Consider the following 57,671-nt stretch of genomic DNA (forward strand, 5'->3'; position numbering starts at 1 on the left):
CGCAAAAGGGCAGGGCGGTCGAGGCGTAGAACACGCACAGCCCCAAGTACGTGTCGATCAGTCCCAGCTTGGCGATCATCAGATACAGCGGCAACAGCAGCATCGTCGCGGGGAACATTTGCGTGACCAGGATCGAGGTCATCATCGCCCCCCGGCCGACGAAGCGGAAGCGGCTGAACGCATACCCGCCGATCGCCGCGAGAGCCACCCCCGTCGCGGTCACGGCCGTCGAGACCAACAGGCTATTGAGCAGCCAGCGGACGAACACCGGCATTGCGTCGGACTCGCTCTCGCGGGTGAACAGTCGCTTGTACGAATCAAGCGTCCAGTCGTCGGGGATCAACTGCCAATTCGTCGTGCGCAACTGGTTTCCCGGGCGCAGCGAGATCGACACGACGTCGAGCACCGGCCACAGCGCGATCGCCGCGAACGTCAGCAGGATCGCATGCCGGGCAAACGAGATGCGTCTGGGTTCAGGCATGAGGAATTGAACCGAATGCAGTCGAATACAAGAATGTCGTCTCAGCCGCGAGCGGCGTCGCCGCTCGCCAATCAATACGCTCCCTCAGCCGCTTTCGTCCGCTGCAGAAACAGCGCCGAGAACGCCAAGAGCAGCAAGAAGATCACCATCGACAGCGCCGCCCCGTACCCGTATTGGTACAGGTTGAACACCGCTTTGTAGACGTACGAGACCAGGATGTGGGTCTTGTCGGCCGGCTCGCCGCCGTTGGAGACCAACCACACGACGTTCAGGTTGTTGAAGGTCCAGACGGCGCCGAGCGTGATCGCCGGCAGCAGCACGGGCTTCAGAAGCGGCAGCGTGATATTGCGGAACTGCTGCCAGCGACTCGCCTGGTCGATCCGCGCCGCTTCGTACAACTCGGCGGGGATCCCCTGCAATCCGCCCAGGGCGATCACCATCATGAACGGGAACCCCAGCCAGACGTTGGCGACCAGACACGCCGCGAAGGCGGGACCCGCCTCGCCCAGCCAGTTCACCACCGGCAGTTGCAGCCAATCGACGTATTGCCCCGTCCAATTATTGACGTCGCGGACGAGGTTGTTCACCGCGCCGAAATCGAAGTCGAACATTCCCCGCCAAGTGAGGGCCGTGATGTACGCGGGGACCGCCCAGGGAATGATGAGCAGCAGCCGGTAGGTCCCTTTGCCCCGCACCGGGCCGTTGAGAGCGACCGCCAGCAGCACCCCCAGCGTGACGTGCAGCGCGACGTTGATCACGGTCCACAGGATCGTGACCCACAGCACGCCCCAGAACCTGCCGGCCTGCTCGCCTGACAGCATCGCGGCGTAGTTTCCCAGCCCCACGACCTGCCAGTCGCGCAGCGACGCCAGCGACATGTTCGTGAACGACAGGACTACGTTGTAGGCCAGCGGAAACAGCACCGTGAGCAGAATGACCGCCAGCGACGGGAGCACGAAGACGTAGGCGAGCGGATTCGTCCGCAGATCGCGTCCCAGGTCCGCCAGCGCTCGCCGTTGCCAGAGGACCGCTCCGACCAGCAGCGCGAGTCCCGCGAGCGACACCAACGGGGCGGTCGCATCCGGTTGCGCCACGTTAGTCAGCGCGGCGCATTGCCGCAGCGCCTCGGCCTGCATCTTCGCCGCGGCGGCGGCGGGGGCGAGCTTGCCGGCCATCAGTTCTTGGTACGCCGGACGCATCGAATCCCACACGGCTCGCATCTCGACCGCCGTCGGCATGAGTCGACCTCGTTCGACTTGCGCGACCGAGGCGGTCAGCAGCGGATCGGACTGAAACTCCGCCGACTCGCGCAAGGCCAGTCGCGAGGGGAGGATTCGTTGCCGCTGGAGGAAGATCTCCTGCGTCTCGGCGCTCGTGAGAAACTCGACGAGCGACATCGCATCGTCGGCTGCGGCGCCACGGGCGAATGCGGTGAGACTGTACCCCTTGGGGGCGACCATCGGCGCCAGGGGGAGCCCCGTCGCCGAGCAGGTCGGCAGCACCGCCACCGCGGCGTCGATCTTGGGGCTGGTCATGTAGCCTTGCCAGCTCCAGTCGCCGTCGATGAGCATGGCCGCCTTGCCGCTGCGGAACAACTCGGCGGCGGCCTCGTAGTCGGCGCTCCGCGGCAGCACGCGGTGCTTGGTTCGCAGGTCGGCGACGAACTGGTAAGCCGCGGCCGCCTCGGGGGCGTCAAGCGCCGGCACGGCGTGTACGGCCGTCGCCGCGACGGCCGACTCCCCGTCCGAAGCTTCTCCGGCCGACTCCGGCTGCTCCTCGGCGAACACCCAGGCCCCGTAGCCGGTGAGAAACGGGATCACAAAGAACGGTTCCGTGTAGTTCCAGACCAGTCCGTAGCGGTCGGGCTCGCCGTCGCCGTTCTCGTCGACCGTGTTCGCCTTGGCGAGCTTCAGCAGTTCGTCGGTCGTCGTCGGCGGGTTCGGGATGCGGCGCTTGTCGTACACGAGCGCCAGATGATTGCCGAACCGATCGCCGACGAACACCAGCGGCGGCTCGGCGTCGTCGTCCTCGGCCGGCATGCGAATCAGCGAACGGTGATCGAACTTCGCCAGTTCAGCGTCGTCGAGCCAAGGGGACATGTCGGCCAGGGCGCCCATGGCATGGTACACCCCCAACACGTCGGACGGGCCGTAGACGATCTCGGGGCCCGACTGGGCGAGCGTCGCCGCCACCAACCCGCTGCGCAGCTCCTCGGTCTCCTTGTAGAGAGCCCGGACGCGAAACTCGGGGTGCAGTCGCTGGAACTCCGCCAACCGGGCGTCGAGCACCTCGCGATCCTCGGGCCGCATCTGGTGCCACAGCCGCAGTTCGCGGCGCTGGTCCCCGCCGCCGCAGCCAACCGCTGGCGCAAGGATCGCGACGAGCGCCCCACAAAGCGCGAGGCGAAGCGGCGGCGATCCGAGAAGACGAGTCGTCATGGTTGCGCGACGAGTGCTTTGACAGCTGACAAAGCGCTCGTGCTTTGACACAGGCTAGATTTCGGGATGACGAAGCACTAGAGCGGTTCTCCCTCGCTCACCAGCACGATTCCCGACAGGGGAGGAACCTTGACGACGCGGCCGACCGCTCCGCTGGCTTCGGCCTCAGGCGAGGTCGCCAGCGCCAGGCTCCACTCCGCAGCCGGCTCGGCGGGCAGAGACCAGCCGTAGGAGCGCGACCCCCGATTGAAGCCGACCAGCACGTGCCGGTCGCCGTCGCTGCGGAGGAAGGCGAAGAATTTCGCCTGATCGTCGACCGTCGATGCCGTGAAGGAACCGCGCCGCAATACGGGGAGGGAGTTGCGCAGAGCGATCGCCGCTTTGTAGAAGTCGTGCAACGAGCGATCGAACGCCACTTGATCGGCGGTGCGGGGACGGTCGTGCGGGTCGCCGACCTCCGGGTCGTAAGTCAACTCGGGCCAGACCATCGGCTTGCGAGCGCACGGGTCGTCTCCTCCCCACATCCCCGCCTCGTCGCCGTAGTAAACCATCGGCGGGCCGACGTACGTCATTTGCATCAACACCGTCATTCGTTGGATCGCCCGTGCGGTCTCGTCGGGAGCGCCGACCTTGTACTCGCCGTAGTGGCGGGGCGAAACTCGCTCGGTGACGTCGTAGTCGAACCGGTCGGGATTGACGTACGGCTCGTCGCCGGGGCGGTTGACGATCATCGACGCTACGCGGTCCGTATCGTGCGAGTCGACGAGGTTTTGCAAGGCAAACTGCATCGCCGGCGGGTACTCGCGGCGGCGCACTTGCAGCTCATGGCCGAAATCGTGGGGGGTGAGCCGGCCGTCGATCAGGTACCCCTTCACTGGAAACGCGAAGGCGTGGTAGTTCATCGTGGCCGAGAATCCCCCCTCGGTCAGAAACGTGCGGGCGTCCTCCCAGATTTCGGCGACCGTGTACGCCTGCGGGTTGAGCTCTCGGACCAACTTGTTCCAATCCTTCCAGAACGGAATCGGCACCTCGTTGGCCACGTCGAGTCGCCAACCGTCGATCCCGTCGGACGGGTCGCCGTCGCCGTCGGGGTCCATCCAGCGGCGGGTCACGTCCATGAGGTACGCCTTGGGGCCGGGGTGGAGGTCGTTGCCGCCTGGCGCATCGGCGAACTCGGGCAGCGTGTCGATCCCCCACCAGCCCTTGTAGCGGAACTCGTTCCCCGGGGTCGCGGGGTCGTCGAAATGCTGCACGATGTACCAGTCGCGATACGGCGACTCGGCCTGCTTCTCGCGCAAGTCGGCGAACGCGAAGAAGTCGCGACCCGTGTGGTTGAACACCCCGTCAATGATCACGCGCATGTTGCGGCGACGAGCCTCGGCGAGCACCTTGAGAAACAGTTTGTCGGCCGCCGTCCACTGCCATGTGGCCGGGTCGCTCGTCTCGGCGGACATGAGTTCGAAGTCGCCTGCCGGGTCGGGGCCGAAATACGGGTCGACGTGATGCATCGACGCTCCGTCGTACTTGTGCAGACTGCGGGCGTAGAACACGGGGTTGAAGTACAACGCGTTCACCCCGAGGTCCGCCAGATAGTCGAGCTTGTCGAGCACCCCTTGCAGATCTCCGCCGTAGCGGCGGTTGAACACGCCGTTGTCCCAGAAGCTGGGGCCCGCTTGGCGTTCCCACTCAGACCGGGCGTACCAGTCGCTCGTCCAAGGGGAGATCGTCCACTCGTCGGGAACCAACTCGGGGAACTCGAGCGACTCGCGCGTCGGATCGTTCGCGGAGTCGCCGTTGGCGAAGCGCTCGGGGAAGATTTGATAGAACACCGCGTCCGCCGCCCAGCCTGGGACGTTGGGCAGAGGCGGAGCTTCGCTGAAGGCGACCGGCGTGAACTTCTCGCTCACGACCGCGTTGTTGCCGGGCGCGACGGTCGCTGTTTCGCTTGCAGGGGTCGCAGCGGCTTCGCTTGCCAGGTCCGAACCTGTCGGGTCCGCCTTGCCGCTGCAGCCGAGCAGCAAGGCGGCCAGCGCAGGCCAAGCCAGACCCCCGCTCATCAATCGCGAAGTCGATCTCGTCAGCGGCCGACGCGAGGCGGATGAAAGTGTGTAGGTCACGGCACTTGGGCGGGGATTCCGGGGGAGAGTGAACGCGGCAGCCGATCGGGCGCCGCCGCCGGCCTGGGGGCAAAAAAACGGGGCGACCGCCGCTGCCCCCAGCGTGCGCGGCCGCCCCGTCGACGTCCGGCCGTCGCAAACAAAGCGACGACCTCCTCGCACCGAGTTACGCGCGACGGCGCGCGTAACCGGTCAGACAAATCGCCAAGCCGATCAGGACGATCGACCCCGGCTCGGGAACCGACGCCAACGTCGGCAGCCCGGGCACGGCGAGCGAGACGAACTGATTCCCGGCGAAGTCGTTCATGTTCACCCCGGACAAGTCCCCGGTGAACCCGCCGAAGCCGTTGCCGCCGAGATTGCCGTCCAGAATCCCGTCGCCGCTGACCTGGTTTGACGCATAGTCATGACCGCCGCCGTTGATGAACGCGAAGATGCGGATCACGTCGCTCGATCCGGGCGAACCGATCGCGGACAAGGGGATCGAGAACTCGAGCCCCGTCGTCACGTTCTCCGGATCGCCCGCGGTGGGAGTCGTGTAGGGGCTGTCTCCCGAGACGCCGGCGACGTTCGAGTCGTTGTAGGCCAACTCGAGTCCCACCGTGTTGAGCATGTCGCGCCGGTTGGAGTTGTTGTCGGGGTCATTGTCCAAATCGGGCGGCAGCACGAACGCCAATTCGCGGGCGAGGAGTTGTCCGGTGTCGCCGTCCGTGCCGAGCGTGGTGGCGTAGGCTTGGTCGATCAATTGACCCTGGCTGAGCCCCGGCAGGGCGGGACCGAGCAACGACTCCGAGGAAGGACCGCCGTTGTAGGGATTGAACGCGTAGTCGCCGAGTTGCGGCGAGCGTCCATAATCTCCTTGCCAATTGGCCAGGTCCGTCGCGTCGACGAGGCTGTCGCCGTTGCTGTCGCCGTCGGCTTTCGCGGCGAAGGTGGTCGTGCCGTCGAACTGGTCGAAGCCGCGCTGCCAGGCGAGAAAATCTTCGCCTCCGACCAACTGATCGCTGTTGAAATCAGGGCCCAAGGGACCGCGCAACACGTTCGGCAGGCCGTTGTACGCCAACTGCATGCCGAGGGATTGCTTGGTCCCCCCCTGCAGGTCGGCGTAGTGGGCGGTGATGGCGTAGAATCCGACGCCGTCGTTGTAGCCGAGCGAAGGCCCGGTGCTCTCGCCGCCGCGCGAGAAGGTGAGGTAGTAGTCGGCCTCGAACCCGGCGTCGAACGTCAGCCCGTTCTGCCGCTGCAAGGCGCCGCTGTTCGGATCGGGCAGATTCGGCGGGTCGCCGCCGTTGAGATTGCAGCAGTAGCCGTCGACCTGCGTGACGAGGCTGGCGCCGTTGATCGTGTTGAAGCCCCCCGACTTGCTGTCGATGTAGACTTCCATCTTGTTGAAATTGGCCTCGAGGTTGCCGGTAATCGTCACGTACAGCCGGCCGTTGGCCACCGTGGCGAAGACCTGGTTGATTTCCGAACCGCCGCTGCTGACGATCGGGTCGGGATTCGTGTTGTTGCCGAATTGCGTGTTCGTGTTCTGGATCGACAACGCCGCGCCGTACGCCGCGTCGGCCGTGCCGTCGATCGTAATCTGCGCCGCGGCGGGAACCGCGGCGACCGCGACCGTCGCCAATGCGAAAGCCGTCCGTCGCCAATTGCTGCCGTCTCTCATCGAATCGTCTCCTGGTAAAAATGCGACCGTTGTTTGCCGCCGCGCTTCGACGGGGTGTTCCGCCGGTCGCCCCTCTGAGTAAGTGCGTTCTCTTTCGTCAAAACTTCCTTCGATCTCCGCCTGTCGTGGTCCGCGCTGTGCCAAATCAATGCGCCATGCTTGCTGCGAAGTGCGCCTTGCGCCGGCGACGAACGATCGCCAGCGCTCCGCCGGTCGCGCACGCCGCGAGCGCCCCGGCGGCCGGTTCCGGCACGGCGGCCGTCGCGGCGCTCGCTCCCGGCGAACCGGGTTGCCCGTATTGGGCCTGCCAGATCGCCAAGTCGGCGCCGTCGACCGCACCGTCGAAACTCGCGTCCCCGTGGACGAACTGCGTCCCGCCGCCGAACCCGCGCTGCCAAGCCAGGAAGTCGCCCCCGTCGACCAAGCCGTTCAGGTTGAAGTCGCCGGGACTGGCGCCGAGGATCCGGGTGACCATCGTTTCGACGTCGGCCACGGTGACCACGCCGTCGGCGTCCAGATCGCGGAGCCAGTCGTTCTGCCCCAAGCCGGCGTAGATTGCGGCGACGTCGGCGGCGTTGGTGAACCCGTCGCCGTTGAGGTCGCCCCGCTTCAACAGCAGCGTGCCGTAGGCGTCGAGCGTGGCCGCGGGTGCGCCCGCCGCGACCAGCTCGACGCCCAGGTCAAACAGATCGAGATTCGTGATCAAGCCGTCCCCGTCCACGTCCGCAGCGGCGTTGAACTTGGAGTTCTGGCTGTAGAGGACGTCCTCGAACGAGTTGTTGCCGATTCCCAGGATGTCGTTCACCTGCAGCAGACCGTTGCCGTTCATGTCCCCGAATCCGGCTCCCAGGCCGATGAACGGATTGAACGGCGACGGCACGCCTGCGATGCGCTGGACGTTGTAGTTGCCCGACTCTTCGTAGGTGACGACCGTCACGGCGTGATTGCCGCCGCGCACCCCCGTGAAGCCGCGGATGAACGAGTCGCGATCGTAGAACCCGGCCGTCCCCTGGCCCATCTGGGCCATCGACAGGATCTGGCCCTCGGACATTCCCGCGGGCAGATCGAGGAAGAAGTGCATCTGGTTGGCCGTGCCGTCGGTCGACTTGACGATGAGATCGCGATTGGCCTGATTGTTGGGGTTCGTGGCGAACGGAGCGAAGCTCACTAATTCCGCTTCCGGCTTGAACCGGTCGACGTAGATCGTCTTGGTGAAGTCGGCGTAAACCGCGGGACCGCCGTCGCCGCCGCTGGACGAGTTGCGATGCCGGAACGCCCGCACCGTCAGGTAATGGCGTCCCTCGGCGAGTTGGGTGACGTCGATGGTCTGCTCGAACACGCCGTGCCCCGTGCCGACATTCGTGCTGCCGTCCCAGACGTACCCGGGGGAGTTCACGTCGGCGAAGTTCTCGAAGCCGTAAGTCACGCTCCCCGGCGTGACGTAGTCGACCCCCGAGTTGCCGTTGAGATTGATTCCGCCGTTGATCTTGAGCACCGCGAAGTCGCCGTCGGCGTGAACGTCGCGCACGGGGTTGGTTTCGCCCGCCGGCGCCGGCAGCGTGACGGGGACCGTGTCGAGTCGCACCTTGAACGTGTCCGTGGTGATGACGTCGATGTTCGCCAGCCGGGCCGTGCCGTTGTTTGCGGCGCTCGGCGTCGCCCCGCCGATGGTCGAGGCCACGTTGGTGAGCGACAACGTCCCCTGCGGCGGCGCCACGCCGTAGACGACGTATCCCCGCCCGTGGCCGTGGTTGGCCGGGATGCTCACGGGGATTTGTCCGCTGCCGCTCACGCGGACGGCGTCGGGGATGGTTCCGCCCGGATCGACCGTCGGGTCGGCCGCGTTGCCGGTCAGTTCCACCAGCACGGTCCCGGGGGCGAAGCTGGTCTGCACGGTGCGAGTTTCGACGGCCGAATCGTTGCGGCTGTTCAGTCCCACGACCGCCGAATTCTGTCGTTCGTACACGTACACGTTCGAGAAGCCGTTGGGGTTGAACGCGTCGTCGATCCAGCGTTCGTGAAAATTCCCGCGACCGTGCGAGTTGCGCAGCTCGACGAGCTTGGCGATCGTGTCGCCGTAGAAACCGCCGAGGGCGTCGTCTTTGCCGTCGTTGGGAAAGTCGCGGTTGTCGCCGAACTGCCGGGCGTTGAGATACACGATCGCCTGCCCGGGCCGCATGAGCGTGTAGGCGTAGGCCACGTTCTTGAGAAAGGGGAATCCGCCCCCCAGGTTGTCGTGGCTGTCGACGAACGCGACCCCTTGGCTGCCGTTGTTCAGGCCGTCGTCGTGCATGTCCTGGCTGGCGTGACGGATGTTGTGCCAGTTGTTCGCCAGCCCGTTGCCCGTCAGGTTGTCGCGCATGGCGTAGAACAGCGGGAAATCCAGCGCATCGCGATTGCCGCCGACCGTCGTGTTCGAGGGCGAAATCGCGTGGCGGTTCGGCAAATTCTGGCGAATGTACGGCTGCAGAGCCGCCTTGTTGCCGTCGAGGATTTCGGAATACGCGTAGACCGGTTGGATCGATCCGTCGAGATTCAGCCGCGGGTTCGCGGCGAACACCGCTTGGTCGTAGTAGTTGAGGACCCAGGTGGGAAAGTGCTTGGCCGCGTCGATACGGAAGCCGTCGACGCCGATCTCTTGGACCATCCACTGGGCGTTCCGCATAAGCAGCCCCGTGGCGTTCTCGGCAATCGGATCGCCCGCCAGCGGGTCGGCCAGGTTGAAGTTGTAGCGGGTGACCGTCCCCCCCAGCGCGGGGTCGGTGAGCGTAACCCCGGGCAGGTCGCGATCGGGATAGAACCGGGCGTTGGCGGGGTTCGGCTTGTTGTAGGCAGTCCCCGCGGGGATGTTCTGCGGATTCCCTTCCTCAATCGGGTGGCGGATGAACTGGTAGTTCTTTTCCTGAGCGATGTCGACCAACCCGGCGAGTCGCCCTTCGATCGTGCCCGAGGCGGCCGGGTCGTGGAAATCACCGAACGGGTCGCCGGGCCTCGTCATCACGAACCCGGGATAGCCCCCCAAGGCGACGAATGAAGGGTCGGTGGAATCGCCGAAGCCGTTGTGGTTCCAGATCAACTCGACGTCGACTTTCACCCCGGCGTTGCGAGCGGCGGCAAGCTGCGTGCGGAACGATTGCTCGGTTCCGTACAGGGTCTCGTTGCGCGGCCCGCCGAGGTCGAACCGATCGAACACGTCGTATCCGACCGAAAAGCCCCCCGTATCGGCCCGATGCGGCGACGGGAGCCAGAGTCGTCCGTACCCGACGTTGTGAACGTCGGCCATGCGGTCCTCGACGACGGTCCACTTCGCCTCGAACAATTGAAGAATCGCCGGTTGCGACGCGTCCTGGGCGCGGACCGCGGACTCAACCGCAGTCGTCGCAGCGACCGCGATCGCGAGTCCCGCAAATCGCAGGGCAAGCCGTCGCAAGTTGGGAAGAAGAAGCGGCATCATTGAGGTCGTGCTAGAGTCGGGCGTACTTCGAGGTCCGTCGGACAGAGCGATCCCTGTCAAAGTCGACGCCGCCGATTCGAAAACGAAGGCGGCGAACTCGGCTTACCGCGGACGCCGCGTCGGCGTCCAACCTGCGGGGGCTTGATTGGTCAGTTCCAAGGGGACGTCGTTCTTGCCGGGCTTCACGTCCACCTTCAGCGGCGAGTACTGAGCCAGGGCGTACCATTCGGGGGTCAACGCTTTGCCGGGGGGGGGCGGGCCGCCGGTCTTCGATCGTTCGGTCGCCGGCGGCTCGCGCGAGACGACTGTCACGCCGTAGCTGCCTGAGGGGAGGCCGCGCTCCTTGCCGGTGTGGATGTCGTAGCGTCCGTTGGCGTCGATTTGGGCGTAGGCGGTCGGTCCTCCCGCCGCGGGAATGAACGCCACGGCGCCAGTGGTGATTGGTTGGCCATCGAGTCGCACCTCGCCGGTGACGACCGCGTCGTACGCCCCGCCGCAGCCGACCAAGGCGAGCATCGTGGCCGCGACGAGCGATCGCAGCAGGCTGATTCCGGCAGGCGGCGCCAGGGCGGCTTTCTCAAGATCATTCATGGCGACAAGTTCGGGTCGCATGGCGTCGACCTCGGCGACTACTGATTGATGGAAACGACTTCGCCCCGATCCCGGGTCGACAAACCGCGATATACCTGCGTGTCGATCGATTCCTGGACGAAGTGGACGGACCCGTCGGCCATCACGAATTGCGATCCGCCGGGGTGCAGACTCTTGAACCCGCGCGTCTTGTACCAGTACCGGACCTTAATATCCTGGTCCGTGACGCCGGTGATGAAGAAGTTGAGCGGCAGACCGCAGGTGGCCCAATCGCCGTCGGAGAAGAACGCCGCCGAGTGGTAGTCTTGCTGAACGACCCCTTCGCCGATGAGGAAGGTATTGCTCGTCCCGTCGCCGACCATCCGCCCGCTGATCGGAGCGAAGAAGCTGGTCCGCTGGAAAAGGCCGTTGTTCGAAGCTGAGTTGTGGACGTCGGGCGAGCCGGTTTGAGCGCTTGCCGGAGGATCGACGTTGGTGCTGCAGGGGACCGAATCGACGGACAAGAGCGTGTCGCCGACGCATCCCTTGTAGCTGGTCGTCGCGGTCGAGACTCCGCCGGAGTCCCAGTACCACTGTTCTTCCGACGGCTTGGCCGAATCGTCCGACGGGCAGGTGAGCACCGGCAGTTGCGTGCCGATGAGATCTCGCACCTCCATTGCCCCCAGTCCCGTGCCGCGGGTTGCGCGGGCGCCGAAGCTCTTGTCCTGCTTGATTTGATTGACGATTCGGTCGTGGGTCGCAGTTTGCTCGAGCTGCGGCAAGATCCCCACGAGCCACCCTTGGCCGTTGTAGCCGTAGGGGGCCGGGACTTGGAGCGTAACCGGCGTCGAGCTTGCGGCGCAATCGACGCTGCGGACCTCGAACGCCCATTGCGACGTGCTCGTGGGATACGTCTTTTTCGTATCGAGGTAGTTGATGCAGGCCAAGCCGAGGTTCTTCAGGTTGTTCCCGCAGCTCATCCGTCGGGCCGCCTCGCGCGCCGCTTGTACGGCCGGCAACAGCAGGGCGACCAGCACGCCGATGATGGCGATCACCACCAACAACTCGACCAACGTGAACGCGCGGCGCTTCCCGGCGATGCGAAAGGGTTGCGACATAGGACTCGTTTCCTCTGGCTAGTAGTGCGTACGAGGCGATTGTCAGGCGAACGACGCGCGGTCGGGGTCGGGCGTGCGTCGTTGGCGTGAAAGCCGCATTCGAAGATAGGGTTTAAGCGAGATACGAGACGGGGCGGCGACGCGTCGCGAGTCGCTCCGTTTCGTCTCCCCGCGGCCCGCGGCCGGATTCGGCCGCGGGCTGGGGCGACGAGCTTTCGGTTCCGGGACGCGCTCCCACGCGCGCCTGCCGGTCGTCGTCACTTTCGACGCCGCACGAGCGCCAACGCGCCGAGCGCCGTGCCGGCCAGAACCAGCGACGCGGGCTCGGGGATCACGCGCACCTCGAAGTATTGGTTCCCGGCGTACTGATTCAGATTGATCTGTCCGACGGTTCCGTTGAACCCGCCGGCGCCGTCGCCGCCGAGGTTCCCCTGTCCGGCGGGCAAGCCGCCGAGGAACTGGTTCGAGAGGTAGTCGTGATTCGAGCCGTTGATCATTGCCGAAATCTTGATCGTGCTGCCGAGGCCGGGGTTGCCGATCGCCGCCAGCGGGATCGCCAGTTCCAGGCCGGTGGTCACGGCTTGAGCAGCCGTCTGGTCGGCTGCGCCGCTGCCGCCGAGGATGCCCGCGACGTTGGAGTTGTCGAACGCGACGCCGATGCCGCTGGCGCCGACGCTCGCGTTCACGCCCGTCGGCGAACCGCCGAAGATGCTGCCCGAGGCTTCGACGACCGACGCGTTGCCGACCGAGTTGAAGTCAAAGTCGAACTGGCCGCCGCCCCGGCGATTGATCAGCAGGTAGTCGGCCGCGAAACCGGCGTCGAAGGTGAACCCGGCGTACTTGCCGGCCCAGCCGTCGTTGGTGGGGTTGTTGCCGCCGTTGCTCGTGTCGTTGGTGATGACGTTTTCGCCGCCGGGGACCGAGTCGATGAAGATGTTGAGCTTGTTGAAGTTGCCCTCCATGTTGCCGGTGAGGATCAGGTACAACGTTCCGCCCTCGACGACGCCGTAGGCGGCGTTGAGCTCGCTGAAGTTGTCGCCGAACCCGGTCTCGACCGTCTGCACGGCCAAAGCGGAGCCGTAGGCGGCGTCGCGCGTACCGTCGAGGGTCGGCGCCGCCAAGGCCGGCGTCGCGACCAAACTGAGAATCACAAGACCGCACAATCGCTTCATGATGCTACCTCCGGGAGTTGGTTCTCCCCCTCCAGAACAGGTGACGCCGACGACGCACCGACGGTGCGCCGACTCGGCGAACGAACAAGGGAACGGGCTCTGTTAAAAAAGGTCGCTCGCGCCGGTCGGCTTGCGGCCGATCGGGCGAGTCGCGTTCGATCGTCGAACGCTCGGGTCGTGCGCCGCGCCGCTGGAATCAGCTGCGCTCGCCGGCGACGTCGGTCCCGACGTCGGTCTCGTCAAACATTGCCAGCACGAACTGCCCCGATCGTCTGGCGAACGCGGGCGACTGCGGAGGGTGAAAAGTGATCCGCCGTTGCAGTCGGTCCAAGGTCGCTCCCCAGCGGCGCGTCACCGCCAGGAAGTGAGTTCCGATTCGTATCTCGTCCACTTCGTGGATTTTCTTGCCGTCGTAGTTGCCGAGGCTGATCCGGTCGAACGCAAAGTTGCCGCGCAGCACGGCGTCGACTCGGCAGCGGCTTTCGTCGCTGAGCGACTCGGGGTTGCGATAGATTTCGACGAGGTCGCGGTGCTCCACCCCATAGGTGATCTTAATCACAATGAGATTGACTTCCGAGTTTTCGGGGCCCAGCGAGGGAAAATTCGCGACGCCGTAAATGTTGACGTTCGACGTGGCGCCGTACCCCGTGCCGTCGGCTCCGTTGCCGACACAGAGGACGCGGTTGAAATTCCCATCGCCGCGATGGAATTCAACGCCGTAAAAGCCGTCCTCCAACCGGTCGACCCGCTGGAGGAAGCTGATGTAGACCTGTTTCCCGTCGCGGCCAACTAACCGCAAGGCGTCTTGATTCTCAACTAGTCCGGCCGTGTCGAACACGCCGCCGACCGAGGTCGCCAGACTGCGGCGAATGCGATTCTTCTGCGCCGTCAAAGCCGCGTGGTTCCCCACCGGGGCGAGGCCCTCGACCGTCAGGCTCCCCAGCAGGACGCGGTTCGAGTCGGGCCCGGCCGCTTCGTCGGCGGCGATGTTGAACCAGGGGCCGGCCCAGCCGAAGCCGCCGTTCTGGGCTTCGAGCGGACCCTCGGGATAACGAAATCCCTCGTAGGCCAGCAGCCCGTCGTGCGGGCCGGAACTGGGCAGAATGCTGCGAGCGAACAGCGCGTCGTCCGCGGGGACGTGCGTCACGGTGGTCAGCAGCGGATTGATTCGCGCCGCTTGAGCGTCGTTGAGTTCCAGGCTCTGAAACGCCCGGCCCTGGCCGTCCAGCACTTCGGCCCGCAACAGCCCGTTGAATACGTGCAGTTCGGCGGCGCCCGACTCTTGGGCGATGATGCCGAATTCGGCCCCGGCCTCGAGGACGTCGAGCGCCGCGGTGCGGACCTGGAAGCCGTGCGCGCGCTTGGGGACGACCGCCGCCAGCCGTCCGGCGGTCAGTTGGGCCCGGTCGCCGGAGTCGATCGTCAGCGACGCCGGTCCTTCCAACAGCAGCGTGGCCCCGTCGTTGAACGTGATCTCCGCCAGCCCCTCGACCAAGTCGAGCCGCTGTCCCGCGCTCAGCCGGGCGCCGTACTCGATGGCGCCCGCGGAGCGCGACCAGAGACAGTTGTGCGTGCCGGTGATCCGCGCAACCGCGGCCTCGGCGGGTTGCTGGGCGACGGAGGCGGCCGCGGGGGCCGCGGTGCGCGAAGCGAGCTGGCGCCATTGATGCGTGACGAGACTGCTGAGAGTCGCCACGCCGGCCAGCGAAGCGGCGATCGCCCAGAATCCCCAGCGGCGCGAAGCGCCTTCACCGGGGCGGCGTCGCGAGCCGACAATCCCCCGGGGCGAGTCCTCGGGGGCGGTCGCCGGCGTGTGAGGCGCGGGAACGCTCCCCCCCGGAGCCGCGTCGACGATCGTGCCGGCCGGGCGACCGTTCAGCAATTCGCCCGCGTCGCCGTACAGGCTGCCGTGCAACCACATGTAATTTGTGTAGAGCGTGCGAGCCTGCGGGTCGGTCCGCAGCGCGAGGTCGAGCTGCCGCCCGTCGGCGTCGCTGATCGTGCCGTTGCATAGGTCGCCCGCAAGCTCCAGCAGGCGCTCCTTCGACAGCGAGTTGGCGGGGTCGCGGGGGCTCACAGCAATCCTTCAGCGCTGATCGTGCGGTCGATGCATTCGTGCAACGACCGGCGGATGCGATTGAGGGCCTTGTAAACGGTGTTGACGGGTCGTCCCAGTTCCTCGGCGATCGCCTTAAAGCTCGGCGAGGCGTCGGCGTAGCAGCGTTGTACGAGTCGGCGGTCTTCGGGGCCCAGCTTGTTCAGGCAGTTCTGCAGCGCCTCGCGGCGGAAGTCGAACAGGTCGGCGCGGCGGCTCGCGTCTTCGGCGATTTGGGAGCACGCCTCGTCGCTCAACTGGAAGCCCGACCGCTTCGCCTCGCGGCGAAACTTGCGGACCTGGTTGTGGGCGATGACGCTGACCCACTTCACAAAGTCGGTCCCTAATTGGAACTGATCCGACAGCCGCCAGACGGTGACGCAGACCTCCTGAAACACCTCCTCCGCGTGCGCCGGGTTAGCCAACAGCGTCACGAGGTACGAAAACAGCCACCGGTCGTACCGGGCGAAAAGCCGGGCGAACGCATCCCGCCGCTCGTCGGCAGAGAGTCGTCCGTCCCGGGGATCGTCGCTTTCTGTCACGTGACGCCCCTCCCGGCGTGCCTGGACTTAGCGGTGTCTACGACCTCGGTTCTAAGGTAAGGCGCGCGCCATGACAATTTGGTATCGAAAAAGTCACGAAAATCGCAGTGACAACCCCGCCGCCGCTCGTAAGCCGAATCGGGACAACGGCTTGCAGCCGTCGCCGCCCCTCTCGCCGGCGGCCTGCAGCCTCTGCTGGCGGCTACTTTGCCGGGGAACGCAACTCCGGCTGAGGCGCCGCCAGCGCCTCGCAGAGCGCTTCGTACGCCGGTTTCGGGCGCCAGGATTCGTCGAACAACAGTGGGCGGCGCTTCCCCCCTGCGCCGGGGCGGTCGAGCCAACTGTGCCGGTCGCTCACCCCCCAGGTCTGCAGCCAGCCCTCTCCCCGCTGCCGGAGCCAGATCTCCGCGATTCGGCGATACGCCTCGGCCTGCCGCTGCAGACTCTCCGGCGAGCCGTCGGGGATCGCCACGTCGAGCTCCGTGACGTAGTTGGCCAGCCCCAGAGAGGCGATCTCGCGCATCCGGGCCTCGAGCGCGAAGCTCGGCGCCAGCGCCTGCTCGGGGGTCGTGTGGAGTTGCCAGCCCATGCCGTCGACGAGTCCCTCGGCCTGCAATCGACGAACGATCTGCAGCGCGACCTGCCAGCGCCGGGTCTGCAGGGCGTCGGTCTGCTCGCAGCCGTAGTCGTTGTAGAGGAAGACGGCGTCGGGATCGGCTTCGCGGCACAGCCGGAAGACCTCAGTCACATAGTCTGGCCCCAGCGCCCGGCGCCACCAGCAGTCCCGCAAGCCCCGACCGTTCGGGGCGACTGCCTCGTTCACCACGTCCCACACGGCGCAGCGACCCCGGTACCGGCCGAGCGCCTCGCGGACGTGCGCGCTCAGAATGCCGTGCGCTTCCGACTGCGGCGACTGCGTCACCCAGGCGGGATTCTTGTCATCCGCCGGATAGAGGACGGGATGGAGATGCACCGCCATGTCGTGCTGCTGGGCGAACTCGATCGCTTCGTCGGTGAGGCGCCAATCCCAACGGTTTCGTTCCGGATGCGTGCGGGTCCAGAAGGTTCCGATCGTGGCAGCGTTGAACTCTCGAGACACGAGCGCCTGCTGCGCGGGAGTGCGCCAGTCGTCGTCGAGAATCATGGCGCCGATGCGGACTTCGCGCGCCTCGGCGAGATGGCGAAGCGTCGGCGTCGAGGGCGAGTCGGCGATCGGCGGCTGCGCCGCCGGGCCCCGCGACGCAAGGCCCGCGATCACCAGCGCCAGGCGTACGAGGGTCGCGCATCCGGGTCGGCGAGTTTCCCTCGTCGTCCGCGTCATCGCAGGGCCCGCGCTCCCCCCTCGGCGCCGATCTCGGCGATCATGTCGCGCGTCGCCTCGGCCACCGCGTCTTGCCAGCGCGCGTCGCCGAAGCGTTCGGCGTACGGCGAGCGGCGAGCGGCGAAGATCAACCCGCGACTGTTGTTCACCACGGCGCCAAGTCCGCGGTCGTCGAACGCCCCCGCGACGTCGGCCGCTCCGGCGCCCTGGCTGCCGTAGCCGGGGACCAGAAACCACGTGTGCGGCATCGCGGCCCGCAACTCGCCAAGCTGAGCGGGGTAGGTCGCGCCCGCAACGGCGCCGACGAGTCCGTAACCGCACTCGCCGACGGTCGCGGCCGAGAGTCGCTCGACGAGCGCGGCCGCGTGGCGATAGACCGGCTGCCCGTCCGCCACGAGGTCCTGCAGCAATCCGCCGCCGGGGTTCGAGGTTTTCACCAGGACGAACAGCCCCGCAACTCGCTCTTGGGCGACCTCGACGAAGGGAGTGAGACTGTCCTCGCCCAAGTACGGGCTGACCGTCAGGGCGTCGGCATGCCATGGCGCCGCGTCGCGCCCCAGCATGCCGCGGGCGTAGGCCTCGGCGGTGCTGCCGATGTCGTTTCGCTTGGCGTCGAGGATGACCAAGAGTCCGCGCTTCTGGGCGTGGCAAATCGTCTCGACGAGCGCGGCGACCCCCGGGGGGCCGAGTTCCTCGAAAAAGGCCGACTGCGGTTTGACCGCCGGCACGAGTTCGGCGACGGCGTCGATCACCCCGCGGCAGAATTCGAGATAGGCGGCCGCGCGGCCAGCCGTCGAGTCGACGTGCGCGGCGGCCAGCGGCGCGGGGAGTTGGTCCCAACGCGGATCGAGCCCGACGCACACCGGCGTCCGGCGAGCGATCACGGCGGCGGCCAGGGCGTCGGTGAAGTGCGGCATGGGCGAAGCGACTCACGAAGACACGTCGAACAGCAGGCGGCTCGCGTCATTGTATCGGCTCGCTTCCCGCAGGGAACGCCCTCGCCGGGGGAGAGAGATCTCGGGATCGCCGCTCTGCAAAGTCGTGCGAACGAGCAACAGGAACTCGCGCCGTGGCGCGATGTTCCTCGGCTTCGTCCGTTCGCCTATCATGGTTCGCTTTCCGGCCGCACCGAACGCCCGCGTCGAGACCTCATGGAAGACTTGCACTTCGAGAACGGAATCTATCGCACTCCCGCGGGGCGGAGCTGCCTGCTCGGGCGGCTGTTTCCCACGTGGTCGTTCTTTGTGCAGTACCCGGTCATCGTGTGGCTCGCCGCGCGGTTGGCGAAGCGCGGCCGGCTCGACGGGGCCGCGTGGGCCAACAGCAGTCGCCAGGTGATACGAGCCCTGGAGCGCTCCGGGGTTGAGTTCGAGATCACCGGCGTCGAGCATCTCCACGGCATCGACTCGGCCTACGTGCTGGCGGCCAATCACATGAGCACGCTTGAAACGATGGTCCTCCCCGCGGTGCTGCAGCCGTTGCGCAATACGACCTTCGTCGTCAAGCAGTCGCTGACGACGATGCCGGTGTTCAAGCACATCATGTGCTCGAGACACGCCATCGCGGTGACGCAGACGAATCCGCGCGAGGATCTCAAGACGATGCTCGCCGAGGGAGTCGATCGGCTGAAGCGCGGGTTCGCGCTGGTCGTCTTCCCGCAGGGGAGTCGCACGCCCGGTTTCCGCGCCGAGGAGTTCAACTCGATCGGCGTCAAGCTTGCCGCTCGCGCCGCGACGCCGCTCGTGCCGTGCGCGGTGGCGACCGACGCCTGGGGGCTGGGGCGTTGGATCCCCGAACTCTCTCGCATCGATCCGACGCGCAAGGTGCGGATCGCCTTCGGCGAGCCGACGACCGTCGAAGGTCGCGGCGAGGAGCAACACGCGCGAACGCTCGAGTTCATCGGCGGCAAACTCGCCGAGTGGGGCTACGGGCCCGCGGGACCGTTGCCGTGATCGCCGCACTGGGCGCGTGAGAATTCGCCGCGCGAACTTGCTGAGCGGCGCGAGCTTGCGCCCGTCGAGCGAGCTTGTTGGTTGCGAACGGATCGGCACGTTTTGCGCAAACCGATCATGCTTCTGCGCCGGGGGGCGGTTGCCTGGTTTCGCCGGTTTGCCGCGCTGCTCTATTTGTCGGCAGATTTTGCGATTCTCCCGGTCTGGGAATTTTGACCCGACCCCGCCGCTGCGATAGACTGAGTCCCGTCAGTTCGGGCTTGCGACGTGCATCGCGGGCTCGGTCGACAGGCGTCGCTGCCGCCGCTTGTCGAGTTCTCCCTCACACCCGCCGGTCGCATCGACCTCCTGCGTTCTTTGCCGCAGTCTCTTGCCGGGCCGCCGCTCGCGAGCCGCCCCCCGATTCCCTCGCTGAGCCGTCCTTGCTCGGTCCGCTCGGCGAACTCCCCGATCCGCACTGTGGAGACCTTGGCGTATGGCCGTTCGACACGTACCGCTGAGTCGCCGTGGATTTTTGACCGTCGGCGCCGTGGGGGGCTTGGGTCTCTCGCTCGCCGACTGGTTCGCGCTGCGCAGCACGGCTTCGGCGGCGGAGAACGCGTACGTGACTCCTCCGGTCAAGGCCGAGAGCGTCATTCACATTTTTCTCCCCGGCGGGCTCAGCGCGCAGGACTCGTTCGATCCGAAGCCCCTGGCGCCGATTGAATACCGGGGCGAGCTGAAGGCGATTCCCACGAAGATTCCCGGCGAGCAGTTCAGCGAGCTGATGCCGCGCACCGCGGGAGTGGCCGACAAGATCACCGTGATTCGATCGCTCACGCATAGCGAGGCGGCGCACGAACGGGGCGAGATGAACATGCTCACGGGGTATCGTCCCAGCCCGGCGCTAGAGTACCCGAGCCTGGGGAGCGTCGTGAGCCACGAATTCGGCCCGCGCAAGAATTTGCCGGCGTACATTTGCGTCCCCGAGATGCCGAGCCCTTACGCCGGCCCCGGGTATTTGAGCGCGGCCTATGCTCCGTTCGCGCTGGGGGACGATCCGGCGCGGAACGGTTTTCAGGTTCGCGATCTCAACCTTCCCGGCGGCGTCGACGAGGCGCGGTTCGCGCGCCGGCGCGCGGCGCTCGAGGCGGTCAACAAGTCGTTCGTCGACGCCACGCAGGCGGACGGCGTCGTCGCGATGAATTCGTTCTACGAGCGAGCGTTCGACCTGATCGGCTCGGCGAGCGCTCGCGAGGCGTTCCGCATCGAGGCCGAGGACGCCGCGATGCGCGACCGCTACGGCCGGCACCAGCCGGGGCAGCGGATGTTGTTGGCACGGCGACTCGTCGAGGCGGGGGCCCGGTTCGTCACGCTCAGCTACGGCGGCTGGGACCACCATGTGAACGTCACCGGCAACATGCGGCGACTCATGCCGGCGTTCGATCAGGCGTTCGCCGCCTTGGTGAGCGACCTCGACGAGCGGGGCCTGCTGGACACGACCCTGGTGATGGTGACGACCGAATTCGGCCGGACTCCCAAACTCAACCAGGATGCGGGGCGCGACCACTGGGCCAAGGTGTTCAGCGTCGCCCTGGCCGGCGGCGGCGTACGCCGCGGTGCGATCGTCGGCTCCTCGGGTCCGACCGCCAGCGAACCGACCGACTGCCCGGTGACCCCCGAAGACCTCGCCGCGACCGTGTACCACCAGTTGGGCATTCCCCCCGAGAAGGAACTGATCGCCCCCGGCAACCGCCCCATCGAAATCGTCAACAACGGCCGCGTGCGCAGCGAGATCGTGGCGTGACTTTCGGCATCAACGGCGATGTTTTTGTTCGCGTCATGACGCTCAGTCGCACAGGGGGAAACGGCAGCATGACTACGGCGCTTCCGAGATCGAGCAACCGACACGTCTGTTCCGCCAAGTCGACCCGTCCGCTTCGAAGGTCCTCGCACGCGCGGCGCTCGAAGCTTGCAGCGCTTTGTCAGAGACTCGGGGGCAGCTTGCGGGCTGCTTTTGCGCCTGGGCGACTTTGCGCGAGCCTTCTTCTTGTCGGTTCCTCGATCGCCGGCGCCGGCGAGCCACGGTTGGATCGGCTGGAACCGCAGGGGGCGCAGCGGGGGACGACTGTCGCGGTCGAGTTGTTCGGCCCGCGACTCGGCAAGGCGCCGCAGGGGCTGCTCTGGTCGCGCGCGGGGATCGAGGCGACCAAGCTGGAAGTGGTCGACGACAACCGCGTCCGGGTCGAGTTGATCGTCGCCGCGGATTGCCCGCCGGGCATTCACCCGCTGCGGGTTCACACGGCCACGGGGTTGTCGAATCTGGTTCAATTTCACGTCGGCGCCTTGGCCGAGTTGAGCGAGGTCGAACCGAACGATGCTCCTGAAGCGGCGCAGGCGATTCCTCTCGACACGGTCGTCAGCGGACTTGTGCAGGGGGCCGACGTCGACCGCTTTGCGGTCGAGTTGGCCGAGGGGGAGCGATTGTCGATCGAGGTCGAAGGGCTACGGCTGGGACGCACGATGTTCGACCCGGCGATCGCCGTTCTTGACCCCGCTGGACATGAGATCGCGGCCAGCGACGACGCGGGGCCAGCGTATCGCGACGCGTTCTGCTCGCTGCTCGCACCGCAGGCGGGCCGCTACCTCGTCTTGGTCCGCGACGCGGCGCTGCAAGGGGACGGCCGGTCGAGCTACCGGCTTCACGTGGGTCGCTTCCCGCGCCCGGCGGCCGTGACGCCGCTTGGCGGGCGGCCGGGGGAGAAGCTCGCGGTCCGGTTTCTCGGCGACGCGGCAGGCGAATTGAACGCCGAGATCGAACTGCCGGCCGCCGAGACGGAGGCCTTTCCCGTGTTCGCCGGCGACGACCGCGGCACGAGCCCCACGCAGTTTCAGCTGCGGGTCGTCGACTTGCCGAACGTGCTGGAGGTCGAACCGAACGGCGACCGCGAGCATGCGACCGAGGCGCCCCCCGCGGCGGCGCTCGAGGGGGCGATCGCCGCGGCAGGCGATCTCGATTGGTATCGCGTGCCGCTGCAGAAAGGGCGGCCTGTCGACGTCCGGATGCACGCCCGACGACTCGGCTCGCCCGTCGACGGCATCGTGCGGGTGTTCGACGCCGCGGGCAGACAACTGGCCGCCAACGACGACGACCGCGGCGAGCCGGACAGTTCCCTGCGGTTTGCTCCGCCCGAGGACGGCGATTACTTCGTTCGCGTCGAGGACCGCCTCAACCGCGGCGGGCCGACGTTCGTCTACCGGGTCGAGCTTTCCGCGCCGAGCCCCGCGGTCGATCTGCGGATCGAGGAGCAACAACGCTACGAATCGCAGCGGGTCGTCGTGCCGCGGGGCAATCGCGCGGCGATCATGGTCGCGGCAAGCCGTCGCGACGTCGGAGGACTGCTGACGATTGCGCCCGGCGAGCTCCCCGCGGGGATCTCGTCTCCCGCGATGCCGCTTGCCGCCGACGCCAACCTCGTTCCCCTGGTGTTCGAGGCGGCCGAAGATGCGCCGCTGGGGGCGCAGTTGTGGAGCCTCGTCGCTACGCACGCCGAGGAGGGCAAACAGACGGCGAGCTTCTTCAAACAGCAAACTTGGCTGGTCCGCGGGCGGAACAACTTTCCCATGTGGAACCACTGGGCCGAGCGACCGCCGATCGCGGTCGTCGAGCCGGCGCCGTTCAAGCTGCGGCTCGTCGAACCGCAGGCTCCGCTCGTGCAGAACGGGTCGAAGGAGCTGCGCGTCGTCGCCGAACGGGCCGCAGGGTTCACGGCGCCGATCCGGCTGCGGTCGCTCTACAACCCGCCGGGCATGGCGGCGAACAACTCGTTGACGATCCCTGCCGAGCAGACCGAAGGCACGGTCCCGATCACCGCGGCGGGGAACGCTCGGCTCGGCGAGTTCGACGTGGCGATCGTCGGCGAGGCCGACGTCGACGGGCTGGTCTCGGTCTCGACGCAACTGGCCAAGCTGCGGATCGCCCCGGGGTACGTGGGACTCGCGTTCGCCCCCGTGGCGACGATGCAGGGAGCGGACGCCGAGTACGTCGTGCAGGTCGAGCAACGGACCCCGTTCGCCGGGACCGCTCAGGCGGAACTCTTGGGGCTTCCCCCCGGGGTGACGGCGCCGAACGTGGAGATCGACAGTCAAGCCGAGCGGATCGTCTTTCCGCTCACAGTGGCCGCGGACGCGCGCGTCGGTCGGCATCAGCAACTGGCGTGTCGCGTGACGATCGTCGAACACGGCGAGCCGGTCGTCCACACCCTCGGCACGGGGGAACTGCGGGTTGATCCGGGCGCTCCTCCGGGAGACGCGTCATGAGGGCGATCACGGGTTTCGATGCGACGAGCGGCAAGAGAACCACGACGGCACGACGGGCGCAACGAGCGCAACGAGGGGGGGAGTCCTTGGCGGTGAATTCAGCGATCCATGCGTTGGGGAATACTTGCAGCCGTCGGCGAATCGCGCTTTTCGTTGCTCGACGCGCGGCGGCAGGGCTGGTTCTGGGCCTGCTGGGCGGCGTGCCGCTCGACGCGCTTGCGGCCGAGTACGTCGAGCTGGCCCTCTACCCGCCGCAGGTCCGGCTCGAAACCGGCGACGACTCGCAGCGGGTTGTCGCGGTGGCGACTCGCGACGACGGCGTCACGGTCGACGTGACAGCCGAGGTCGTCTGGGATCGCGCCGGCGCGGGGCCCGAGTTGTTTGCGGTGGAGCAGGGGGTCGTCCGTCCCCGCGCCGCCGGCCAGGCGCGTTTGCGCGCCAGCCTGGGCGAGCTTGGCGCCGAGGCCGACGTCGTGGTCGCATCGCTCGACCCGCGCGACGGCGTCGCCTTCCGCCGTGACGTGATGCCGGTCTTCATGCGCGCCGGGTGCAACGCCGGCGGATGCCACGGGGCGGCCCTCGGCAAGGACGGGTTCATGCTGTCGCTGTTCGGCTACGACCCGGCGGGCGATCACTTCCGCCTGACGCGGCAACTGGCGACGCGGCGGCTCGATCTGGCCGTTCCCGAGGAAAGTCTGCTGTTGACCAAGGCGACCGGCGGCGTTCCCCACACCGGCGGCAAACGGCTGGAGCCCGGGGACCCGCACTACGACGCGCTCCTGGCGTGGATCGCCGCGGGGGCGCCGGACGACGGGGCCGACGCCCCGCAGGTCGAGTCGCTGGCCGTCTATCCCCCGCAGTGCGTCTTGGCGGAGCCCGGGGCGACGCAGCAGTTCGTCGCCGTGGCGCGCTACGCCAACGGCGAAGAGCGCGACGTGACCGACTTGGCCGTGTTCTTGTCGAACAACGACGCCGCGGCGGCCATCGACTCCGCCGGACTGGTCACGGCCCAGTCCCCCGGCGAGGCGTTCGTGACTGCTCGGTTCGACGTCCACACCGTGGGGAGCCAGGCGCTGGCGCTCGATCCCGCGGCCGCGTATCAGGCGCCGACCGAGCCGCCGGCCAACTTCATCGACGAGTTGGTCGAGGCGAAGCTCGCCCGGCTGCGGCTTTCTCCCAGCGGGCTTTGCACCGACGAGGAGTTTCTCCGCCGCGTGACGATCGATCTGGCCGGCCGACTGCCGACAGTCGAAGAGCGGGCCGCGTTTCTCGCCGATGCGGCGGCCGAGAATCGCGCCGCGAGACGACTCGCCAAGATCGACGAACTGTTGGCCTCGAAGGACTTCGTCGACGTGTGGGCGCTCAAGTGGGCCGAGATGCTGCTCGTGCGCAGCGAACCGAACCGAGTCGAGTACAAGCCCATGTTCTTGTACTGGCAGTGGATCAGAAATCACGTCGCCGCGGGGACGCCGGCCGACGTCATCGTCCGCGAACTGCTGTCCGCGAGCGGCAGTTCGTTCACCACGCCGCAGGTCAATTTCTTTCAGATCGAACCCGACCCGAAGAAGACGGCCGAGAACGTCGCCCAGTCGTTCCTGGGGATCCGCGTCCAGTGCGCCCAGTGCCACAACCATCCGTTCGATCGTTGGACGATGAACGACTACTACGGCTTTGCGGCGTTCTTCGCGCAGGTCGCCCGGAAGCGAACCGAGGATTACCGCGAGATCGAGGTGTTCGACCGCGGCGGCGGCGAGGCTCCTCATCCGTTAACGGGGCAGCCGCTGCCGCCGAAGTTCCTGGGGGGCGAGCGTCCCGACGTGAAGGGGCAAGACCGTCGCGCGGTCGTCGCCGCGTGGATCGCCTCGCCGGACAATCCCTACTTTGCCGCGAATCTGGCCGATCGCGCGTGGGCCCATCTCATGGGGATCGGCATCGTGCAGGAGGTCGACGACGTGCGAGTCAGCAACCCGCCGAGCAACGCCGCATTGCTCGACGCGCTGGCCGCCCGGCTGGTCGAGCACCAGTTCGACGTTCGCAAGCTGCTGCGCGACGTCGCGGCCAGCAACGCCTACCAGCGGAGCTCGACGAGCACTGCGGCCAACGCGCACGACGGACGGAATTTCGCTCACGCCGCGGTCCGACGGATCCCGGCCGAGGCGCTGCTCGACTGCTTGTGTCAGGCGACCGGGGCCCCGGAGAATCTCCCCGGGCTCCCCCCCGGGGCTCGAGCCTTGGAGGTCCCCGACGGGCAGGCGGGGGGGTACTTCCTGAAGACCTTCGGCAGGTCGCGCCGCACGACCGTCTGCGCGTGCGAGGCCCAGGCCGAGCCGACCTTGTCGCAGGCCCTTCACCTGCTTAACGGCGCCGCGGTCCATGCGAAAATCAACCAGGGCAAGCTCGTCGAAACCTGGCTCGACGCCGGCCAGACCCCGGCCCAGGTCGTCGAGTCGATCTACCTTCGCGCGCTCGGTCGGACGCCGACCGCCGAGGAGTCCGCCGCGCTCGTCGCCCTCTGCGGCGAGGAGCAGCGCCCGGTCGCCGAACTCAAGGACGCCTTCTGGGCTGTGCTCAACTCGCGCGAGTTTTTGTTTATGAGGTGAGGGAGCAGAGGTCAAACGGTTCGCGACAAGTCAGCTCAACAATCCAACATCTCGACATCCGCCATGCGCTTCGCCGAATCCTCGCCTCCGTCGCCCTCGCTGCTGCGCACTGCGCTCTGCGTCCTCTGCGCGCTCTGCGGCGATCTCGTTCTGGCGCGGCCAGCGTCGGCCGACGAGCCGACGAACGTCACGTACGCCGAGCATGTGCGGCCGATCTTTCAGGAGCACTGTTTCGCCTGCCACTCGCAGGACGACAAGTCGAGCGACTTGGCTCTCGACGACTACGCCTCGGCCGTGGCGGGCGGGGCGAGCGGCGAGGTCCTCGTCGCGGGCGATCCGGACGGGTCGCGGCTGTGGGCGCTAGTGACCCACGCCGACTCGCCGGCGATGCCCCCCGACAGCGACAAACTCCCCGACGCTCAGCTTGCGCTCGTCAAAGCATGGATCGAAGGGGGGCTGCCGGAAAACGCCTCCTCGAAGCCCAAGCCGAAGCCGACCCTCGCCGCGGCCGTGGCGCCGACGGCGGACAATCGCCCCGTGGGCGAGCCGGCGATGCCCCGCGACGTGCTGTGCGAGCCGGTCGTGGCGCCCGCCCGCCCCGGCGCCGTCGACGCCCTGGCGGCCAGCCCCTGGGCGCCGTTGGTCGCCGTCGGCGCCCCGCGGCAGGTCGTGCTCTCTCATGCCGACTCCGCGGAAGTGTTGGGCATTTTGCCCTATCCCGAGGGAACCCCCCGCGTCGTCCGCTTCAGCCGCGACAGCAGCCGGCTGCTGGTCGCCGGGGGGCGGGCCGGCGCCTTCGGCAACGCCGTGCTGTTCGACGTCGCCACGGGCGCCCGGTTGGCCGCCGTCGGCGAGGAGGTCGACTCGGTCCTCGCGGCTGATCTCTCCCCCGACCAGTCGCTGGTCGTCGTCGGCGGTCCGAAGAAGGTGGTGCGCGCTTATCGCGTCGCCGACAACACGACGGCGTACGAGCTGCGCAAACATACCGACTGGATCACCGCCGCCGAGTTCAGCCCCGACGGCACGCTGCTGGCCACGGCGGATCGCGCCGGGGGCGTGTTGCTGTGGGACGCCGCGGCCGGGCACGAGACGGCGGTCCTCGCCGGCCATACGCAGCACGTCACTGCCGTCGCCTGGCGCAGCGATTCGCAAATGCTCGCCACCGCCGGCGAGGACGGCACGCTTCGGCTGTGGGATCGCACAGGCAAGCAGCTCAAGTCGGCCGGCGCCCACGGAGGCGTTCTGGCGATCGACTTCCATCGCGACGGCCGGCTCCTCTCGGCAGGCCGCGACCGCGTCGTGAAGCTCTGGGACGGCGAGCTCAAGCATCTGGCGGACCTGACGACGATGGACGACGCGGCCTTGGCCGTACGGTTTACGCACGACGGCGTCGCCGCGATTGTCGGCGATTGGTCGGGCGCGGTGCGGGTCGTCGGCGTGGAGTCGCGGGAGACGCTTCGCACGCTGGCCCCCAATCCGCCGCCGCTGGCGCGCCGGCTGGAGCTTGCTCAGCAGGAATGCGACGCCCGGCGCGCCGCGTGCGAGCAAGCGACGGCCGCGTTGGCCGAGGCGCGATCGGCGTTGGCGTCGGCCGACGCGGCCCTCGCCCGGCAGGACGAGGAGCGGCAGAAGTTCGTCGCCGCCGCGACCGCGGCCAGCCAGAATCGCGCCGCTGCCGCGAAGCGCCTCGCCGAGTTCACAAGCGCTTGGCAGCGCGTCGCCGACGGGGCCGCGGTCGCCGCGCAGAATCTGGCCAAGGCCGAGCAGGCGCTGGCGGAATCGCGTCGCGCGTCGGCCGCCGGCGACAACGGCGAGCCGTCAGAGGGCGACGACGCCGAGTCGCTTCGCGCCGCGGCAACTCGCGCCGAGCAGGCGGTCGTCGCGGCGCGGTCTGCGCAGCGCAAGGCGGAAGAGCAAGTGACCGCCGCCGACGCCGCGCGGACAGCGGCTGAGCGACAAGCCGCCGCCGCGGTCGCGGCGCATCGCGCCGCCGAGGCTGACGCGGCCGGTCGCCGCGACGCGGCCCCCGCGGCCGATCTCGCCGCGGCGCGACAAACGGTCGGCGAGCGCGAGTCGGCGCTCGCCGCAGCCGCGTCTGCGCAAGCCGCCGCCGAGGAACGGCGCGCGCGGATCGCCGCCCAGTGCGACGCTTACCTCAGGGCAGGCGAGCAATTGACCGCCGCCGCCTCGACCGCCGCCCTCGTGCGGGACGAAGCCCGGGCGAAATACGAAGCCTCCGAGCGCGAGGCCGAACTGGCGGCGGCCCGAGCGGCCGAGTTCGAAGCGGCCGAACAGGCCCGTGCCAAGGCCCGGGCCAAGGGACGCTGACGGCGCCCGCGGCGCCCGTGACGGTCAGAAGGCCTTGATCCGCGGGTTCAGCCGCTTGGCCTTGGCAAACTCGGCCTGCGCCCCGGCTTTGTTGCCTTGCTTGCCGAGCAAGAATGCGCGGGCTGCATAGACCTCGTCGAGATTCGGAGCGCCTCGCTCCAAATCGTCGAGTCGCGCGGCCGCTTCGGCGAATTTGCCGGCGGCGGCTTCGGCGACGGCCAGCTTGACCGACGCGCTGCAGTACACGTCGAGATTCAGCAACCGACTGTCGACCGCTTTCCGCAGTTCGACCTCGGCCGTCGTGAAGTCGCCCTGTTCGAAGGCCTTCTCTCCAGCTTCGCAGGCGGCTGAGGCGGCGATCCGCGCATCGCCGTGTTCGCTCCCGCCCGAGGAGCCGCAACCGGCGGTCAGCAACGCCCCGGCGCCGATCGCCAGCATCGTACGACAAAGGCGCCTTTGCGCACTAAAAAACAAGGACGGTTCCGTCATGGGCGGCTACAGCTCCGCGTCCGTCGTCTCGCCGCCGTTGCGGCTGCCGACCGCTCGCCAGACGCCCAGGTCGACGCTGTCGGAGACGATGGCCGTGTGACCGTCGCCGAAGGCCACGACGACGGTCCCCGGATGATCGCTGCGGGCCGCGATGATGGCATGCTCGTCCGGTGTGTCGGGGATCGCGCTGAAGCTGCCGCAGTCGTAGCCGCTCCAATTCGGCGGCGCCACGTGGTTGTACTGCGTGCTGTCGTACCCGGCGAACGGCCAACCGTTCGACCAGTCGTCTCCCGGCGGCCAGCGCCCGGCGGCGAAGAAATCGAAGGTGCTTGCCGTCGGCGTGTAACCTTGACAGTCGTTGAACAACGTTTGCACGGGCATCAGCGTCCGCGATCGATTGCTGGCGGTCACCATCGCCGATTTGTTCGGGACGGCTTGGCCCGGTACGTCGGCGCTGCCTTTGATTCGCTCGGAGAAGAAGGCGGTCTTCGACAATCCGTCGGAGTATTCGCCGGCGCGGAGCCCCTTGACTCCCATCGAGAACGCGCCGTTGCCGCCGGCGGGGATTCCTTCGCTCGACAAGACGTTCGGATCGGCCAGCCCGCCGGTTCCCGTCACCGCCCCCGCGTAGGGGGACGAGCCGCCGAAGTTCGAGCGATAGTTGTTTTCCGAGATGATCGTCACGGTGTTCGCGTCGCTCGGGCAGATAAACAGCCCGGCCGCCGTGGCGTAGGCGTTATAGTGCGGATTGGTCGGGGTTCCGAGAGTTATCATCCGCTTGTATTGACCGACCTTGAAATCGATCATGTTGTAGACGTTGCCCGCTTCCATATAGGGCAACAGCCAGATGTGAACCGAGTAGTAGCCCGACTTGAAGGTCGGATTGTAGGGTTCACTATAGTTGGAATATCCTAGCGGCGTCTCAACGCCGTTGATCGACTTGTCCGGCTTGAGTCGTCCCGGCGGGAACACCCCCTTGGCGCTTTCGTAGTTCGCCGCGGCCAGGGCCATCTGCTTGACGTTATTGACGCACTGGGTGCGCCGGGCCGCTTCACGCGCCGCTTGGATCGCCGGCAACAGCAGTGCCACCAGCACGCCGATAATGGCGATCACGACCAACAGTTCGACGAGTGTAAACGCGGGCGAAACGCGACGGCGCATGGCAAGATTCCTGCGGGGCGATGGGAGCAGGGCCGACCGGGAGCTACGAGGGAGGCACGGACGCGGCGTACGCCCACTCGCGCCTATTGTATCTCAAAGTTCAACTCTTGCTCCCCCGGCGCGACGTCGGCCGACAGGGGGGTCATGCCGGGATTGCTGTACGCCTCGGGCACTTTGCGGGGCGGGGGGGCCTGCCCCTGGGGGGTGTGGGGCCGGTTCGCCTCTTCGACGCAGACCCGATGCCGCCCGATCACGGCCCCTTCGCCCGGCTTCCCTTGGTAGGCGTACTGCAGCGAGTACCGCCCCTGGTCGTCGGTGATCCCGCTCGACCCGACCGAGATCTCCACCCCCTCCGGCCCCGGGTCGGGCAAGAAACGGACAAGCAGGTCCTTGGTCGGTTTGCCTCGGAGCTTGACCACGCCCGTGACTTGGCCGAACTTCGGCTCGGGCTTGCCGCACCCCGCGGAGACGCAGGCGACGAGGACGAGCGCGGTCGGCAGCGAAGCGAGTGTCCGAGTCATTGCGAACCGTGCGTCCAGCAAGGAAGGGGGGCGAAGGGCCGGGCGAGCGGCACGAGGCCCAGGACCAAATCAGCGGCAGGGCTCTACCGTGCTTCGCTGGAGTCGACGATCTCGCCCCCGGCGCGGGTGCTGAGCGCGGCGAGCGTGACCAGGGAAATCGAATCGGAGACGAACCGCGTCGACCCGTCGGCAAAGCAAAGATTGGCCCCGCCGGGATGGCCGCTTCCCCAACCCATCAACCGGTCGTCCTGGCAGGCGTACGAAGCGCCGGTGACGCAGCTTTGCAGGGTGGCGACGGTGCTGTTCACCGGTTGCCGGCTGCTGCGCGTCACGTGCCCCAGACCCTTGAATCCACCCTGCCAGCCCCACAGCGCCCATTGATGGATCAGCAGGCTGCTGCGCTGGGTTTCCGGCTTCGCATCGAACAGGGGGTCGAAATTGAACCGCTCGCCCAACAGGATCGTATTGCTCGAACCGTCGGTCACGGCCCGCAGACTGACAGGTTTCTGGTTGACAGTCGGCGCCGAGGCGGCGCCCGTCGAGAAGAAGATGCCGTTGACGTCGCCGTCCAAGACGTTCGTCGGGGCGATCAAGTCGTTGGGATAGTAGTTGCGCGTGCCGTGGTTGCCGGCGTAGCTGGTGACGCCGTAAAAGCCCGGATACTGCAGCCCCGAGTTGCCGGGGCTGTTGGTGAACTGACACACCCGCTCGGCCGGGCTGTCCGACGGACACAACATCGTGGCGATTTCAGTGGCCGCAGGCGCTTGCGGCGTGTTGCAGTTGTTGGCGAGGTTTGTATCGTCCCAGCGATCGTAGACCGACTGCTGCTCGATGTACGGCAGCAACTCGACGAAGAACGTCTTCCCGCGATAGGGATTGGGGGTTTGCGTCATGCCCGCGGGAAACATGTCGCCGCGCGAGAGATGGTTCTGCACCGCCAGCCCCAGTTGCTTGAGATGGTTGGTGCACTGCGTGCGCCGCGCCGCTTCTCGGGCTGCTTGGATTGCCGGCAACAGCAGTGCGACCAGCACGCCGATGATGGCGATGACGACCAACAACTCAACGAGAGTAAATCCCCGGCGTCCGACAACGCGCATGCGAGTCTCCCTGCGAATGTTTTGTGATATACGACCGACGCCAGGCGGGACGACCGGGCCGAGCGGCAAGGGCTCGGGCTAAGTCGCGGGCGGGCCGTGTTGGTGACAGCCGATGGCGGCAGCGTACACCGGCTATGTTAAGGCCGGGGGAGGGAATTGGAAATGTTTTTTTTGAGATTCGGGCGACTTCCCCTGCGAAGCGCCCCGAGCTGGCAGCGGGGGTCACTCCGGCGCATCTTCCCCAATCGCGACATCCGCCCACACGAGCCGATGGTCGGAGCTCGGGAAGGGGTGCTCTCCCACGAGCCGAAACAGCGGGTCCTCGCGCACCGGCCAGAACACCCCCGAGGCGATCACGCGCAGGTCGGCCGAAGGAAGCACGTAGTCGAGTCGCAGGTTGCCCGGGCCGGGGTCGTCGGGGGGATCGCACGTGTCGTGGGCGGGGTCCCCGTGGTGATGCGCGTTGGCGCCCCCCTGGCGAGCGGCCTGCTCGACGGCGCCGCGACTCGCCGGCGGTTCGTACTGTGCGATCCGCGGCGATGACAACAGGCGATTGATCGAGGGGGAACCTTCGCCGTCGTGCGGGTCGCTGTTCAAGTCGCCGACGACGACGAAGCTGCTTGCGGCCGGCAATCCTCCGGCGTTTCCCGCGTCGTCGACGATGTACGCCCCGTCGGCTGTCGGGCCGACGTAGTCGACCCACAGGCGGATTTCGTCGTGGTTGCGGCGGCCGTTGCGGTTTTCCGGGCCGTCGAAGATCGGCGGCGTGGGATGACTCGCCAGCAGGTGAATCCGTCGCCCGCCGACTTGAATCGGCACGTCCCAGTGGCTCTTGGACGACAGGGGAAATCGCCCCAAGGCCTCGGCCGAGTACCAATCGTTCGGCGCCGGGGTCGCGGGATCGTCGGGCAACTGCGCTCCGGGCATCTGCGCCCAGCGAAAGTTCTGGAACGTCCGCACGCCCTCGGCGTCGATCGGCCAGCGCGACAACACGGCCATGCCGTACTGTCCCTGGTAGCGTCCGAACCCCCAGCAGTCGCCGCCGTAGGCCTCGGTCCCCGCGCGGGCGTTGGTCCGACCGTTGCGATCAAGGTCGAACCCCGACGGCTCCCCGGTGTTCGTATCAGCGAGAAACTGATACGCAAAAACGATGGGCTCGGCAGGTCCGTCGGGGTGCTCGCTGGCGTGCTGCGGGACGGCCAAGTAATTGTCGCAGAACGCCCGGAGCGTCGCGTGCTCGGGATCGTAGTCGATCTCGTTGACGAGCAGCACATCGGGCCGAACCCGTTGGATGATCTCGGCCAGGCACTCGGCTTGGCGATCGCCGGGCTTCGCGAGCCGCTCGAGCACCTCGCCCGCGCGCTCGCCGTAGAGCGAAACATTGAACGTCGCGAATCGCACGCGATTGGGAATTGACTCGGAAAAACCAGGGTTGTTCGGCTCGTCGGCCAGCGCAGGGGGGGTCGCGGCCAGGGCGCTCAGCCCCACGAAAACTGCCAGGGCGCGTCGCCGCCGGTTGGGAGTCGGCGTCGGGGGCGCAAGGCCGCGGCTGCCGGCGGGAAGCGGCGAAAGCGGGGTCGCGGGGCTTGGACGGAAACGGGTCATGGGTCGCTCGCTGGTTGTCAATCGCTGAAAAAAGGCGGCCTTGCGGCGCCGAAAGCTTCACCCCCGCCGGCCGTTGGACTAGGCTGGAGCGTGTTCCGATGCGTGCCGCGGCACGGGTCGGCCGACGCCGCGCGGCCGACGATCAGGTCCTCGCGTGTCGCCGCGCGGGCTGAGACGGCGCGTTGTCGCGGCGAACCCAACCCTCCGAAACACGAAGATCATTGCCGCAAGTTGCGCGGGCAGTGATCGCTGGTCCTCCCTCCCCGACACCTGACAAACATAGCGGCGCTTGCGGTCCTTGGGCGAGCCGTCGCAGCGCATCGTACCACGCTTCGCGACGATCGCAGCGCGGTCCTGTCGCAGAGAACGCCAACCCGCGCCGCTGCCCGGATCGTCGGCGACGCTGCCCGAGTCGCGCGCAGAAACGAACGTCACGCCAGAAATTTGCGCGAGGTTCGGGACCCGCGCGTAGCGACGAAACTCAAGCGGCAGCCACGAGATAGGAGTCCTGCAAGAACTTTCAGCGCCAACTGGCGCGAGTTTTGCGTTGTTGATCTGTCTTTGCCCCAGCGCCACAATTCGCGGTTTGCGATGCGTCGAGAGCACGGCCCGTCGCGCAGCTGTTTATCAAGACTTGCCGCAAATCACATCAGAACTTCACGAAGCGGATGTAGTCTGACGTTCGGATCGCCCAGCCTGTGGCGTCGATCGAGCGAGTTGACGAATTCGAGTTTGCACCACGAGCACTTCCACCACGTTTTAGTTACTTGAGAGGGGACGCTAATGTCTGTGAAATCTCGTTTTGCCTGGACCGCGATTTGCGGCTTGGTCCTGGCAACGTCCGTCGCCAATGTGCGTGCGGCGATCATCATCTCCCAGTACTACGAAGGTACGAGCAACAACAAGTGGATCGAGTTGTACAATTCCGGAGGCGCCTCGGTCGATCTGGCCGCCGGCAATTATCAACTCTCCCATTGGAGCAACGCCAACCGCGAGCTCTGGAAGACTGACGGCGCCCCGACCGGCACTCAAGCCCTCACCGGCGTCATTGCGGCCGGCGGGACCTATCTCATCGGCCATTCGTCCGCCGTGTTGCCGGCCTATGCGGTCGCCGATCAAACCAGCGGCTCGAACGGCGGATTGAACTTCAACGGCGATGACAGCGTCGCGGTTTGGGTGGGGACCACGTTCGCCACGGCGAGCATCGAGGACGTCTTCGGTCTGACCGCGAACACCGCTGCTGATCGCAGCTTTGTGCGCAATGCGAACATCGTTTCCGGCACGACGTCGGATTTCAGTGCGTCGGACTGGACGGAGTATTCCATTGCCGACGTCGAAGGGGCGGCTGCCGACGTCAATGAACGTCTGGGCTATCACGCCGCCATCCCGGAGCCGACGACCGTCGCCCTGGCCCTCGTGGGGCTGGCCGGTTTGGCGGTTCGGCGTCGTCGTTAGCATTTGCCGGCGTGTCGCGCACGCCGCGTAGGATCGTGTCGTTCGACGCGGTCAAGTCTCGCCAACTCAGGCGTGCCCCTCGCAGTTGTCGCTGCGAGGGGCGGGCCTGTGGCGAGGGGCGTGCTGGGCGTTCGCACGAAAACGAAACAGAGGAATTCACTGCCCGCGGAAATGACTGCCGGAACAAAATCCTGCTTCGGTCGGCGTCGCGCTGGAAACCGACCAAGTTGCTGCCGACTTTCTAGTTCACAGACTTCAATCACTCTACGGATCGACTCCTACTATGAAACGCTTTGTCACGGCCTTCGCCGTCTGCATGATCGCGTGCGTCGCTCAGGTTGCCTCCGCGGCGGTGTTCTTCACCGATGCGTTCGAGTACGAAGACGGGCAACTGACGGCCCACAATGAGGGCGCCAACGTTTCAGGCGGCTTGTGGACGACTCACAGTCCGACCCCTGTGCAGACCGTCACTGCATCGACCATGCAAGTATTGGACGGCGCCGCGGTGGTGAAGACCTCCGGCGTCGAGGACGTGAATCGCGTTACCGGGTTCACGCAATCCGAAGGTGAAACGTGGTACTACGCCGCCCGCTTTAGCGTAAACGATCTTCGGGACCCGCCGGGAACTGGAGCGTTGGCCTCGGCAAATCAGTACTTCATTCACTTCAAGGACGACGGCACGTTTAATTTTCGCAGTCGGCTCTACGTACTGCCGCCGAATGATGCCGAGAGTCCGAATTTCACGCTCGGTTTGTCTTCCTCAAGCGTCTCGGGCGGCAACGGACAAGTTGTCAACTGGAGCTCCGATTTGACCTTCGGCGAGACCTACACAGTCGTTGTTTCTTACAAGGCGTTCGACTCCGATCCGGAGACGACCGACGACGGTTTTGCCAGTCTGTGGGTCAATCCGAGCAGTTCAGCCAGCCCGTCGATTACCGACACGCTGCCCAACTCGAACATCACGACCGGGCTTATGACTTCGCTGGCGTTGCGACAAAACGGGGCGGGGAGTTCGAACCCGGATGTGTTGGTCGACGTTGTTTCAATCGGCAACAGCTTTGACGACGTCCTGGCCGCTCTCGGCGGCGGCGGGGGCGAGTTCGCGGCGGCCGACTTCAACGAGAACGGGGCGGTCGACGGGACCGACCTCGGGATTTGGGCCGGCGGCTACGGTTCGACCGGCGCCCCGAAGTCCTCGGGCGACGCGACCGGCGAAGGGGACGTCGACGGAGCCGACTTCCTCGTCTGGCAACGCGAGTACACCGGGCCCCCCGCCGTCGGCGCCGTCCCCGAGCCGACCTCCGTCGGGCTGGTCCTGGTCGGGCTGGCGGTCTTGGCCCGTCGGAAGAAGTAGCCTCGACCATCGTCGGCGACTGACGACGGATGATTGACATCGGGCCGCCCGGACCGTGAGGTCCGGGCGGCTTCCGTATTCCGGCCTTCCTCGGGCCGGAGTCGGACGGAGCGAGCCGCTCGACCCCCGCCGGAGTCGTCGCGGACCAGCCGGTTAGAGGAAGCCTCGGGGCTTCGCAGCCGGTCGTATCTGAAGCAGAATACGAGTTACGGAGATTTTGTGCGGATCCCACCACTTTCGTTGATGAGCTCGCTTGTCAGTTCCGGAGCAATGGCGATGAAAAGCAGATACGTCCTGTCGGCGTTGGCGTTGGCCACGATCACTCTGAACACGGCGTCCGCCGCGTTGTACGTCACCCGCGTCGGCGACGGCAGCGGGTCGCTCACCAATGCTGCCGTCCCTGTGTTTGTCGAAAAATTCACGGACGTCGGCGCCCCCCTGGGAACCATTTCCTTGCCGACGACCGCCTCGGAAAGCCAGCGAGCCTTGGTGCTTGGGGGAACGGCCACGTCGGTCGGGTTCATCAACGCGTCGGGGGACGGCAACTATCTGTTCTTGGCCGGTTTCGACGCTGCCGTGGGTACGGCTAGCGTCAACAGCACGACCTCGGCGGTTGCGAATCGCGTTGTTGGTCGCATCAGCGTGAGCGACGATTCGATCGACACAAGCACGGCGTTCACCGACACCTCGTATTCGGGCGACAACATTCGTAGCGTGGTGTCGACCAACGGGACCGACATTTGGACCGCCGGGACCGCGTCGAGCGGCGCCAACGGCGGCGTCCGCTACACGACGTTCGGCAGCAACTCCTCGACTCGCGTTTCGTCGACCCCGACGAACACCCGCGTCGTGAACATTTACAACGGCCAGTTGTATGTTTCGAGCGGCACCGCGGCGTTTCTTGGCGTGAGCACCGTCGGGACCGGGCTCCCGACGATGTCCGACGAAGCGACCTCGACTCTTGCGGTCAACGTCACCGGCACCGGGACGGGCACCGCTTCGTCGTACGACTTCTGGTTCAAGGACGACAACACGGTTTACATCGCCGATGATCGAACGTTGGCCAACGGCGGCGGGATTCAGAAATGGTCGTTTGATTCGGGCTCTTCGGTTTGGGGGCTTGATTACACCTTGAACGTCGGCGCCGGGGCCCGCGGGTTGGCCGGAACAATGAGCGGCGGCAACGCCGTCCTGTACACGATCACCGCCGACAATCCGAGCCGGCTTGTCAGCATCACCGACGACAACGGCGTCGACTCGGTCTTCTCCACTCTGGCCTCGGCTGCGACCAACACGCAGTTCCGCGGCGTGGCGTTCATCCCCTCCGGCGGCGGAGGCGAGTTCGCCGCGGCCGACTTCAACGAGAACGGCGCCGTCGACGGAACGGACCTCGGCATTTGGAGCAACGGCTACGGGTTGACCGGCGCCCCGAAGTCCTCGGGCGACGCAACCGGCGACGGGGACGTCGACGGGCGCGACTTCCTCGTCTGGCAGCGCCAGTACACCGGGACCCCCGTGGCCGTCGCCGCCGTGCCCGAGCCGGCTTCGGTCGGGCTGACGCTGGTCGTGCTCGGCGGGTTGGCCCTGGCCGCCCGCAGGGGGCGCCACAGCTAGGCATTGCCCCCCAACGTGAGCGGACGGCGCTAGCCGCCGGTTTAGCGCGCGCCCGGGGTTTGTCGGTCGTCGTCGCAACGAATGGCCTGTCGTTGCGCGTCGTTCACCGGCGGCTAGCGCCGTCCGCTCATGGTTGGGGGGGAAAGCCGAAAGTTCGACGAAAGACTTGTTCGCGGGCAAATCGTTTGTCAGATTCGCCCCGGCTGGTTTTAATGAAGGGACGGCCGCGCTCTGGGGGCAGGGCGCGGCCGTCTTCGTTGTTTCGCCGGCTTATGCCGCGCAGGTCCGGAACCCTGCGCGTCGCCCGGCGCCTAGGAACCCGGCAGAGGAGCAGGCGATCGGCCGGCATTCGCTCATGTTGTTTCTTGCCAAACGAGTCTTCGCGACGGGGCTGACGGCGCTGGCCGTCTGCTGGTCCGCCGCCGGCGATGCGCTTGCGCAGCTGCGGATCGTCACTTACAACACGGCCAACGGCCAGTTTAACGGAGCTCTTGCGCCGCGGGCCGGGATGGACTTCGTTCTGCGCGCCATTGGCGAAGAAATCGTGAACGGCGTTCAACGGCCGATCGACGTCATTGCCCTGCAGGAGCAATACACGACGGCGACGGCTACGCAAGCGTTCGTCGATCTATTGAACGGGATCTACGGCCCCGGGACGTACGCCCGCGGCTTCCTCGACGGCGACACGAGCGACAGCTTCCGCCGCGCGGGGGCGCCGGCGCTCGTTTACAACACGCAGACGGTGCAGCTCATCGGCGAGACGAAGTTCGGCGACGTCGGCACCAGCGACGGCACGGGCGCCACGCCGGCGCAGCAGCCGCGTTCGACGATGCGCTACCAGTTGCGACCCGTGGGGTACGACGAGCGGGCCGACTTCTATGTCTACTCGAGCCACATGAAATCCGACACGGGCACCGAGAACAACAATCGCCGGCTGGTCGAGGCGGAAGCGATTCGGACCGACGCCGACGCCTTGGGCGCCGGGGTCTATGCGATCTACGCCGGCGACTTCAACATCCGATCATCGAGTCAGGCGGCCTATCAGCATCTCCGCTCGGCGGGGACCGGGCAGGCCGTCGATCCGCTCAACGTGGCCAACACGCTGCAAAGCTGGAACAACAATTCCAACTACGCCGCGATCCACACGCAAAGTCCGACGACCTCGGAACGTTTTAGCGGCCAGACCCTGTCGGGCATGGACGATCGGTTCGATTTCCAGCTTGTCACGAGCGCCCTGTTCGACAACGAGGGGATGAGCCTGCTCGCCGGGTCGTACCACGCGTTCGGCAACAACGGGACGACCTACAACTCGGACCTCGACGACGCCTCGAACACCTACGCCTTCAACGGCGTCACGTTCAGCGGGGCGAACACCCGGGCGCAGTTGCTGACGAATCTGGCGTCCGTGACCGACCATTTGCCGGTGGTCGCCGATTACCAAGTGCCGGCGATCATGGGGGCGACGCTCGCCTCGTCGATTCCGCCGGTCGTGCCGGTCGGCGTCCCAACGTCGATCGACCTGTTGGTGCGAAACCTGGCCAACGTGACGGTCGCCCACGGGGCGGACGAGCTCGATTACTCGTTCACGGTCTCGGGCGACCTGTCCGGACTCGGGTCGGGGACGACGCTTGCGCTGGCCGGCGGCAATCTCCACTCGATCATGCTCGACACCGCCACGCCGGGCCTCAAGTCGGGGTCGATCGTCGTCACCACCGACAGCCAAGCGGCGGCCAACCCGCTGGTGACGATCCCGGTGAACTACCTCGTCGGTACGGTCTCGCCGGCCGATTTCAACGTGGACGGCTACGTCGACGCGACCGATCTGGCGACGTGGCAAACCGCGTTCGGCATGACGGCCGCGGGGGACGCCACCGGCGACTCGGTCACGAACGGCGCCGACTTTCTGGTCTGGCAGCGTGATTACACGGGACCGGGGGGAGCGATCGCGGCCGTGCCCGAGCCGACGAGCGCGGCGCTGGCGCTGCTGGTCGCGGCGGGGTTGCTAGGCCGCAAGCGAGCCCGCGGCTGAGGGGCGTGCGTCAGGGCGCCGGGGGCGAGCGCGGATCAATCCGCGGGGTCGACCTCGAAGTCCTTCCACTTCATGGCCCGGCGGAAGGGCTCGACGCGCAAGATCACCTCGCCGTTCTGGAAGAGCCGGACCGTGCCGGTCGATTCGCTGACCGTGATCGCCACGGCGCCGGTCGCGCGGCTGATGGCGGCGGCGGCCCAGTGGCGGGCGCCCAGCCCCTTGCTGAGCGTGATGTCGGCCCCCGGCGCCGAGACGTGCTGGCACGCCGCGGCCACCGTGCCGTCGGCGGAGATGACGAACGCCCCGTCGAGTTGGGCGATTTCCTTGATCGCCTCGCGGACCTTGGCGTCGTCGAGCTGCCGTTCCGATTGGTTGTAGCCCCGCACCGGGTCGTACCCCAGCGGGTGGCAGTGCTTGAGCACCTTGCGATGGTCCCCGACGACCAGCAGCGTGCCGACCGGCTTCCCCTCGCGTCCTTCGCGACCGATCTCGACGGCCAGATCGACGGCGGCCTTGAGCGTGTCGAGCGGCACGCGGGTCTCGAGCTGCTTGAGGTCGCGCACGGTGAGCCGGCCGAGGTGCTCGTCGAGTTGGATGACGCTGAGCGAGTCGATTTGCCCCGCCTCGAACCCGCTGTAGAGGGCGACGACGGTTCCCCCCGGGGGGAGCAGGTCGTCGGCGACGCTTTCCAGCAGCGCCTGGGCCAGCTTCTCCTGGATCGTGCTCTCGGGGATCGTCACCTCGACGCAGGGAAAGTTGTAATCCTCGGCCCCGGCGTAGTCGCGCACGGCGTCGGCCGCCAGCACGACGTGTAGCTGGCCGGTCGCGGCCCGCAGCTTGGCCCAGTCGAGCGGCTTCTCGACGAAGATCAGCAGGGCGTCGGCCTCCTCGTGCCCGGCCAGACGGGCCGCCAGTTGGCAGAACGCTTCGAGCTGGTCGGGAAACTTGGGAGCGGGAGCCATTGCAACGCTGACGCAGGGACCGGAAGACGCAAACGGCGGCGGGGAGAGCAGGCAACTCATAGTCGCGCACGCCAAGCAAGAGGCTGCAATTTAGACCAGGGACGAGCGATTCACAATGCCGACCGGCCGTCGGCGCAATGCGTCGGACTAGCGCTTTGACGCAACCCGAAATAATCGAGCAGACAAAGCGCTAGCGCCGCGAGTTGTCCGGCGAGGCGGCGACCGCGTCTTGGTCGACCTCGTCGTACTGCTGCAAGTACAGGCGGTCGTACAACACCAGCGCGTGGATGGCGTGCCCCAACGGGCCGGCTTCCCAATCACGGGTGCGATTGTTCCACATGATGTTCGACAGGTAATTGACCGCCTTCACGGTGCGCGGATACGTGAAGTGCTTGTCTTCGGCGGCGTAGAGCAGCCACTCGAGGATGTGCCCGGTGGTCTTCAGCCGGCGATCGAGATCGGCCTCGCTGCCCGGGCCGCGAAACCACTCGGTGCTGAAGCTGCCGTCGGGGTTCTGCAGCCGATAGGCGTAGTTCTGGTAATTGGCGACGAACTTCTTCGCCGCGGCGAACTCGCCCGTCAGCGGGCGGCCGGTCTTCAGGCTCTTCTTATAGGCGAAGGTCAGACCCGACAGTCGATGGGTCCCCCCGCACGCGGCGGTGCGGACCGGTTGGTGCATTTCCTCGCGGACCAGCGTGGCGAAGTCCCAGGTCATTCCCTGGTCGTTGACCCACCGGGCGTCCAGGTCGAGGTACGCCTGCAGTCCGAGAAGCTTGAACGTGAGCTCGGTCTTGGGGTAGCAGGTCTTCTTCTCCGACTCGACGAGGTCGGCGATCGTGAACTCTTTTCCTTCGACGCGGATCGGATAGGTGCTTTTCACCCGGGCTTGAGCCAGAAGCGCCAGCAATTGGCCCTGGTGCCCTTGCAGCGCGGGGCCGACGCGCACTCGCAGTTCGCCCTCGTTGTTCAGATAGAGCAGCTCCCGCTCGCGGCAAGGCATGTTGAAGCACAACCACCCCACGGCCGTGATCGGTTGGCCGTTGGGACCGCCCTGGCGGATGCGGCTGTGGACCTCGAAGGCGAGCATCTGGTGCATCACCTCCCACGGTCCGCGGTTGCCGGTGTGAAGCGGATTGTCGTAGTAGTGCTTCAACACGCGGCGGACTTTGTCTCGGAGCGCTTGTTGGCTGCGCGACAGGGGGGGGAGCCGTTTCCGCGCGGTCGAGTTCACGACCGGGATCGGCGTCGTCTCCTCCGCCTCGTCCGGGGTCTCCGGGGCTTCGTCGGCCGCGGCGGCCAGCGGCCGCGCCGAGTCGGCGTCGCGATCGTGTTGTGCCGCGGCTTGCTGTTGGCGCAGTTCCAAGGCTTCGTCGAGTTCGTCCCCCGAGAGGCCGGCCAATTCGTCGTCCGGCTCGGCGGCAGGCATCGGCTCGGCGTCCTCGGCGGCAAGCGTCGGCTCGCCGCAGGAGTCCTCGGCCGGGGAATCCTCGACGGGCGTCGCCGCCTCCTGCGGCTGCGGCTCGAACGAGAGCGCCGGACCGGACAGAGGCTGGGCGGGCGCGACCGGCGTCGACGAACTGCTCTCGCGGCGCGGCAGAGCGCCGATCAGGAGCGGGCCTGACTCTTCGGCCGCGTCGTTCGAGCGTTGCTCGCCGGACGGCCGCGGGGCGGCGCCGTCGGCCGAACGGGGGCGCCAGCCGTGCTGCGCCGGCGCGAGGTTCGCCGGAGAGGAGGGCGTCGCGGCCGCGGCTTCCTCGTGCGGGCGGACAAAGACGGGGCGCAACGCGCGGCTCAAAACGCGCGTGCCAAAGTCGGTGTTCCCGCCCGAAACGCTGGGGGCGAGCGTCGAGGAGTCGCGAAACGGGTCCTGAGAGCCCGCCGCCCCGTTGGCGCCGGCCCCTGCCAAGACGAATGCGGACAGCAGGACGCGCGTGGTCCGAGCGTCCCGCGCGATCTTCCAGCGCAGCATCTGCAATCTCCCCCCTCGCAACGCGTGGCGTGACGCCCGGCATGTCGACCGAACGCCGCTCACGCGGTCCTGGCGTACCAAACGGGCGACGTTCGATTCGCAACTGCTGCGGACGTGCGCCTCGTGCTTTGACAGCACTTGCATCAAGAGCGGCCAAAGCACTCGTCCGCGCGAACTCGTGCCGACGAGTCAGCCCGTGTGTTTGGTATCGGGCGCGCGCCCAGGTGAAGTTGACCCCGAAGCGGCATTTCGACGAGCGAACTTCCGCAACCCCGCGCGCCGACTGCAACAGCCGATCGGGACGCGAGTTACGCAGTTTCGCCAGATCCGCAAGAGCGGCCTTGAACCCCGCCGGGAGGGGGCCTGCGGGGCGTCGCGCGGCGCGCGAGAGAACGTCGCCGGTCGAGGGCGACTACCGCGGCAGAGGGGCGTCGGGGTTTGACGCGACTGCGGCTTCGCCGCTGCCGGCGCCTGCCGGCAGGCTCTCCGCGTACTGGCGCCAGGCGTTGACGTCGTTGCCGAGGTCCTGGCCGCTGGCGCCGCGCATTGCTTGCACTCCGGCGTATTGCATCGCGGGGTCGCTGTCCTTGAGCGCTGCCGCAAGCGCGGCGACGCTGGCCGGGGTCTTGATCTTGCCCAGCGAGTCGACCGCCGCCATGCGCACGTCGAAATCCGCGTCAGCCTGCGCGACGACCGCCAGTCGTTGGATCGCAGCCGCGTCGCCGCGTCGCCCGAGCAAGCGACAGCACTGCATGCGGACCTCGCGATCCTCGTCCTGCAAGCCGGCGACGAGCATATCGCGGGCCAGCGGAGCGTCGAGCTTGGCCACCGTCTCCTGAATCGTGCGCCGCACGAGGGGATCGGGCTCGGTCTGGATTTGTTGGGCGAGTTGCTCGCAGACTTTTTGCTGCTCGGCCGCCTCGGCGTCGCCGACGCGGGCCCCGGTTTCGCGAATGGCCGCCATCCGCATGGCGGGCGTCACCATCGTGGTGCGGTCCTTGTATTTGAAGGGCCCCATGCCGCAACCGGCGAGCGGCGCAAGGACGAGCCCCAACGCCCCGGCGACCAGCCAGCGCGCAGGACCCTCGGCAACTTCGATTCGTCGAAACATCGGCAGCGCGTAGTGCGAGGAGCGACCAGTACCCGTTCCGCGGCGCAAACCGTAGCAAACCCCCTGCGGGCGATCTACTCCACTTTGGTCCCTGCGGAGACAAACAGTGCAGCCCGCGGTGACTTCCGCCCCGTTGGTCGTGATCCCATTTGCCAAATTGACGGGTGGCTGGGGTCGAACGAAGCGAGCCCCCAGCGGATCCCCTGGGGGCTTTGCTGCGCTGCGACCCCAGCCACCCTTCCAAGGGCGCAAATGGTATCACTACCGCCCCGCTCGACGGCGTGTTCTGCGGGGGCCGGGCGGCTAGAATGGCGTTCTGCCAGTCCCGGCCGACCCGTTGCGAGAATCCATGCCCGCCGCATTCGCCCATTCCCGCTCGCCGCGAGGCGCCTGGTCGCGGCTGGGGGCGTTTGCGCTGGCGTGCTTGCTGCTAGCGGGGTGCTGGGGGTGCAGCGACGACGGTTCCGCGGCGGCCGATCCCCAGGCCGCGGCCAAGAAGAAGGCCGAGCAGGACCAGAAGGACAAGCAGGACCAGGATCGCGACAAGCCTGACGTCGAGATCAGCCGCGTCGTGCCGCTGCTGTCGGAATCGCTCGTCGAGACGAGCCAGGGTCAATCGCTGGCGCTCGCCAAGCCGGGGCATTGGACCGCGGCGGCCCAGCAGGTGAAGGCCAACCGCGACGATCTCGAAGCTCGCGCCACGGTCGAGGTGCTCGACGCCAAGGGAGAGCCGCGGCCTTTGACGGACACCTCGTACCGGCTCGTATCGAGCCGCCCGGCGGTGCTTGCCAAGGGACGACAGAAGCGGATCGAGACCGAGGTGTTCGTCCCCGAGGATCTTGACCGGTTTCAAGTGGCGGCTCGTCTGGAGCGGGTTTCGACCGGTTCCCCCGTCGGCGCCACGCCGCCGACGCCATGGCGCGCGATGCCTTCGTACCAGTACTTCTTCATCGTGCTGGCGAAAGACCCCGCGCAGTACTCGTTTCTCAAAGTCGCCGACGCCGTGCGCGCCCCGCATGAAGACGAAGGGGGCCGGTTTGCGTTGCATTACCGGGTCGTGTTGGCCGACGGCGACCAGCACCCGCCGTTGCCGGCGAGCGTGCTGCAGTGGACCAGCGTCGCTCACTTGTGGTGGGACGAAGCGAACGTCGACCGCCTCTCGCCCGAGCAGCAGACCGCGCTGGTCGATTGGCTCCACTGGGGAGGTCGGCTGGCGATCAACGGGCCGGACTCGCTCGACAAGCTGCGGGGAACGTTTCTCGATCCGTACCTCCCCGCCGAAAGTGGCAAGACGCGCGAGTTCACGGTCGACGATCTGGCGCCGCTGAACAAGGCGTGGACGCTTCGCGACGCGACGGGCCAGCCGCGCGATCTGCTGCGGCCGGCCAAACCGTGGTCGGGCGTGGAGCTGAAATTGCGACCTGGCGCGGCCGAGACGCCGGGGACGGGGGGGCTGCTGGTCGAGCGGAGCGTCGGGTCGGGGGGCATCGTCGTCTCTGCCGTGCAACTCGCCCAGCGAGAACTGTTGAACTGGCCCGCGTACGACAGTTTTCTCAACGGCGCTTTGCTGCGGCGACCGCCGCGCAAGTTCCGGATGGAAGACTCGGACTTCTTGAGCGGCCTCGAGGTTGATTGGATCGGGTACAAGGGCCGGCAACTCGACGCCCATTTCACGACCCCGCTGCGGTGGATGGCTCGCGACGCCGGGGCCCAGGCGAACATGCGCACCGAAACCGTCGCCGCGACCCCGCCGGCGGTTCCCGGCGCCTATGCCGTCGGCGGCGAAGAGACGCGGACGATCGTCGATCGGCGCGGCGGCTTGGGAGCATGGAGCGATTTCGGCCTGACCGCCGCAGCGGCCCGAGCCGCGCTGCGCGAGGCGGCCGGCGTCACCGTTCCCGGCGCCGGGTTCGTGTTGGCGTGTCTGGCGGTGTATCTCGTGGTGCTCGTGCCGCTCAATTGGATGGTGTTTCACTCGCTGCGGCGAGTCGAGTGGGCATGGCTGGCGGCCCCGCTGATCGCTCTGGCCGGCGCCGCCGTGGTGATCCAGCAGGCCCAACTCGACATCGGGTTCGTCAGCTCGCAAACCGAGATCGCGCTGTTGGAATTGCAGCCCGAACATCTGCGCGGGCATTTGAGCCGGTTCACGGGGCTGTACACCTCGCTGTCGACGACCTACGACGTGGCGTTCGAGCACCCCACCGCGGTGGCCGTCCCCTTTCCCGGCGCACGCGACGACAGCGTCGTCCGCAGCCAATTGCTAGGGGAGGGGGGGACGGTCGCGTTCGAGAAGTACGCCGAGACGCACCTCCGCGGTCTGGCCGTCGCATCGAGCACGACCCGGCTTGTCCACAGTGAGGAGATCGTCCCCTTGCCGGGCGCCGTGCGACTCACGACCGCCACGAACGGCATGCGGCAGCTTGAAAATCGGTCGGGACTGCGCCTCGCCGATGCGGCGATCGTGCGCCGCTCGTTCGATCGCCAGGGGAAGCCGCGGTTCGACGGGTGTTGGCTGGGCGAGGTGCGCGACGGGGCGACGACCGTCGTGTCGTTCGCACCGGCGACGATCGACCCGGTACGGGGGCCGTTCGCCGCTGAGCGGGCCGCCGCGGCCGAGCGCGCCGTCGCGACCGGCCAACCGCGGCTCGACGTCGACGAGTTGGTCAAAGTGGCCTTTCGATTCGCCTCGGGGGACGACCCGCTGTACGGCGGTCGCGAGGAGACGCGGCTGGTGGCCCGAATCGACGGGTTGCTCCCCGGGACGACGGCGACTCCGTCGGCTTCGCAAACGTCCGGGGCCGTGATCGTGGCGGTCCACCTCGCCTACGGCCCTCCTCCCGCCCCGCAACCTGACGCCAACGCCGCCGCCGACGTCCTTCCCGCCGCCGATCGCCCGACGGGCGAGGAGGACTCGCTCGACGAACTCGAGGATTTGCCGTAAACGCCCGACGCAACTGCGTATTTCCTTTGCGACCCTGGCGCCCTCGCGGTCGCCCTTCCCGTTTCGCCCATGATCGAACTCAAGAACTTCGGCAAGCAATACGGCGACTTCATCGCGGTCGCCAACCTCAACCTCAAGATCGAGGCGGGGGAGATGTTCGGCTTCATCGGTCCCAACGGCGCGGGGAAGAGCACCACCATTCGCTTTTTGGCGACGCTCCTCAAGGCGACCCACGGCGAAGGGATCGTCAACGGGTGCAGCGTCACGCGCGATCCGATCGGCGTGCGCCGCAGCGTGGGATACATGCCCGACAACTTCGGCGTTTACGACGGGATGAAGGTGTGGGAGTTCCTCGACTTCTTCGCCGTCGCGTATCAGGTCCCGCGCGAGCGGCGCAAGGGCGTGCTTTCCGACGTGCTGGAGTTGTTGGACCTGACCCACAAGCGCGACGACTTCGTCAACGGCTTGTCGCGAGGGATGAAGCAGCGACTCTGCCTTGCGAAGACGCTGGTCCACGACCCGCCGGTGCTCATCCTCGACGAACCGTCCAGCGGCCTCGACCCGCGGGCTCGGCTCGAAGTGAAAGCCCTATTGCGCGAACTGCGCAGAATGGGCAAAACGATCCTGATTTCCAGTCACATTCTCACCGAGCTGGCCGACTGCTGCACCTCGATCGGCATTCTCGAACGGGGGCAACTCTTGCTGCACGGCCCGATCGATCGGGTCTACAAGCAGATTCAGCGGAACAGACATCTTGAGATCCGCTTCGCCGGCGACCCGGCTGCGGGGCTCAGCCTTGTTCGCAGCGACCCGAAGGTGCGCGAGGTGATCGAGAACAGCCGCACGTTCGTCGTCGAGATGGCCGGCGACGACGCGGACGTTCAGCGGCTGTTGCGCCAGTTGGTCGCCGCCAATTGCGGACTGGTCAGCTTCGCCGACAAGGAGCCGACGCTCGAGGACGTGTTCATGCTGGTCACCAAGGGGTTGGTGAGCTGAGGCGCGCCAGTCAAGCCCCCCGCTGACGGGGGGCTTGGCCGATCAGCCGCGGGCGCCCTTTCTGTTCTCCCCCGCTTGCGGTTCCTCAAGCGGCGCACTCGCCAAGCTCGGCGAGCGAGACTTCAGTTCGTCAACTGAAAGTCGAACGGCTGCGATTGGCCCGAGGCCACCTCGACGCTCAGCCCGCTGCCTCCGAACGAGCCGTAGCGCTGCGGAATGAGCGAGCGTCCGAGGATTGGCTCGCCGTTGGGGAGCGTCATGGGGTTGTTCGGGTCGTTTCCTTCGAAGCAGGTGATTCGCACCAACTGCGGGCCGACCCGCACGCCTTCGCCCAACCTGGGGGTCGACAGACTGAAGGAGCCGTCGCTTTGAATGGCCCCGACGGCCGGCTGCCCGCCGGCTTTATGCTGGAACATCACGGTGCCGAACTTCAACGGTTCGCCGCGGAACGAGACGGTTCCCGTCGCCGGGGCCATCTCGGGTCCCTTGGAGCAGCCGATCGACAGCACCGTCGCCCACGCCAACAGCCAAGCCGCGCATCGCGGGACGTGCATCTCAGTAGCCCCCGGAAACCACGTCGCCGGCGTTGACCGTCGCCAAATAGTGATACGTCGTCCGGTCGACTCCGTCGGCGATGGGATGCACGCTGCCATCGACAAATGCGAACTGAGTGACGCCCGGATGGAAACTGCCGAAGGGGAGGTGATTGAACTGCACCCCCTGGTCGCGATTGATCTGCGTGTTGGGGGTGAACTCGATCACCTTGAAGGAATAGGGGGCGTTTTGGAATCCGCCCAGGTACCAGGGGCGGACGTTTCCCGGCGCCTCGGCCCATTGTCCGGTCGCGGCGATCAAGTCGCGATGGACGAACTCGCCGATGAGCAGCGAATTGCTCTGGCCGTCGGTGATCTCGGCCGCTTTCACGCGGCGGCCCTTGAATTGCAGCGTCGTCGTCGGGGCGCCGCGCGAGCCGGTCGTCGTCACCGCGACCTCGTCCGCCTGGAAGGCGCCGTTCTTGGGGACTTTGCCGAAGCCGGAATTTACGGCCAAGTTCGGGTCCGAAAGGTCCAGCCCGTCGAGCAAGGCCCCGCCGACGCCGTTGTAGGTCACGAGCGCCCCGTTTTCGTACCCGTTGACCCGGCCGAAGATCACGCGCTCGTCGATCCAACTGGGGCAGATGTACGAGTCGATCACGTGGTTGACGGCCGGTTCGTTGTCCCAGGGATTGCCGCTGTAAGCGAAGTTGATCTGATCGTAGACCGTCTTCTGCTCCATGCTCGGCAGCATCTCGGTGAAGAGGTGCTCCTTGTTGAAGTTGGCGGTCGCGCGCCCGGTGGCGCCCGCGTAGCCCATCGGCAGGAAGCCGCCGCTGGACGAGATGTAGTTCTGGACCGCCAGTCCCTGCTGCTTGAGGTTGTTCGAGCATTGGATCCGCCGGGCCGCCTCGCGCGCCGACTGCACTGCGGGCAAGAGCAGCGCCACGAGCACGCCGATGATCGCAATCACGACCAGCAACTCGACCAGCGTGAACGCTCGCTGTGAGGGCCGGAGGGGGGGCGTAGTGCATCCTTTCGACATGGCAAGTCCTCGCGGTATAGGGTACGGACGAAAGGGACCAAGACGCCGGCTCCGGCCGATGGGTCAGCCGCGGCGGCGGCGCTGACGCCACGCCAGGCCGCAACAAGCCGCCGCGACGAGCGCGGCCGACGTCGGCTCGGGGACGGCCCCGATTGCGGTTGCGGCCGCCGGGGACGTGCCGTACTGGATCTGCCAGACCGCCAGATCGGCCTCGTCGACGTTGCGGTCGCCGTTGGCGTCGCCGTCAATCCGGTCCGCCGTGCCGTCGGTCACCGGAAAATTGCGTTGCCACGTGAGGAAGTCGGCGCCGTCGACGCCGTTCTCGCCGTCGAAGTCGGCGTTGTCGATCACGACGGGATCGAGCGTCAGCTCAAACGCCTGGATGCCGTTGTTGGTGCTCAGGGCGTAGATGACGACCTTGTTGCCGTCGATGGCGCCGAACTTGACGCTGCCGGTGCCGTTGATGTTGGCGTTTTGGTAGATCCCCTCGGGAAAGACGCTTCCCTCGGCGATCTTCATTTCGGCCACCGAGGCGGTCGGATCGGAGATGTCGTAGACGAAAATCCGCGCCCGATTTGCGCTAGGATTGCCAGGTTCGAGTGCGTTGCCAGCGCTCGCTTCGAGCGTGACCAAGAGCGGTCGACCGTCGACGACGGCAAAATCGAGCGGGCGAAGCGAGGCGCCGTCCGAGCCGATGCTGGCGGCGAGCGTCCCCGTGCCGCCGGTGAAATCGACCATCCGGGCGAAGGTCGATTGTTTGCCGATGACGGTGTCGGCGTCGGTGAAGGTGATGCCCAACCGGAAGTCGCCCGCATCGGGAGGCGTGCCGGCGACCTCGACGTGAGTTGCCGAGAAGCTCGCGCCCATGTCGCTGGTGGTGAACACCGCGAAGCTGTTGTTGCCAGGCACGCTGGGATTGTTGCCGTAGCCCGCCGCGAGTCGGGTGTCGTTGCCGCTGCCGATCGCGTCGAGCGTGTCGCCGAGTCGGGCTCCGGCGAGCGGGGCCCCCGAGTAGACGAGCGTCGGGTTCGTCAGCAACTGGTCCTCGCTCGCCCAGCGGTAGATCTTGAACGGCGACGTGGTGGCGTTGGTCGTCAGGTTCGCCATGTAAATCGCGCCGTCGTCGGCCACGGCGATCATGTTGCGGTCGAAGGTCCCGCCGGTGACGATCGTGTTGTCGAAGTCCATGAAGCCAAGATCGACCCCTGTCGTCCCGTCGAGGATGCGAAGCCCGTGATCCGTGCTGTCGGGGGCGGTCCCGCCGACTCGGCTCAGGAACAGCAAGTTGCCTGTGGCGGGGTTGTAGGCCATTCCGCGCTCAAGGTTCGTATCGCTTCCCAGGTACTTGTAGAACCCGCTCTCGTTGGCGGTCCCTGCGGCGTCCCCGGGCAGGACTTCTCCCGGGGCGCGGTCGCCGTCGCCGGGAACGTCGCCGACGCCGAACGAGAGCAGCGGAGCAAGCGTGGCGGCCGGGGCGGAATCTGAGGTCGCAATCGCGATCGTCATCGCGACGCACGACGGCAACAGGGCTAGATGCGAAACGAGACGCCGCATGGCGGGGTTCTCCCAAAGTTGCGAAGTGAGCGCTCGCCGCGGACGAGAACCCGGCGAACGGAAAGGATTCGTGCCGACGACTGACGACCAACTGCCCCGAGAACGAGGTCGTCCGCTGTCGAGCGATTGCGGTTCAGTCGATGCCGACGGTCGACCTTGCGGTAGCTCGCCGTTTTCCCCGGCCGACAGGTCTCTGCCGGCCGGGGAAACGGCTCGATGCGTCTCTCCCAGGGAGCCCTTAGGCCGTCCGCCGGCGGAGCCCGACGACCGCCGCAGCGGCGACCAGCGCCAAGCCGACGGCGCCCGGTTCGGGCACCTGGAACGTGAAGGCCTGAATGCCCATGTTCGTGCTCATGGCGTACAGCGTGGCTGTGTCGCCGCTGATGGCGCCCCAAGCCACGGCGCCGGCGGCGTTGCCGTTGGCGGTCAACGGTCCCGAGGTGGCGTTCGCGAATCCCAGCAGCACGGGCGATCCGGGGTTCGTGACGTTGAACACCTCGACCCGCGCGCTGTTGGTGTCAATCACGGCCAGGACGGGGACGCCGCCGACGACGGCGTAATCGAGCGGTCTTTGGGCGATCCCCAGCGGGATCGTGTCGGTGACCGTGGCGCTTGCGCCGAAGTCAGTGACGCGGGCGCTGGCGCCCTGGTTGCCGATCAGCGTGTCGGAGTCGACGAAGGTGAGCCCCAGGCGATAGTCGTTGCTGGTCGTAAGAGTCCCCGGAACGGACGTGTACGCCTGCGCGGCGAAGGCCAAGCCGTCGTTCGTGGACAGCACGGCGAAGTTGCTGGCAGCGACGTTGTTGGTGCCGGCGGCGGCGATCTTGGTGCTTGAGCCCGCCCCGATGGCCGCAAAGGAATCGCCGGTGCGGGCCAGTCCCGTCAGGCCGTCGTAGGCGACCGTGTACCCCGCCGCCCCTTCGCTGGCCCAGCGGTAAACTTTGAAGTTGCTGTTCGCGGCCGTGGAGAGGTTGCCGACGTAGATCGCACCGTCGGAACCGACGTCGACCATGTTGATGGCGAACGTCCCCCCGGACGGGGGCGTCCCGGTTTGCTCGACTCGGCCGACGTCGTCGCCGGTCGTGCCGTCGAGCACGCGGATGCCTTGTCCCGCGGAGCTGCGACTGACGAGGATGAGATTGTTGGTGATGGGATTGTAGGCCAATCCCCGTTCCAGATTGCCGTTGCGCAGATACAAATAACCCGAGCCGTCGGCGGTTGCGGCCGAGTCGCCGGCGAGGACTTCGCTCGGGGCGCGCCAGCCGTCGCCGCCGCCGAAGCTTGTCAGCGGCGTCAATGTCGCCGCCTGGGCCGTAAGGCTCGTCGCGGCAATCGCCGCCGCGAGGCCTGATCGTAGGGTCCAATTCATGAGGTCGTCTCCCGTTGCTAGAACACTCGGTCACACAGGATGAGATAAGTCGCGAAGGCCCTGCCCCCGCGGCGGAATGTGCCTTGGCCAAGCCGGTCCGCACGGCCCCGATCCGTGCGGGCGACTTGGGCTTGAGCGATGCGCGCGAGCGGCAGTCGCGGCCCTTGGCACATGGCCCTAGTTCCGATCCTACCGAGCCGAATCGCAAAATGCCCCAAGAAATAGCGCGTAATTTTCCACTGAATGCGCACGGCTTCTGCCAGAGCTGGGCTGAGCATTCCCGCCGGCGGTCTACAGCGAGCTGAGGCTGCTGCAACGGAGCGAGAACCGCGGGGCGAACCCGGCTTCGATTGCGGCCCGCTCGTCAGGGAGAATCAGAGTCAGCCAGAGTGTTAGCCAGTGCGCATGGGCGTGAAAAAACGCCGCATAATAAGTTGCGCGACTTTTGCGCGGGTTACTTAGGATGAAGAGACGGACCGGTCGTCTCGCATCGTCTAGCAGACCGCGACCTGGGGAGCATGGTCGCCCCAGGGGACCGCGCCAGTCGAGCCGTGCGAGCGGACGTGCCGCGCGGAACACCGATCTCTTCGTTTCTCCCTGTGCAGGTGCAAGCTATGAATTCGCGACTTCGAATCGTCGCCGCCCTAGCGGCAGTTATCGCGTTGGCCGGCCAAGCCGCGGCTCAGATCATTGTCGACGAGAATTTCGACGGCTACGCCGACAACGACGCATTCCGAGCGGTGTGGGTCCCCACGGTCGGCAACGGCACTGCGGCTGCCGATCCGGCAAACAATGACGCTGGCGTTCTTGACGACGGCACGCTCAATCCGGGTGTCGTCACTTCGGGCAAGGTCGTCGACCACATCGGCGTCTTCGCCGGCGGGACGATGGTCAACCAGTACGGAGGCGTCATCAATCAAGGATTGGGATTGAATCCCGCGTTCAACGCCGTTCCGTCAGCCACGAAAAGCGTGTTTGTCAGCGTCGACCTATACGACTCGGGGGGCGGCAACGAACGGATGACGCTGGGGTTGCGTCACATTTCTGTCGCCGGAGAGACGATCACGACGACCAACCTTCTGGAAATGGGGCTCTACAACTCGAACTCCGGCGATCCGACCGTCGTCGGGGTGACGAACCCGCCGGGGAACGCGGCGGCTGGTTCCCCCGGCTTCTACAATGGCCGGGGTTACGGGGCGCGTCTGAACCTTTACGGCGCGATTTCCAGTCCGTTGGTGGTGACGCCTGACTGGCAGTATTTCCGCACGGACGGCGAGACTTGGGGGTTGCAGGACACCGACCTGGGATTCGACATCGGGCTGGAAAGCACGACCGATACGAACGATTACGTCTCCATCGGCGACATTGGCGCCGGCTGGCATACGTACTCGGCGACGATCACGCCCACCCATGTGACCTTTGAGATCGACCTGTGGCGCGACGGGTTGCGCAACACGTCGCGAACTCCCGACTCGGAAACTGGAATCCGGCCTGGCGAACCCGATTTGCCTGACGCCCGGATGGTCTTCCCCATCGCCACGCTTCCTCAAGGGTTCAACAGCCTGCGGATCGGCGGACCCTCCGGCCTCAGTTCGGCGGGCGCCGGCGTCACGCTGTTCGACAATATCCGGCTGGAGATGATCGACGTGGTTCAGCAGCCGCTCAACGCCGACTTCGATACAAGCATGCTCGTCGACGGGTCTGACTTCCTGACTTGGCAGCGCAACTACCCGGTGACCGACGGCACGGCGGTCCGGATTGACGGCGACGCCAACGAAGACGGCAACGTGAACGCCGCGGACCTCGACGCTTGGAAGCTGCAGTACGGCACGAACCCCAACGCTGCGGTCGCCGTCGCTGCGGTCCCCGAGCCGGCGTCGCTGCTGCTGGCGGCCTTGGCCGGGTTGGCCGGGTGCGCCTGCCGGCGTCGCGCCGCCTGAGACGGGACCGCGCACTGGTCGCCGTCGATTCGGCTCGCGCCTTCCGGCAACTCTTGAACTGACGTGCTTCCGGGCCGTCGAGCTGGCCGAGATTTGTCATTCTCGTGCGAGCCCGACGACCGGCTGCCGTTCGCCCGCACCGTGGCCGCGGGGGCAACGCCGCGGTGCGGGCTTTTTTTGCGCCTGTGTCCAGCCGCTTGCGAGCGCAATCCGGCGCTAGCTTCGCGCTGCCGTCCCCGCGACCTCGTTGCGCGGAGACGGCAATCGTTGTCGAGGAGCGTGCGCTGGTGCGCGAAATACAGAGTACCCTGCGCACAAACTTTGTTGTTCAATTCCCCTTGGTTTCTAGAATGGAAGTACGGACGAAGTCCGCCTGCGGGGCTTCTGCCGTCTCCTCGTCCCTTGATTGGTCGGCCCCACGATCGCTTGCGAGAACTGAGCATGTCCGTTGCCGCCACTCCCGATCGTCGCGATGAAAGGGTTCGTCGCCCGCGTCGTTCGTTCGCGTTCACCCTGGTCGAGTTGCTGGTCGTGATCGCGATCATCGGCGTCTTGGTGGCGCTGCTGTTGCCGGCGATCCAAGCGGCGCGGGAAGCGGCCCGGCGCTCGCAGTGCGTCAACAATCTCAAGAACGTGGCGCTGGCGTGTTTGAACTACGAATCGGCCTTCGGCACGCTCCCCCCCGGCGGCAAGAACACGACGACGGCTCAGGCGAGCGGCTTCGGCTGGCCGGTGTATGCACTCCCGTACATCGAACAGGCGGGCATCAGCCAGCAGGCGATCTCGGTCTACACGAATCAGACGAACCCCGACGCCTACGGATCGGCGATGGACGAACTGAATACGCTGCTGCCCGAACTGTACTTATGCCCCAGCGACCAGGAACTGAAAAACCAGCGCGAGAAGTTCGGCAACGCGAATCGTCGCGCGATGAGTTACGCGGGGGTCATGGGATCGTATTTCAGCCGCACCGGCCAATGCCCTTCGACCAAGAGCGGCAACCACTACTGCGTGACCAGCGGCTCCGCTCTGTTCGGACCGAACAACTACGACGGGCTGCTGATCCAGGACTGGCCGGTCGATCTGCGGGAGGCGAGCGACGGGACGAGCAACACGCTGTTGATCGGCGAGCGGACCTATCAGGTACGCGCTTGGATGATCGGCGCGTACTGGGTGACGCCGACCGATCCGCCCACGAATCCTCGCGATCCGACGAAGGTCGTGCCGTCGGGCCCGCAACCGGCGACCGCGTTTTTCGCCTGCAAGAGCATTAGCGACAAGGCTCCGCCGAACCACAGCCCCTACAACGGCTGCTACGTCGGTCATGACAATGCGTTGGGAGATCGCCCCGAGGTCCCCGACAGCACGCCCCGCACCTTGGGCGTCAACGAGTTGCCGTTTGCAAGCTTTCATCCCGGCGGCGTCAATTTCTCGCTGGGAGACGCCAGCGTCCGATTCATCAACGACTCGGTCGACATGGTCACGTACTTGGCCCTGGGCTCGCGTAACGGCGGCGAGGTCGTCCCGATTCCATGAATCTGGCGGCTTCTCTCCATCAGGATCGTCTTGGTCGACGGCTGCTCCTCGGCGGCTCTCTGTCGGTCGCCCTGATTGCGATCGGCTGCAGTCAGCAGGAACCGGGATTGCCTGTCGCCGGGACAGTGACGTATCGCGGCAAGCCGGTTCCTAAAGCCGCGATCACCTTCTATCCCGCCAGTGGACGGCCGGTTATGGCGAGCGCGTCCGAGTCGGGGCAATACTCTTGCCGCCTCGAACCGGGCGACTACCAAGCGACCGTCGTCCTCGGCGTCCAATTGCCGCCGGGGTGGAAGGAGGGGGATCCGATTCCGCCCCCCAGCGTGACGCTGCCGGCCAATTACTCGTCGCGGGTCCGCACTCCCCTCAAGGCGACCGTCGCCGCCGGGCAGACCGAGCCGATCGACTTCGCGCTCAAGTAAGCCAAGCCCCTTGCCGGTTCGCCCTCGCGGCGTTGCAATGATCCCCTGCTGAACGGCCGGTCCTTCGCGGGGCAGCGACGCTATGGGTTCTTACCTCTCCGAGTCGATGACGCGCACTCGCGTCGCACCTCGCGAACCGGCGACGCTCGATCCCGCATCGGTTGCGGTCTTGCTCGAGCAGTTTGCCGCCAAGGCCGGCGCGGGGCTGGTCCTTGAACCCGTCGGGCGATCCTTCCTCGACCGCCCGATCCAGGCGGCGACGATCGGCCACGGACCGCAGCGGGTTCTCGCGTGGTCGCAGATGCACGGCGACGAGCCGACCCACACGGCCGTGCTGTTGGACCTGCTGGCCTGGCTCGCGGCTGTCGCGAACGGCGAGGCGGCCGACGAGGACGCCGCGGCGATCCTGAGCGGGGTGACGCTTTCCGTCGTGCCGCTGTTGAACCCCGACGGGGCGGTCTTGGGGCGCCGCGAGAACGCCCAGGGGATCGACGTCAATCGCGACGCCCGCCGCTTGGCGAGCCCCGAGGGGCGGATGCTGCGGGCGGCGGTCGAGCGGTTTCGTCCCGACTTCGCCTTCAACCTGCACAACCAAAACGCCCGTTCGACCGTGGGGCGCAGCAAACGGCCGTCGGTCGTGGCGCTGATGGCCCCGCCGCTCGATTTCGGCTGTCCCGAGACGGAGCAGATCGTGCGGGCCAAGCGGGTCGCCGTTTGTTTTCGCCGGGCGGTCGAGCCGCTCTGCCCCGGGATGATCTCGCGCTACTCGGCCGATTTCATGCCGCGAGCGTTCGGCGAGCGGCTTCAGGCCGCGGGGGTGACGACCGTGTTGGTCGAGGCGGGAGGCTCGCCCGACGACGTCAACTTCGACATGGCCGGTTTGCATCTGCACGGGCTCGCCCAGACGCTGGCGGCGATCGCTCGCGACGAGCTCCTGACGGCCGACCCGGCCGAGTACGACGCCTTGCCGCTGGACGGCGAGATCGTGCGGTTCGATAGGCTCGTTCAGCAGGCGACCGTCGTGCGGGGCGCGAGCGCTGAACGGTTTACGGCGGATTTGGGGATCAACTTTCCCGGCGGGCGTCGGCTGGCGACGGGCCCGCTCGCGTGCGGCGTGATCGACGAGATCGGCGATCTTGAAGTGACCGCCGGCAAGCAAGAACTCGACGCGACGGGATTGTGCTGCGTGCCGGGACAGTGGGAGTTCGACCCGAACCTGCGGCCCACGGCGATTCCCGCGGCAGACGCGTTGCAAGCCGTGACGGCGCAGGGCGTGACGAGCCTCGTGGGGACGGTCGATGCGACGAGCGACGCGGAGCTCGCGGCGCTGGGCCGGCTGGCTGCGGCGACCGAGCCGATCGCGGCGCTCAACCTGGGATTCGCGGCGACGCTGCCGACCGGCGCGAGCGGTTCAGCGAGCGAACTGGCCCGGCGGGTCCTGCTGGCCGTGCATCGCGGGGCGTGTGCGATCGACGACCGGACGATGTCTGCGGAGGTTCTCGCCGCGCTGAGCGAGTTCGACCTGCCGCGGCTGAGCGCCGCCCCGCTGGCGGAGTCGTCGGTCGAGCCGCGCGCCGCATCGTTCGACGAACTGGCCGAGCGCGCAGCGGCTTGGGCCTGCGCTGTGCGGCAATCGGGGCGCGGACGGATCGACAAAGGGGCGATCGCCGACTTGGCGCTGTTTGCACCGGCCGAACCGCCGGCGACGGCGGCGTTCGTGCTCGTCGGCGGTCGACCGGTCGCGGCCGGCGCGCTTTCGGGAACGCTCCTGCGGCTCGAGTGAACGACGAGGAAGCGAGCCGCGGAATCTCCGAC

At 67.0% G+C, this 57,671-nt stretch carries 39 protein-coding genes (1 of these 39 running past the window's edge); 15 read left to right on the forward strand and 24 right to left on the reverse strand.

The window, feature by feature from the left end:
- From KF688_10360 to pyrF, 12 genes are all read right to left on the reverse strand, one after another.
- Positions 1-481, reverse strand: partial view of a sugar ABC transporter permease gene (locus KF688_10360; GenBank protein ID MBX3426071.1) — the 5' portion only. The gene continues 371 nt to the left of window position 1, outside the view; only the first 481 of its 852 coding nucleotides appear in the window; its start codon is at positions 479-481; the stop codon falls past the left edge of the window.
- Positions 482-552: 71 nt separating this feature from the next.
- Entirely contained in the window at positions 553-2,919 is a 2,367-nt protein-coding gene (locus tag KF688_10365) for an extracellular solute-binding protein (GenBank protein MBX3426072.1), read from the reverse strand.
- A gap of 77 nt (positions 2,920-2,996) precedes the next feature.
- A complete protein-coding gene (locus tag KF688_10370; protein MBX3426073.1) occupies positions 2,997-4,976 on the reverse strand; it encodes a DUF3459 domain-containing protein in 1,980 nt (659 codons plus the stop codon).
- A 226-nt stretch (positions 4,977-5,202) separates the two neighbouring features.
- Positions 5,203-6,702: a PEP-CTERM sorting domain-containing protein gene (locus tag KF688_10375; protein MBX3426074.1), complete on the reverse strand. Its 1,500-nt coding sequence runs from the start codon at positions 6,700-6,702 to the stop codon at positions 5,203-5,205.
- Positions 6,703-6,847: 145 nt separating this feature from the next.
- Entirely contained in the window at positions 6,848-10,153 is a 3,306-nt protein-coding gene (locus KF688_10380) for a hypothetical protein (GenBank protein MBX3426075.1), read from the reverse strand.
- Between the two features lie 105 nt (positions 10,154-10,258).
- Positions 10,259-10,768 carry a carboxypeptidase regulatory-like domain-containing protein gene (locus KF688_10385; GenBank protein ID MBX3426076.1) on the reverse strand — a complete coding sequence of 170 codons (510 nt, stop codon included), beginning with the start codon at positions 10,766-10,768 and terminating at the stop codon, positions 10,259-10,261.
- A 17-nt stretch (positions 10,769-10,785) separates the two neighbouring features.
- On the reverse strand, positions 10,786-11,844 hold the full coding sequence (locus tag KF688_10390) for a DUF1559 domain-containing protein (GenBank protein ID MBX3426077.1): 1,059 nt from the start codon (positions 11,842-11,844) through the stop codon (positions 10,786-10,788).
- A gap of 257 nt (positions 11,845-12,101) precedes the next feature.
- Positions 12,102-13,016 carry a PEP-CTERM sorting domain-containing protein gene (locus KF688_10395; GenBank protein MBX3426078.1) on the reverse strand — a complete coding sequence of 305 codons (915 nt, stop codon included), beginning with the start codon at positions 13,014-13,016 and terminating at the stop codon, positions 12,102-12,104.
- A gap of 196 nt (positions 13,017-13,212) precedes the next feature.
- Entirely contained in the window at positions 13,213-15,093 is a 1,881-nt protein-coding gene (locus KF688_10400) for a FecR domain-containing protein (GenBank protein ID MBX3426079.1), read from the reverse strand.
- Positions 15,090-15,653, reverse strand: a complete 564-nt coding sequence (locus KF688_10405; protein MBX3426080.1) for a sigma-70 family RNA polymerase sigma factor — start codon at positions 15,651-15,653, stop codon at positions 15,090-15,092. The genes KF688_10400 and KF688_10405 overlap by 4 nt, the downstream gene beginning before the upstream one ends.
- Before the next feature lie 202 nt (positions 15,654-15,855).
- Positions 15,856-16,911, reverse strand: coding sequence for an endo-1,4-beta-xylanase (locus KF688_10410; GenBank protein ID MBX3426081.1), 1,056 nt, complete (start codon positions 16,909-16,911; stop codon positions 15,856-15,858).
- Positions 16,912-16,970: 59 nt separating this feature from the next.
- Entirely contained in the window at positions 16,971-17,891 is a 921-nt protein-coding gene (pyrF, locus tag KF688_10415) for an orotidine-5'-phosphate decarboxylase (GenBank protein MBX3426082.1), read from the reverse strand.
- Positions 17,892-18,125: 234 nt separating this feature from the next.
- Between pyrF and KF688_10420 the strand changes: the two genes are divergently transcribed.
- The 5 genes from KF688_10420 (at position 18,126) to KF688_10440 (ending at position 28,153) form a co-directional block, all read left to right on the forward strand.
- Entirely contained in the window at positions 18,126-18,926 is an 801-nt protein-coding gene (locus tag KF688_10420; GenBank protein MBX3426083.1) for a 1-acyl-sn-glycerol-3-phosphate acyltransferase, read from the forward strand.
- A gap of 475 nt (positions 18,927-19,401) precedes the next feature.
- A complete protein-coding gene (locus KF688_10425; protein ID MBX3426084.1) occupies positions 19,402-20,712 on the forward strand; it encodes a DUF1501 domain-containing protein in 1,311 nt (436 codons plus the stop codon).
- A gap of 281 nt (positions 20,713-20,993) precedes the next feature.
- Complete coding sequence (locus tag KF688_10430) at positions 20,994-23,225, forward strand: PPC domain-containing protein (GenBank protein MBX3426085.1); 2,232 nt, start codon at positions 20,994-20,996, stop codon at positions 23,223-23,225.
- The gene (locus tag KF688_10435) at positions 23,222-25,825 is read left to right on the forward strand and encodes a DUF1553 domain-containing protein (GenBank protein ID MBX3426086.1); all 2,604 of its coding nucleotides are present in this window, start codon (positions 23,222-23,224) and stop codon (positions 25,823-25,825) included. The genes KF688_10430 and KF688_10435 overlap by 4 nt, the downstream gene beginning before the upstream one ends.
- 63 nt (positions 25,826-25,888) lie before the next feature.
- Positions 25,889-28,153, forward strand: a complete 2,265-nt coding sequence (locus KF688_10440; GenBank protein ID MBX3426087.1) for a hypothetical protein — start codon at positions 25,889-25,891, stop codon at positions 28,151-28,153.
- A gap of 24 nt (positions 28,154-28,177) precedes the next feature.
- Here the strand turns inward: KF688_10440 and KF688_10445 are convergent, their stop codons facing one another.
- From KF688_10445 to KF688_10465, 5 genes are all read right to left on the reverse strand, one after another.
- Positions 28,178-28,642: a hypothetical protein gene (locus tag KF688_10445; GenBank protein ID MBX3426088.1), complete on the reverse strand. Its 465-nt coding sequence runs from the start codon at positions 28,640-28,642 to the stop codon at positions 28,178-28,180.
- A 6-nt stretch (positions 28,643-28,648) separates the two neighbouring features.
- Positions 28,649-29,803, reverse strand: a complete 1,155-nt coding sequence (locus KF688_10450; protein MBX3426089.1) for a DUF1559 domain-containing protein — start codon at positions 29,801-29,803, stop codon at positions 28,649-28,651.
- Positions 29,804-29,886: 83 nt separating this feature from the next.
- The gene (locus KF688_10455) at positions 29,887-30,324 is read right to left on the reverse strand and encodes a hypothetical protein (GenBank protein MBX3426090.1); all 438 of its coding nucleotides are present in this window, start codon (positions 30,322-30,324) and stop codon (positions 29,887-29,889) included.
- Between the two features lie 83 nt (positions 30,325-30,407).
- On the reverse strand, positions 30,408-31,421 hold the full coding sequence (locus tag KF688_10460; protein MBX3426091.1) for a DUF1559 domain-containing protein: 1,014 nt from the start codon (positions 31,419-31,421) through the stop codon (positions 30,408-30,410).
- Between the two features lie 222 nt (positions 31,422-31,643).
- Positions 31,644-33,026, reverse strand: coding sequence for an endonuclease/exonuclease/phosphatase family protein (locus KF688_10465; protein ID MBX3426092.1), 1,383 nt, complete (start codon positions 33,024-33,026; stop codon positions 31,644-31,646).
- A 783-nt stretch (positions 33,027-33,809) separates the two neighbouring features.
- Between KF688_10465 and KF688_10470 the strand changes: the two genes are divergently transcribed.
- From KF688_10470 to KF688_10485, 4 genes are all read left to right on the forward strand, one after another.
- A complete protein-coding gene (locus tag KF688_10470; protein ID MBX3426093.1) occupies positions 33,810-34,481 on the forward strand; it encodes a lamin tail domain-containing protein in 672 nt (223 codons plus the stop codon).
- A gap of 283 nt (positions 34,482-34,764) precedes the next feature.
- Positions 34,765-35,835 carry a PEP-CTERM sorting domain-containing protein gene (locus tag KF688_10475; protein ID MBX3426094.1) on the forward strand — a complete coding sequence of 357 codons (1,071 nt, stop codon included), beginning with the start codon at positions 34,765-34,767 and terminating at the stop codon, positions 35,833-35,835.
- 276 nt (positions 35,836-36,111) lie between these two features.
- A complete protein-coding gene (locus KF688_10480) occupies positions 36,112-37,449 on the forward strand; it encodes a hypothetical protein (GenBank protein ID MBX3426095.1) in 1,338 nt (445 codons plus the stop codon).
- Positions 37,450-37,804: 355 nt separating this feature from the next.
- Positions 37,805-39,478 (forward strand): hypothetical protein, encoded by a 1,674-nt coding sequence (locus tag KF688_10485; GenBank protein ID MBX3426096.1) that lies wholly within the window; start codon positions 37,805-37,807, stop codon positions 39,476-39,478.
- A gap of 35 nt (positions 39,479-39,513) precedes the next feature.
- On the opposite strand, the gene KF688_10490 is transcribed toward KF688_10485, so the two are convergent.
- The 3 genes from KF688_10490 to KF688_10500 all read right to left on the reverse strand — a co-directional run bounded on the left by KF688_10490 (position 39,514) and on the right by KF688_10500 (position 43,520).
- Complete coding sequence (locus KF688_10490; GenBank protein MBX3426097.1) at positions 39,514-40,500, reverse strand: DNA integrity scanning protein DisA nucleotide-binding domain protein; 987 nt, start codon at positions 40,498-40,500, stop codon at positions 39,514-39,516.
- 130 nt (positions 40,501-40,630) lie between these two features.
- Complete coding sequence (locus tag KF688_10495) at positions 40,631-42,409, reverse strand: hypothetical protein (protein MBX3426098.1); 1,779 nt, start codon at positions 42,407-42,409, stop codon at positions 40,631-40,633.
- A 412-nt stretch (positions 42,410-42,821) separates the two neighbouring features.
- Positions 42,822-43,520: a HEAT repeat domain-containing protein gene (locus KF688_10500; GenBank protein ID MBX3426099.1), complete on the reverse strand. Its 699-nt coding sequence runs from the start codon at positions 43,518-43,520 to the stop codon at positions 42,822-42,824.
- A gap of 349 nt (positions 43,521-43,869) precedes the next feature.
- On the opposite strand from KF688_10500, the gene KF688_10505 reads away from it, so the two are divergent.
- Both KF688_10505 and KF688_10510 read left to right on the forward strand, forming a co-directional pair.
- Positions 43,870-46,461, forward strand: coding sequence for a hypothetical protein (locus tag KF688_10505; GenBank protein ID MBX3426100.1), 2,592 nt, complete (start codon positions 43,870-43,872; stop codon positions 46,459-46,461).
- A gap of 69 nt (positions 46,462-46,530) precedes the next feature.
- Positions 46,531-47,457 (forward strand): ABC transporter ATP-binding protein, encoded by a 927-nt coding sequence (locus KF688_10510; GenBank protein MBX3426101.1) that lies wholly within the window; start codon positions 46,531-46,533, stop codon positions 47,455-47,457.
- A 122-nt stretch (positions 47,458-47,579) separates the two neighbouring features.
- Here the strand turns inward: KF688_10510 and KF688_10515 are convergent, their stop codons facing one another.
- From KF688_10515 to KF688_10530, 4 genes are all read right to left on the reverse strand, one after another.
- Positions 47,580-48,011, reverse strand: coding sequence for a hypothetical protein (locus KF688_10515; GenBank protein MBX3426102.1), 432 nt, complete (start codon positions 48,009-48,011; stop codon positions 47,580-47,582).
- A 1-nt stretch (position 48,012) separates the two neighbouring features.
- Positions 48,013-49,035 (reverse strand): DUF1559 domain-containing protein, encoded by a 1,023-nt coding sequence (locus tag KF688_10520; protein ID MBX3426103.1) that lies wholly within the window; start codon positions 49,033-49,035, stop codon positions 48,013-48,015.
- Positions 49,036-49,098: 63 nt separating this feature from the next.
- Positions 49,099-50,589, reverse strand: coding sequence for a DUF4623 domain-containing protein (locus tag KF688_10525; protein ID MBX3426104.1), 1,491 nt, complete (start codon positions 50,587-50,589; stop codon positions 49,099-49,101).
- A gap of 238 nt (positions 50,590-50,827) precedes the next feature.
- Positions 50,828-51,958, reverse strand: coding sequence for a hypothetical protein (locus KF688_10530; GenBank protein ID MBX3426105.1), 1,131 nt, complete (start codon positions 51,956-51,958; stop codon positions 50,828-50,830).
- Between the two features lie 614 nt (positions 51,959-52,572).
- Here KF688_10530 and KF688_10535 point away from each other — a divergent pair.
- From KF688_10535 to KF688_10550, 4 genes are all read left to right on the forward strand, one after another.
- A complete protein-coding gene (locus KF688_10535) occupies positions 52,573-53,898 on the forward strand; it encodes a PEP-CTERM sorting domain-containing protein (protein MBX3426106.1) in 1,326 nt (441 codons plus the stop codon).
- Positions 53,899-54,339: 441 nt separating this feature from the next.
- Positions 54,340-55,434, forward strand: coding sequence for a DUF1559 domain-containing protein (locus KF688_10540; protein ID MBX3426107.1), 1,095 nt, complete (start codon positions 54,340-54,342; stop codon positions 55,432-55,434).
- The gene (locus tag KF688_10545) at positions 55,431-55,856 is read left to right on the forward strand and encodes a carboxypeptidase regulatory-like domain-containing protein (GenBank protein ID MBX3426108.1); all 426 of its coding nucleotides are present in this window, start codon (positions 55,431-55,433) and stop codon (positions 55,854-55,856) included. Before KF688_10540 ends, KF688_10545 begins: the two co-directional genes overlap by 4 nt.
- A 106-nt stretch (positions 55,857-55,962) precedes the next feature.
- Positions 55,963-57,639: a hypothetical protein gene (locus KF688_10550; protein ID MBX3426109.1), complete on the forward strand. Its 1,677-nt coding sequence runs from the start codon at positions 55,963-55,965 to the stop codon at positions 57,637-57,639.
- Positions 57,640-57,671: the final 32 nt, after the last annotated feature.

The organism is Pirellulales bacterium (assembly GCA_019636345.1).
Lineage (GTDB): Bacteria > Planctomycetota > Planctomycetia > Pirellulales > Lacipirellulaceae.

What these genes read in the sequence shown, in the direction of transcription:
- KF688_10365 (MBX3426072.1), bottom strand. Translation starts at nt 2,919, where the DNA reads ATGACGACTCGTCTTCTCGGATCGCCGCCGCTTCGCCTCGCGCTTTGT.
- KF688_10370 (MBX3426073.1), bottom strand. Translation starts at nt 4,976, where the DNA reads ATGAGCGGGGGTCTGGCTTGGCCTGCGCTGGCCGCCTTGCTGCTCGGC.
- KF688_10375 (MBX3426074.1), bottom strand. Translation starts at nt 6,702, where the DNA reads ATGAGAGACGGCAGCAATTGGCGACGGACGGCTTTCGCATTGGCGACG.
- KF688_10380 (MBX3426075.1), bottom strand. Translation starts at nt 10,153, where the DNA reads ATGCCGCTTCTTCTTCCCAACTTGCGACGGCTTGCCCTGCGATTTGCG.
- KF688_10385 (MBX3426076.1), bottom strand. Translation starts at nt 10,768, where the DNA reads ATGCGACCCGAACTTGTCGCCATGAATGATCTTGAGAAAGCCGCCCTG.
- KF688_10390 (MBX3426077.1), bottom strand. Translation starts at nt 11,844, where the DNA reads ATGTCGCAACCCTTTCGCATCGCCGGGAAGCGCCGCGCGTTCACGTTG.
- KF688_10395 (MBX3426078.1), bottom strand. Translation starts at nt 13,016, where the DNA reads ATGAAGCGATTGTGCGGTCTTGTGATTCTCAGTTTGGTCGCGACGCCG.
- pyrF (MBX3426082.1), bottom strand. Translation starts at nt 17,891, where the DNA reads ATGCCGCACTTCACCGACGCCCTGGCCGCCGCCGTGATCGCTCGCCGG.
- KF688_10420 (MBX3426083.1), top strand. Translation starts at nt 18,126, where the DNA reads ATGGAAGACTTGCACTTCGAGAACGGAATCTATCGCACTCCCGCGGGG.
- KF688_10425 (MBX3426084.1), top strand. Translation starts at nt 19,402, where the DNA reads ATGGCCGTTCGACACGTACCGCTGAGTCGCCGTGGATTTTTGACCGTC.
- KF688_10435 (MBX3426086.1), top strand. Translation starts at nt 23,222, where the DNA reads ATGAGGGCGATCACGGGTTTCGATGCGACGAGCGGCAAGAGAACCACG.
- KF688_10440 (MBX3426087.1), top strand. Translation starts at nt 25,889, where the DNA reads ATGCGCTTCGCCGAATCCTCGCCTCCGTCGCCCTCGCTGCTGCGCACT.
- KF688_10445 (MBX3426088.1), bottom strand. Translation starts at nt 28,642, where the DNA reads ATGACGGAACCGTCCTTGTTTTTTAGTGCGCAAAGGCGCCTTTGTCGT.
- KF688_10450 (MBX3426089.1), bottom strand. Translation starts at nt 29,803, where the DNA reads ATGCGCCGTCGCGTTTCGCCCGCGTTTACACTCGTCGAACTGTTGGTC.
- KF688_10455 (MBX3426090.1), bottom strand. Translation starts at nt 30,324, where the DNA reads ATGACTCGGACACTCGCTTCGCTGCCGACCGCGCTCGTCCTCGTCGCC.
- KF688_10460 (MBX3426091.1), bottom strand. Translation starts at nt 31,421, where the DNA reads ATGCGCGTTGTCGGACGCCGGGGATTTACTCTCGTTGAGTTGTTGGTC.
- KF688_10465 (MBX3426092.1), bottom strand. Translation starts at nt 33,026, where the DNA reads ATGACCCGTTTCCGTCCAAGCCCCGCGACCCCGCTTTCGCCGCTTCCC.
- KF688_10470 (MBX3426093.1), top strand. Translation starts at nt 33,810, where the DNA reads ATGTCTGTGAAATCTCGTTTTGCCTGGACCGCGATTTGCGGCTTGGTC.
- KF688_10475 (MBX3426094.1), top strand. Translation starts at nt 34,765, where the DNA reads ATGAAACGCTTTGTCACGGCCTTCGCCGTCTGCATGATCGCGTGCGTC.
- KF688_10480 (MBX3426095.1), top strand. Translation starts at nt 36,112, where the DNA reads ATGAAAAGCAGATACGTCCTGTCGGCGTTGGCGTTGGCCACGATCACT.
- KF688_10485 (MBX3426096.1), top strand. Translation starts at nt 37,805, where the DNA reads ATGTTGTTTCTTGCCAAACGAGTCTTCGCGACGGGGCTGACGGCGCTG.
- KF688_10490 (MBX3426097.1), bottom strand. Translation starts at nt 40,500, where the DNA reads ATGAGTTGCCTGCTCTCCCCGCCGCCGTTTGCGTCTTCCGGTCCCTGC.
- KF688_10495 (MBX3426098.1), bottom strand. Translation starts at nt 42,409, where the DNA reads ATGCTGCGCTGGAAGATCGCGCGGGACGCTCGGACCACGCGCGTCCTG.
- KF688_10500 (MBX3426099.1), bottom strand. Translation starts at nt 43,520, where the DNA reads ATGTTTCGACGAATCGAAGTTGCCGAGGGTCCTGCGCGCTGGCTGGTC.
- KF688_10505 (MBX3426100.1), top strand. Translation starts at nt 43,870, where the DNA reads ATGCCCGCCGCATTCGCCCATTCCCGCTCGCCGCGAGGCGCCTGGTCG.
- KF688_10510 (MBX3426101.1), top strand. Translation starts at nt 46,531, where the DNA reads ATGATCGAACTCAAGAACTTCGGCAAGCAATACGGCGACTTCATCGCG.
- KF688_10515 (MBX3426102.1), bottom strand. Translation starts at nt 48,011, where the DNA reads ATGCACGTCCCGCGATGCGCGGCTTGGCTGTTGGCGTGGGCGACGGTG.
- KF688_10520 (MBX3426103.1), bottom strand. Translation starts at nt 49,035, where the DNA reads ATGTCGAAAGGATGCACTACGCCCCCCCTCCGGCCCTCACAGCGAGCG.
- KF688_10525 (MBX3426104.1), bottom strand. Translation starts at nt 50,589, where the DNA reads ATGCGGCGTCTCGTTTCGCATCTAGCCCTGTTGCCGTCGTGCGTCGCG.
- KF688_10530 (MBX3426105.1), bottom strand. Translation starts at nt 51,958, where the DNA reads ATGAATTGGACCCTACGATCAGGCCTCGCGGCGGCGATTGCCGCGACG.
- KF688_10535 (MBX3426106.1), top strand. Translation starts at nt 52,573, where the DNA reads ATGAATTCGCGACTTCGAATCGTCGCCGCCCTAGCGGCAGTTATCGCG.
- KF688_10540 (MBX3426107.1), top strand. Translation starts at nt 54,340, where the DNA reads ATGTCCGTTGCCGCCACTCCCGATCGTCGCGATGAAAGGGTTCGTCGC.
- KF688_10545 (MBX3426108.1), top strand. Translation starts at nt 55,431, where the DNA reads ATGAATCTGGCGGCTTCTCTCCATCAGGATCGTCTTGGTCGACGGCTG.
- KF688_10550 (MBX3426109.1), top strand. Translation starts at nt 55,963, where the DNA reads ATGACGCGCACTCGCGTCGCACCTCGCGAACCGGCGACGCTCGATCCC.